At 53.3% G+C, this 57,671-nt stretch carries 46 protein-coding genes (1 of these 46 running past the window's edge); 13 read left to right on the top strand and 33 right to left on the bottom strand.

The genetic code is table 11. From position 1 onward, the window contains the following. The 4 genes in view from IKB43_10810 to IKB43_10795 are tightly spaced (at most 18 nt apart) and all read right to left on the bottom strand, a layout consistent with a single transcriptional unit that may run on beyond the window. Positions 1 to 1,431 carry the 5' portion of a hypothetical protein gene (locus IKB43_10810; GenBank protein ID MBR2470616.1) on the bottom strand. 393 nt of this gene lie to the left of the window's left edge, so only the first 1,431 of its 1,824 coding nucleotides appear in the window; it begins with the start codon at positions 1,429 to 1,431; its stop codon lies beyond the left edge, outside the window. 18 nt (positions 1,432 to 1,449) lie between these two features. Beyond that, on the bottom strand, positions 1,450 to 2,094 hold the full coding sequence (locus IKB43_10805; protein MBR2470615.1) for a fibrobacter succinogenes major paralogous domain-containing protein: 645 nt from the start codon (positions 2,092 to 2,094) through the stop codon (positions 1,450 to 1,452). A gap of 18 nt (positions 2,095 to 2,112) precedes the next feature. Next, positions 2,113 to 3,213, bottom strand: coding sequence for a fibrobacter succinogenes major paralogous domain-containing protein (locus tag IKB43_10800; GenBank protein MBR2470614.1), 1,101 nt, complete (start codon positions 3,211 to 3,213; stop codon positions 2,113 to 2,115). A gap of 18 nt (positions 3,214 to 3,231) precedes the next feature. Then, the gene (locus tag IKB43_10795; GenBank protein MBR2470613.1) at positions 3,232 to 4,074 is read right to left on the bottom strand and encodes a fibrobacter succinogenes major paralogous domain-containing protein; all 843 of its coding nucleotides are present in this window, start codon (positions 4,072 to 4,074) and stop codon (positions 3,232 to 3,234) included. Positions 4,075 to 5,719: 1,645 nt separating this feature from the next. Here IKB43_10795 and IKB43_10790 point away from each other — a divergent pair. Together IKB43_10790 and IKB43_10785 are read left to right on the top strand one after the other, a co-directional pair. Beyond that, complete coding sequence (locus IKB43_10790) at positions 5,720 to 6,298, top strand: hypothetical protein (protein MBR2470612.1); 579 nt, start codon at positions 5,720 to 5,722, stop codon at positions 6,296 to 6,298. Between the two features lie 88 nt (positions 6,299 to 6,386). After that, the gene (locus IKB43_10785) at positions 6,387 to 6,641 is read left to right on the top strand and encodes a hypothetical protein (protein ID MBR2470611.1); all 255 of its coding nucleotides are present in this window, start codon (positions 6,387 to 6,389) and stop codon (positions 6,639 to 6,641) included. Between the two features lie 541 nt (positions 6,642 to 7,182). Here IKB43_10785 and IKB43_10780 read toward each other — a convergent pair. The 3 genes from IKB43_10780 to metH all read right to left on the bottom strand — a co-directional run bounded on the left by IKB43_10780 (position 7,183) and on the right by metH (position 14,329). Beyond that, positions 7,183 to 8,442: a glycoside hydrolase family 13 protein gene (locus tag IKB43_10780; GenBank protein MBR2470610.1), complete on the bottom strand. Its 1,260-nt coding sequence runs from the start codon at positions 8,440 to 8,442 to the stop codon at positions 7,183 to 7,185. Positions 8,443 to 8,536: 94 nt separating this feature from the next. Then, the gene (locus IKB43_10775) at positions 8,537 to 10,510 is read right to left on the bottom strand and encodes a 4-alpha-glucanotransferase (protein ID MBR2470609.1); all 1,974 of its coding nucleotides are present in this window, start codon (positions 10,508 to 10,510) and stop codon (positions 8,537 to 8,539) included. A gap of 171 nt (positions 10,511 to 10,681) precedes the next feature. Continuing rightward, on the bottom strand, positions 10,682 to 14,329 hold the full coding sequence (gene metH / locus IKB43_10770) for a methionine synthase (protein MBR2470608.1): 3,648 nt from the start codon (positions 14,327 to 14,329) through the stop codon (positions 10,682 to 10,684). Positions 14,330 to 14,618: 289 nt separating this feature from the next. On the opposite strand from metH, the gene IKB43_10765 reads away from it, so the two are divergent. The 3 genes from IKB43_10765 to IKB43_10755 are packed head-to-tail and all read left to right on the top strand — an operon-like array spanning position 14,619 to position 18,064. Next, positions 14,619 to 17,045 carry a DUF3536 domain-containing protein gene (locus tag IKB43_10765; GenBank protein MBR2470607.1) on the top strand — a complete coding sequence of 809 codons (2,427 nt, stop codon included), beginning with the start codon at positions 14,619 to 14,621 and terminating at the stop codon, positions 17,043 to 17,045. Further along, positions 17,038 to 17,565 (top strand): hypoxanthine phosphoribosyltransferase, encoded by a 528-nt coding sequence (gene hpt, locus IKB43_10760; protein ID MBR2470606.1) that lies wholly within the window; start codon positions 17,038 to 17,040, stop codon positions 17,563 to 17,565. The genes IKB43_10765 and hpt overlap by 8 nt, the downstream gene beginning before the upstream one ends. A gap of 10 nt (positions 17,566 to 17,575) precedes the next feature. Next, positions 17,576 to 18,064, top strand: coding sequence for a hypothetical protein (locus IKB43_10755; GenBank protein MBR2470605.1), 489 nt, complete (start codon positions 17,576 to 17,578; stop codon positions 18,062 to 18,064). A gap of 7 nt (positions 18,065 to 18,071) precedes the next feature. On the opposite strand, the gene queA is transcribed toward IKB43_10755, so the two are convergent. The 5 genes from queA to IKB43_10730 all read right to left on the bottom strand — a co-directional run bounded on the left by queA (position 18,072) and on the right by IKB43_10730 (position 26,625). Further along, positions 18,072 to 19,121, bottom strand: a complete 1,050-nt coding sequence (gene queA, locus IKB43_10750) for a tRNA preQ1(34) S-adenosylmethionine ribosyltransferase-isomerase QueA (GenBank protein ID MBR2470604.1) — start codon at positions 19,119 to 19,121, stop codon at positions 18,072 to 18,074. Between the two features lie 19 nt (positions 19,122 to 19,140). Beyond that, on the bottom strand, positions 19,141 to 20,139 hold the full coding sequence (locus IKB43_10745; GenBank protein ID MBR2470603.1) for a WYL domain-containing protein: 999 nt from the start codon (positions 20,137 to 20,139) through the stop codon (positions 19,141 to 19,143). Positions 20,140 to 20,153: 14 nt separating this feature from the next. Further along, the gene (locus IKB43_10740; protein MBR2470602.1) at positions 20,154 to 21,395 is read right to left on the bottom strand and encodes a BON domain-containing protein; all 1,242 of its coding nucleotides are present in this window, start codon (positions 21,393 to 21,395) and stop codon (positions 20,154 to 20,156) included. 103 nt (positions 21,396 to 21,498) lie between these two features. Further along, a complete protein-coding gene (locus IKB43_10735; protein ID MBR2470601.1) occupies positions 21,499 to 22,974 on the bottom strand; it encodes a glutamate--tRNA ligase in 1,476 nt (491 codons plus the stop codon). Between the two features lie 255 nt (positions 22,975 to 23,229). Continuing rightward, the gene (locus tag IKB43_10730) at positions 23,230 to 26,625 is read right to left on the bottom strand and encodes a response regulator (protein ID MBR2470600.1); all 3,396 of its coding nucleotides are present in this window, start codon (positions 26,623 to 26,625) and stop codon (positions 23,230 to 23,232) included. A 126-nt stretch (positions 26,626 to 26,751) separates the two neighbouring features. Between IKB43_10730 and IKB43_10725 the strand changes: the two genes are divergently transcribed. Next, complete coding sequence (locus IKB43_10725) at positions 26,752 to 28,185, top strand: sodium:alanine symporter family protein (protein MBR2470599.1); 1,434 nt, start codon at positions 26,752 to 26,754, stop codon at positions 28,183 to 28,185. Positions 28,186 to 28,190: 5 nt separating this feature from the next. Here IKB43_10725 and IKB43_10720 read toward each other — a convergent pair whose 3' ends face one another. From IKB43_10720 to IKB43_10685, 8 genes are all read right to left on the bottom strand, one after another. Beyond that, positions 28,191 to 29,345 carry an adenosylhomocysteinase gene (locus tag IKB43_10720; GenBank protein MBR2470598.1) on the bottom strand — a complete coding sequence of 385 codons (1,155 nt, stop codon included), beginning with the start codon at positions 29,343 to 29,345 and terminating at the stop codon, positions 28,191 to 28,193. Positions 29,346 to 29,460: 115 nt separating this feature from the next. Beyond that, a complete protein-coding gene (locus tag IKB43_10715) occupies positions 29,461 to 31,167 on the bottom strand; it encodes a Na/Pi cotransporter family protein (GenBank protein ID MBR2470597.1) in 1,707 nt (568 codons plus the stop codon). A gap of 206 nt (positions 31,168 to 31,373) precedes the next feature. Continuing rightward, the gene (locus IKB43_10710; protein ID MBR2470596.1) at positions 31,374 to 32,120 is read right to left on the bottom strand and encodes a phosphatase PAP2 family protein; all 747 of its coding nucleotides are present in this window, start codon (positions 32,118 to 32,120) and stop codon (positions 31,374 to 31,376) included. Positions 32,121 to 32,184: 64 nt separating this feature from the next. Next, positions 32,185 to 32,601, bottom strand: a complete 417-nt coding sequence (locus tag IKB43_10705; GenBank protein MBR2470595.1) for a hypothetical protein — start codon at positions 32,599 to 32,601, stop codon at positions 32,185 to 32,187. A gap of 66 nt (positions 32,602 to 32,667) precedes the next feature. Continuing rightward, positions 32,668 to 33,156: a 2-C-methyl-D-erythritol 2,4-cyclodiphosphate synthase gene (locus tag IKB43_10700; protein MBR2470594.1), complete on the bottom strand. Its 489-nt coding sequence runs from the start codon at positions 33,154 to 33,156 to the stop codon at positions 32,668 to 32,670. 7 nt (positions 33,157 to 33,163) lie between these two features. Beyond that, positions 33,164 to 33,778, bottom strand: coding sequence for an imidazole glycerol phosphate synthase subunit HisH (gene hisH, locus IKB43_10695; protein ID MBR2470593.1), 615 nt, complete (start codon positions 33,776 to 33,778; stop codon positions 33,164 to 33,166). A 4-nt stretch (positions 33,779 to 33,782) separates the two neighbouring features. Further along, positions 33,783 to 34,979 carry a hypothetical protein gene (locus tag IKB43_10690; protein MBR2470592.1) on the bottom strand — a complete coding sequence of 399 codons (1,197 nt, stop codon included), beginning with the start codon at positions 34,977 to 34,979 and terminating at the stop codon, positions 33,783 to 33,785. Positions 34,980 to 35,024: 45 nt separating this feature from the next. Continuing rightward, the gene (locus IKB43_10685) at positions 35,025 to 35,666 is read right to left on the bottom strand and encodes a hypothetical protein (GenBank protein MBR2470591.1); all 642 of its coding nucleotides are present in this window, start codon (positions 35,664 to 35,666) and stop codon (positions 35,025 to 35,027) included. A 76-nt stretch (positions 35,667 to 35,742) separates the two neighbouring features. Between IKB43_10685 and IKB43_10680 the strand changes: the two genes are divergently transcribed. After that, complete coding sequence (locus IKB43_10680; GenBank protein ID MBR2470590.1) at positions 35,743 to 35,898, top strand: hypothetical protein; 156 nt, start codon at positions 35,743 to 35,745, stop codon at positions 35,896 to 35,898. Between the two features lie 50 nt (positions 35,899 to 35,948). On the opposite strand, the gene IKB43_10675 is transcribed toward IKB43_10680, so the two are convergent. Further along, on the bottom strand, positions 35,949 to 36,296 hold the full coding sequence (locus IKB43_10675; GenBank protein MBR2470589.1) for a hypothetical protein: 348 nt from the start codon (positions 36,294 to 36,296) through the stop codon (positions 35,949 to 35,951). A 186-nt stretch (positions 36,297 to 36,482) separates the two neighbouring features. Continuing rightward, entirely contained in the window at positions 36,483 to 37,739 is a 1,257-nt protein-coding gene (pgk, locus tag IKB43_10670) for a phosphoglycerate kinase (GenBank protein MBR2470588.1), read from the bottom strand. Between the two features lie 191 nt (positions 37,740 to 37,930). Here pgk and IKB43_10665 point away from each other — a divergent pair, with 191 nt between their 5' ends. Continuing rightward, complete coding sequence (locus IKB43_10665) at positions 37,931 to 38,980, top strand: hypothetical protein (GenBank protein ID MBR2470587.1); 1,050 nt, start codon at positions 37,931 to 37,933, stop codon at positions 38,978 to 38,980. Further along, a complete protein-coding gene (gene folB, locus IKB43_10660) occupies positions 38,974 to 39,339 on the top strand; it encodes a dihydroneopterin aldolase (protein ID MBR2470586.1) in 366 nt (121 codons plus the stop codon). The genes IKB43_10665 and folB overlap by 7 nt, the downstream gene beginning before the upstream one ends. 115 nt (positions 39,340 to 39,454) lie before the next feature. Here the strand turns inward: folB and IKB43_10655 are convergent, their stop codons facing one another. Then, entirely contained in the window at positions 39,455 to 40,984 is a 1,530-nt protein-coding gene (locus tag IKB43_10655) for a YifB family Mg chelatase-like AAA ATPase (GenBank protein MBR2470585.1), read from the bottom strand. 2 nt (positions 40,985 to 40,986) lie between these two features. Continuing rightward, positions 40,987 to 41,316 carry a SpoVG family protein gene (locus tag IKB43_10650; protein ID MBR2470584.1) on the bottom strand — a complete coding sequence of 110 codons (330 nt, stop codon included), beginning with the start codon at positions 41,314 to 41,316 and terminating at the stop codon, positions 40,987 to 40,989. A 150-nt stretch (positions 41,317 to 41,466) separates the two neighbouring features. On the opposite strand from IKB43_10650, the gene IKB43_10645 reads away from it, so the two are divergent. Together IKB43_10645 and IKB43_10640 are read left to right on the top strand one after the other, a co-directional pair. Next, complete coding sequence (locus IKB43_10645; GenBank protein MBR2470583.1) at positions 41,467 to 42,018, top strand: hypothetical protein; 552 nt, start codon at positions 41,467 to 41,469, stop codon at positions 42,016 to 42,018. Between the two features lie 31 nt (positions 42,019 to 42,049). Beyond that, on the top strand, positions 42,050 to 42,967 hold the full coding sequence (locus IKB43_10640; protein ID MBR2470582.1) for an NAD(P)H-hydrate dehydratase: 918 nt from the start codon (positions 42,050 to 42,052) through the stop codon (positions 42,965 to 42,967). A gap of 42 nt (positions 42,968 to 43,009) precedes the next feature. Here the strand turns inward: IKB43_10640 and IKB43_10635 are convergent, their stop codons facing one another. Together IKB43_10635 and IKB43_10630 are read right to left on the bottom strand one after the other, a co-directional pair. Continuing rightward, positions 43,010 to 43,666 carry an MBL fold metallo-hydrolase gene (locus IKB43_10635; GenBank protein ID MBR2470581.1) on the bottom strand — a complete coding sequence of 219 codons (657 nt, stop codon included), beginning with the start codon at positions 43,664 to 43,666 and terminating at the stop codon, positions 43,010 to 43,012. A gap of 19 nt (positions 43,667 to 43,685) precedes the next feature. Further along, complete coding sequence (locus tag IKB43_10630) at positions 43,686 to 47,072, bottom strand: AMP-binding protein (protein ID MBR2470580.1); 3,387 nt, start codon at positions 47,070 to 47,072, stop codon at positions 43,686 to 43,688. Positions 47,073 to 47,436: 364 nt separating this feature from the next. On the opposite strand from IKB43_10630, the gene IKB43_10625 reads away from it, so the two are divergent. Beyond that, complete coding sequence (locus IKB43_10625; GenBank protein ID MBR2470579.1) at positions 47,437 to 49,338, top strand: DUF4832 domain-containing protein; 1,902 nt, start codon at positions 47,437 to 47,439, stop codon at positions 49,336 to 49,338. Positions 49,339 to 49,362: 24 nt separating this feature from the next. On the opposite strand, the gene cysS is transcribed toward IKB43_10625, so the two are convergent. From cysS to dnaB, 4 genes are all read right to left on the bottom strand, one after another. Beyond that, positions 49,363 to 50,817, bottom strand: a complete 1,455-nt coding sequence (gene cysS, locus IKB43_10620) for a cysteine--tRNA ligase (GenBank protein ID MBR2470578.1) — start codon at positions 50,815 to 50,817, stop codon at positions 49,363 to 49,365. Positions 50,818 to 50,898: 81 nt separating this feature from the next. Continuing rightward, positions 50,899 to 51,693 (bottom strand): ABC transporter ATP-binding protein, encoded by a 795-nt coding sequence (locus IKB43_10615; GenBank protein MBR2470577.1) that lies wholly within the window; start codon positions 51,691 to 51,693, stop codon positions 50,899 to 50,901. Positions 51,694 to 51,708: 15 nt separating this feature from the next. Then, positions 51,709 to 52,488, bottom strand: a complete 780-nt coding sequence (locus IKB43_10610; protein ID MBR2470576.1) for an ABC transporter permease — start codon at positions 52,486 to 52,488, stop codon at positions 51,709 to 51,711. Then, positions 52,485 to 53,912, bottom strand: coding sequence for a replicative DNA helicase (gene dnaB / locus IKB43_10605; GenBank protein ID MBR2470575.1), 1,428 nt, complete (start codon positions 53,910 to 53,912; stop codon positions 52,485 to 52,487). Before dnaB ends, IKB43_10610 begins: the two co-directional genes overlap by 4 nt. A gap of 345 nt (positions 53,913 to 54,257) precedes the next feature. Here dnaB and IKB43_10600 point away from each other — a divergent pair, with 345 nt between their 5' ends. After that, positions 54,258 to 55,283: a WYL domain-containing protein gene (locus IKB43_10600; GenBank protein ID MBR2470574.1), complete on the top strand. Its 1,026-nt coding sequence runs from the start codon at positions 54,258 to 54,260 to the stop codon at positions 55,281 to 55,283. Between the two features lie 17 nt (positions 55,284 to 55,300). On the opposite strand, the gene IKB43_10595 is transcribed toward IKB43_10600, so the two are convergent. The 3 genes from IKB43_10595 to IKB43_10585 form a co-directional block, all read right to left on the bottom strand. Then, positions 55,301 to 56,083: a hypothetical protein gene (locus tag IKB43_10595; protein MBR2470573.1), complete on the bottom strand. Its 783-nt coding sequence runs from the start codon at positions 56,081 to 56,083 to the stop codon at positions 55,301 to 55,303. Between the two features lie 57 nt (positions 56,084 to 56,140). Then, positions 56,141 to 56,818 (bottom strand): hypothetical protein, encoded by a 678-nt coding sequence (locus tag IKB43_10590; GenBank protein MBR2470572.1) that lies wholly within the window; start codon positions 56,816 to 56,818, stop codon positions 56,141 to 56,143. Further along, a partial coding sequence (locus IKB43_10585) for a hypothetical protein (protein ID MBR2470571.1) occupies positions 56,815 to 57,671 on the bottom strand: 857 nt, incomplete at its 5' end. The genes IKB43_10590 and IKB43_10585, both read right to left, overlap by 4 nt.

Genomic DNA, 57,671 nt, shown 5'->3' with positions numbered 1-57,671 from the left:
GCTTGGGATATGCCATCCCTCAGGACATATTCCCCGGACAGGTTCGCTTAAGTTCGTAGAGTCAACAACAGCTTTGATCCAGGAATAGTAACAACCGTAACGATTCGCACCACAGTTATATTCCAAATTTTTAGCCATCCAAGTCTGTTCGCCAATGGTTACAATCGGATATTCTTTTCCATCCCTTGAATCGGTCAAAATTTCGTAGGACTCCATATTTTGCTTTACCCCGTCGGCCATCCACTCTTTATCTTTACATGTGAAAGACCGTACCCAAAACTTGCTAACAGATTTTGTTGCGGACGCTCCCTCGTTATAATCGCCGCACCCTTTCTTAACATCTGTTTCAGATGCGGACGCTTCTCTAAACGCACCGGATTCGCATACATAAAAAGAACTCGTATCGACAGCACCCGCTAAAACACTTCCGTCAGCGTCGCACTTGAGGCCATGGGTGTTCTGCTCCAAGGCTGTCGCCTTTCGCCACATTCCATTATCGCAAATAAAGTAGACCCCATCATTTTTACTGTAAGTATTTCGGGCAGCAACAATCTTCTTATCGAAGTTGTCAGAACACTCGCCCAGTTTGTACTCTGCGGCAACAAAGGAGTTTATGTAGGAATCAAAGTCTGGGATTTTTTCAACGCCACCACTTTCCTGGATATTCTTTCGCACATGTACGAAATCCTGGTCCACTGCAAAGTCTGCCGCATCCGTACGATTATCCAAATCGTTCCATTCTCCGTCCTTTTTAAAGTCAAGAGCGAACATCTGTAGGCGATAATCAAAACCAGTTTCCGATTCATTCAGCATAAGGATCGTCATAGCCAGCAGTGCCGCTCCCCCATCGGTATCGGAGTAAACGTTCAGTTTGTTCAATTCGTCAAAGTTTCCTTCAAAGCCAAAGGTCTTGAAAAGTTCCTGTTCGGCCTGCTTTTTGGCATCATAGATAGACGCTCCATAATCCACTAACTCTTCGATACGGCTATAAACCAAGGATGTTGCAACATTGATATTCGCACTGTTTTTTTGCTTTAGGTTTATGACGCCCTTTAGCGATGATTCCGATGAAGAAATGGAGCCTGTAACGATATTGTAAAATTTACCAGTTACCTTTGCATAACCATAGTTGGTTTCCGAGGAGACTTCCTTTATGGAATATGCCCCATCATTGTCGGCAACCTCACCGGTGAATTCCTCAAAGACCATAATGAAGGTTGAATCTAGCCCTTGAATGACAATGTTGCTGCCTTCCACAAAGGGCCCCACCTGCGCAATTCCCGAAACATCTCCAGAAAAGGGTTCGTTGGCATCCTTGGCAGATGTTTCGTAGGGAGAACTAGAGGAATCGCTTCCGCAGGCGGAAAGGGCGAAACCGAGCACCCCCGCAAGGGCGCAGACCGTGAACTTTTTCGCGAATGTGTTTTTCATAGGGAAACCTTTTGAGATTTAGTCCGAGTCCTTCACGCAGCGGACGGAGTAGGCATCCGTTTTCTTGTAGTCCAAATACCTCGCTTCATCATGATTGTAACTGAGTACCATAGCATAAGCATCCTCGCTGAAGCTTTTTTCTTCAGTTGACCAAAATTTGGTGTACCTTCCCATCCCGTGGAACTTTTCACCATCCTTCTCGCCTTCGCCTGCAGGAAACGCAGAAAAGCCGTATACATCCTCGCTCTTTGTCACTTTCGGATCGTCTTCCCAGCCATCAACGGACTTCAACTTTATACCGCCGACGTCCATTCCGAAACCTGGCCCAAAGCCAGTTTCGTCAATCGTATCAAACAACGTCATCCAATCTTCATGGCTTGGCAAACGCCACCCTGACGGACAAGCCTTCATCGCAGCTTCCCAGGTATAAAGACGTCCATATTTGGCGCACATTTCAGGATTATTGTCATAGCACCAGGAATCTTCTGTATCGATGTTCAAGTTCTCCGCCATCCAAACCTGATTGCCAATGGTGACTGTTCGACCGGCATAGGAGCCTGACGCCCTGGTAGAAGACGAGTCTTCCCCGCAACCGATAAACGCAGCACCAAGCACCCCCGCAAGGGCACAGACCGTAAACATTTTCGCGAATGTATTTTTCATAGCAAAACCTTTTGGAATTTATTCAGAGTCCTTGAGGCAACGGACGGAGTACCCGTGGTTCTTGTAGAAACTCCCCAAGTCCGCAAGGCCGCTGTGATAGTCCAAATTCACGCTGTACGCGCCGAGGCTTTCGCCTTCAATAGAACTCCATAGGTACGTCCTAGTGGCGTCATTGAAGAAGTCGCCACTGTAGGCCCTTCTACCAGCAGGGAGCGCAGAAAAACCGAAAGCGTCATCGCCGTTGCCATTTTCTTGCCAACCATTTGTAGATTTCAACTTTGTACCTGCTATGTTTCTTCCGCCAACCGCCGTGAATAAGGCATTCCATTCATCTCCGTTCGGCAGATGCCAGCCGTTGGGACAAAAACCCTGAATTAAGGTTGCCGAACCTACCGAAATGAGGTCGCAATCTTTGCGGAAGCCGCAGTCCTGCGGATTGTCTGCATCGCTCGCCAACTTCACCGAATCAATGGCCACAGCCCAGGTGTAAAGTCGTCCGTACTTGAAACAATTGGCAGGGGCGTTGTCATAGCACCAACTGGTGGAATCGGAGGTGTAGTCACCATAGTTATAGGGAACGTTAGTGTATGCGTAGTTCAAATTCTGAGCCATCCATATCTGACAATTTTCATTTTCCTCGTCGCAAATCTCAATAGTCTTATAGACCTGACCATCTCGCTCGTCGAGAATTTCGCCATACTTCCCCGCTTCCAGAAAGTCCTGATTCAGGTATTCTGTCGTGAAGCATTTGTATTTGGAACACGCGTAAGTTCCCGACGGCATGACCTTCGCTTCGGCGTAACTTTTCGACGCTTCAGTCGAACTCGAAGAATCACCCGACTTTACGGAACTTGAACTCTTGGAATCAGAAGACTCCACCGATGAACTGGACACTTCGGCAGGCTCGCTATCCTTATCAGTGACCTTGCCGCTGCTGGAGATTGCTTCGTCCTTATCGTTGGAACGAGAATCACTGGATTCTTCGCGGCTATCGCCGCTCAGAATGACGTTATTGTCATCGCCACCCGCCGACGACGAATTATCGCAAGCCGAAAGGGCAAACCCGAACACCCACGCAAGGGCGCAGACCGTAAACTTTTTCGCGAATGTGTTTTTCATAGAGAAACCTTTGGGGATTTAGTCCGAGTCCTTGAGACAGCGGACCGCGTAGCCGTAGTCCTCGTTGCCGCGATCCACGGTTGCGTACGCGTTGGTGCAGCGCAGGCGCATTTCGTACGCGACGAGGCCCGTGATGTACTCAAAAGAGGACCAGATGTACGCATAGCCGCCGGCGGTGTAGTAGTCCCCCCCGTCGCGGCTCCTGTAGCCGGACGGGAGCGCCGAGAAGCCGAACGCATCCGTGCCGTTGCCATCGTTCCCCCACTCATCGTTCTCCCACCCAGAGGTCGATTTCAACTTTGCTCCCGCGGAATACTGTCCGCCGGCAGCTACGATGAGATCGTGCCAATCGGTCGTATCGGGCAAATGCCAGCCGCTCGGGCAGATGCCCTGGACGGGATGCGTCGCCGTGCAGGACTTGCCGAAACCACAATAGGTCGTAGCGGAGTCCATCGCGGCGGCCCAGGTGTAAAGCCGCCCGTATTTGGCGCAATTGGAAGGGTCGTCGTCATAGCACCATGACCAATCGTATGCCGACGAACCTGAACCACCCTGTCCAGGGTCATAGTTCAGGTTTTCTGCCATCCAAGTCTGGGTGCCGATTTTCACCGTCTTGTATGTCTGGCCATCGCGTTCATCCACCAACTCGCCATACTCGCAGTTGTCTTCGGTTTCAGTCTTGCACGGCGTCGCCAAGCCATTCACCTTGCCCGCAGAACTGCTGCTTGACTTCGTAGTCGTTCCAGATGAATTCGAGTTGCTGGATTTGGTCGATGTTCCTGCCGAAGAAGGATTGCCCTTGCTGTCGCTGGAGTCGTCGGTCACTTCGGCGGGATCGTTGGACTTGCTGTCGCTGGACATGGAGTCGCTATCCTTATCAGTGACCTTGCCGCTGCTGGAGATTGCTTCGTCCTTATCGTTGGAACGAGAATCACTGGATTCTTCGCGGCTATCGCCGCTCAGAATGACGTTATTGTCATCGTCACCCGCCGACGAAGAGTCGTCACAGGCGGAAAGGGCGAAGAATGCCGCCAATAAACAGATGGTTAGAGATTGCTTCCCCTGAAACAAGTTCAGGGTCGCAATGACACGCTGGAAAGACTTCTTCATAAGAACATCCCCGTCTATAGTTTATCTTGTTAAAGATAGATAAAGACCCGATAAAATCCATACCCCCCCCCATTGTAAAATTTAGGCAACAAATTGGGGGGGTATGGCACTGGAAACAGAACTCTCGGCGGAAACTCGCAGGGACTAACAGTCACAAGAGTTTCCTCCTGCAGTAACGGTTCATACCAGTAAAGGCGGGTCTACACCTCAAAGCACTTGGAATCCAGAGCCACATTTTTTTGTTTTTTGAACGAGATGTGAGTTTCTCGAGTGAACAGTCGAACAAAGTGAATCTGTGAGCCGAAAGCAACTCGTATCAACGAGTTGTGTCGGCGAGAGCGAGGCGATTTCGTAGATTCAGCTACAAGATTGAGCCGAGCAGTCATTATGACGAGCGAGGGATGGCTCACATCGAGGGAGAGATTTGTTAATGGAGATGCCCCGTCAAGCGGGGCATGACAAGAGGGTGCGGGGCGTTGCGGCCTTTGACCACTTAGCGCTTCAGCGCTTATGTGGGCATGGCCACCTTTAGGTGGTGTGTCCCCGCAGAGGGGGTAGGCAAAGACTTGCCCCTGAAAAATGTTGGTAAGAAAAGTATGCATCCCGTCGCTGCGCTCCAGGATGACGCTGGTCAAGGTCGGAGGAGCCCGCACAAGGCGGGCATGACATGGTGGGGCAAGGCTTTGCCGAGGGGGCACGTCCCCCTCCCCCCCCACATCGTCAGCTTGCGCTTTTCAACTTTTCTTGTTCGGAAAGAATCGTTATGCCGTTGACATTTTCTCTGATGGAAATCAACAAAATCCCAGAAACCCATCTATTTATTCTAATCTTTTCAGCGTCAAACCGCTTGCGAACCCGCATAAAATAAGGTATATTCAGAAAGTAGTTCTTATAGGGGCTCTTTATGAGCTGAGGTAAAACATGAGAAATTTTCTTCGCAAAATATTCTTATGGGTTGGATCCATTTTTTGGAGCCACCGCTTTAGAATATCGAGCATTGTGGCGTCTTCGTTTGCTTTGCAGGCTTTTTCTTGTGCTTACGGGACAGATGACCCCTGTCATGAAAACTGCTACGATCCAGCTTTGGATTGTGTTCCAGAGATTAATTACGATGCCATGACAGGGAAAGACTATAGCGAATGCGAACAAGATATTTTAGACACGATAAAAGCACGGAGGCTCCGTAACATAAACGAATACGGCGTCTGCTTCAAGGATCCCTGCAGTATAACTTATGAAGAACAATGTCAAATTCGGGAGAATTGCCCTTTAGACCATATAAAGGCCGACTCCGCTTTATCGGGATATAGATGTCGAAACAGCGAATTTGTTTCTGTTGAAGAAGGCGAGAGGCGCCTAAAGTCTTATAGGGGCTCTTTATGAGCTGGGGTAAAACATGATGAAAATAAGAACAATTGCACACGCAACTTTTGCTGCAATCCTCTTAACCTTTGCCGCATGCGGAGACGATTCGAGTTCCGTTTCAGCAGAAAGTACACCAGTCCCGCTGTCGGAAAAATCCAGTTCTTCCGGGACTGTTGACGAATCAAGCTGTTCTATAGATTCAATAAAATCTAGCGAATCTTCGACGGATATTGAATCCAGCAGCTCTGCGGAAAACGTTGAGTCCAGCAGCGCAGCGGAAGAATGCAACTCCGTTGGGCACGTTCCGTTTAGGTACACTAAGAGATGCCTTGCTCCTGATTCGCTGATTGCCTGTGAAGAATATACAACGGCATATTATGCAGGGGCTATTGAAATTAGTACGGGTTGTTCGTCGGGGCTGGCAATGTTCTTCATTGGCAACGAGGAAAAAGATGTCTTTGGCATCAAGAATCTCCCGGAAGGAATTTATGCGAGAATCGGACCGTTCTATTTCGAATCGGAAAAATATTCATACACGGTAACGCTCGATTCTGCCAGGGTGGTTGACAAAAGCACCGGCGAAGTTTGGCATTTTAAGGAAAAAGGGTGAAGTGATTCTAATACCGAAAAGGCGTATGGAAAAACATTATAGAACACGTGTTCAGGGCGAAGCTCTTCAAGTCTTATAGGGGCTCTTTATGAGCAGGGATAAAACAATCATGATCATGGTTGACAAAGAGACAAAAAGAATCGAATTCTACAAGAACAACGAAGATGATAAAATCTGGTGGGTCGATTATGTCGATTATCATGGATTATATGCGGTTTCCTTTGATAAGAAAAAAATTTTGTTTCTATTCGGAGATTATCCGAAGAATTTCACGCAAGAAGAAAAGGAACTCTTTGATAAAGAAAATCCTTACTGGGCAAATTTCTTTCGTAAAAAGAAATAGTCTTATAGTGGCTCTTTATGAGCAGGGATAAAACCAGAACAGAAAAAAACTGTTATAACTCCTGGAAATTTCCGATAATACGCAAGTGATCAGGACTCTCGGCGGAAACTCGCAGGGACTAACAGTCACAAGAGTTTCCTCCTGTAGCAACTAGCCAAACCTGCTAAAGCAGATTTCGCCCACAAAAGCATTTATTTCCCGAACCCACCGCTTGTTTTTCGACCGAGATGTGAGTTTCTCGAGTGAACAGTCGAACAAAGTGAGTCCCTGTGAACGAGAGATATTCACATCGAGGGAAAGATTTGTTAAAGGAGATTGCCTGCCAAGATGATAGCGGATCCTCGCCTACGCGAGGATGACGAAAAAAGGCGCGGGCATGACAAGAGGAACGGGGTCTTAGGGGCAGAGCCCCTAGGAGAGGGGGTAGCGGATGCGATTAGGAGATCCCCGCTAAGAAGTTTGTGGATCCTCGCCTTCGCGAGGATGACGAGATTGTTTGCGGGGACGATAAGTCGCAGAAGCGAGGGGGAGGCTTCCCCCTTTATTTAATTTCAAAAGAAGGTTGGGCGCCAGAGGTTGTGACGGAGAGGGTCATGGTCTTTTTGCCCAGGGTGCGGGTGACGGTGAAGCCGTCGGCGATGTTTGCGATGGAGAGGCTGCCGTCGCGGAGGACCTGGTTTTCGCGGCGCATTTTCACCAGATTACAGATAAATTCGTATAGCGGTTGGGACTTGCGGTTTTCCAGTTCGTCCCAGGGGACGCTTCGGCGGCAGTCGGGGTCCTTGCCGCCCTTCATGGAGAGTTCCTCGCCGTAGTAGATGCAGGACGCGCCGGGCATAAAGAACAGGAGGGCGTATGCCAGCTTGATGCGTTCGAGGCTTGCGCAGGGCTGGGACAGGAGGCGGGTGGTGTCGTGGCTACCCAAAAGGTTCATGGGGATGTCGCCACGGCCCTCGGGGAAGGCGGCGCGGACCCGGTCGCAGAATTCCTGGACGGAAATGGGGTTCTCGTCGAAGAGGAACTTCATGACCGCCTTGCGGAAGATGTAGTTCATGACGCCGTCGAACTGGTCGCCTTGCAACCAGCGGGAGGGCTCGTCCCAGATTTCGCCTACGATGTAAGCCTCGGGATTGATGGCCTTGACGCGGCGGCGGAATTCCTGCCAGAAGGAGTCGTCGTCGATTTCGTTGGGAACGTCGAGACGCCAGCCGTCGATGCCGCGATGGGTCCAGTATTCGGCCACGGAGAAAAGGTATTCCCGAACATCGGGGCAGCCGGTGTTGAACTTGGGAAGCGCCGGGTAGTTCCACCAGCATTCGTAATTGGGTTTGCCCGAATAGGCGTTGAGAGGCCAGCCCTTTACATGAAACCAGTCCACGTAGGGGGAATTTTCGCCCAGTTCCAGCAGGCTGTTGAACTGGAAGAACCCGCGGGAACAGTGGTTGAACACACCGTCGAGAATGATACGCAGCCCAAGCCTGTGGGCTTTTTTGACAAGGCGGTCGAAATCCTTGAGCGTGCCCAGCACCGGGTCGATTTCGAAGTAATCGACGGTATGGTAGCGGTGGTTGGAATTGCTCTTGAAGATGGGACAGAGATAGATGGCGTTTACGCCGAGGCCCGCGATGTAGTCCAGATGGTCCTCGATGCCCGCGAGATTCCCGCCGAACATGTTTTCGCGGGTGGGCCTGGAGCCCCAAGGCACGAACCTGCCTACCGCATGGTAGCGGGGACTCCGGCAGAACCTATCAGGGAATATCTGATAGAATACGGCGTCTTTTGTCCAAGCGGGAGCGAACATAGGCAATGTGTAGTGTGAAGTGTGTGATGCGAGCGGCTGCGCCGCAATGTGAAACGTCTAATTACACATTCCACATCCCACATTCCACATTGAATTAAATTTTCCACATGGGTCTGCGTTTGCGGGCGTCCACCAGCTTGCGGATTTCGGAACAGAGGAAGTTGTTTTTCGCGAGGTCCTCTACGGAACAGGGCAGGCGGTAGGTCCAGTTCTTGCCGCCGACGGTGCCCGGGATGTTCACCCGTTCCTCTTCGGGAGCGCATTCCGAAAGGGCGGGCGACAAGGCGAAATAGTCCTGCACCGGCAAGATGCAGAGCAGGCTGTTGGCGGAGAACACGTGGGCCAGAATATTCCGCACCACGGTGGGGGTCAGTTCTTCCGGAGCGTTGCCCGGAAGTCCCGCGTGAGACCAGTAGAAGGCCCTATCAAAGTCAGGCTCCTTCCAGAGCCCGCGAAGGCTGGAGGTGTCGTGGCAGCTGGTGGTGCACACCGAGAGGCGGGGGTATTCTTCCATAGCGTAGTAGGGAGAATAGGGAGCGTCCCAGTTGCGGGCCCAGCGTTCGATACGGAGCGAAAGGATATTCAGTTTCTTGAGAACCGCAGGAACGCAGCGGGGCACGGAGCCCAGGTCTTCGGCGCAGACCAGCATGTCCGTTTCCTTGGCAAGGACCGACAGAAGCTTGGTGGCGTTCGCCTCCCAGAGCCCATTCTGGGCGGCCTCGTTTTCGCCGATAATCTCGTGAAGTTTCTGCTGTTCATATTCCGGCAGGGTGAAGAGCACCGGGGCATTGTACCAGTACCAGTAAGGGTAGAAGGTGTGTTCGTCGCCGGTAGGGACAAACACGCGGTTCCAGTAAACCTTCAGCAGCTTGTCCTTAATTTCTTGGGGTTCGGAAAGACCGAGAATGGCCTTTTCCGAGAGGAATTCGTCTTTCAAAATGTAGCGGTCTGTAGTGCCGTAGAGCGTCTTGAAGCAGACGGGCAGCAGGCGTTCCGTATCGCCTTCCAGGAACTGCCGCAGCTGATCCACGGAATAGTTGGGCTTGCGCAGGTATTCCAGGGATTCCTGCTTGAAGCCTGCGGCCTGCAGGCGTTCCAGGGTCAGCGGGATGCTAGGATTGAAGTGCCCGAGGATGCCCGTGGTCTCGGTCTGGGGGATGCTCCAGATACGGAAAAATCCCAGCACATGGTCGATACGGTAGGCGTGGTAGAACTTGCTTGCCTGGGCGAGACGGGCTTTCCACCAGGCAAAGCCGTCCTGTTCAATGACATCCCAGCGGTAGGTGGGGAATCCCCAGTTCTGGCCGCTGTAGCTGAACATGTCGGGAGGTGCGCCGGCACGGTCTTCCAGGGAGAAATACTTGCGGCTCGCCCACACGTCGGCGCTGTCCTCGTTGATGAGGATAGGAATGTCACCCTTGATGTTGATGCCCAACTTGGAAACTTCCGACACGGCGGCACAGAACTGCGTCTCGGCAACGAACTGCATCCAGGCCTGGAACCAAACGTCTTTCTTGTACTTGGTCCAGATTTTTTCAATGTCTGCGTCCGTGGGGTTCTTGAAATTTTTCCAGTCCTTCCAGCTCTTCTCGCCGTTTTCGGCCTTCAAGGTGCTGTAGGCGCAGTAGGCCTTGGCCCAGGGGTTCTTGTCCAGCCACTCCTGCAAGACCTTGTCCTTGCGGAGCTGGTCGTAACGGTTGTCAAAAATTTTTCTCAGGATGGAGCGTTTCCAAGTGGAAATCTTGTAGTAGTCGATGCGTTCCTGCTCGTCGAACTTTTCCTTGGCCTCTTCGATGTCGTCTTCGAATTCGGAGGAACCCTGCACCGCCTGGATGTTGATGAACACCGGGTTCAGGGCAAAGGCGCTGCGGGCGCTGTAAGGGCTGGCCTCGGCACCGGTATCGTTCACCGGCAGAAGCTGGATGACGTTGAAATCACAAAGCTTGGACCACTGGGCAAAGGGAATCAGGTCGAGGTATTCGCCGATACCGATGCTGTTTTTGCTACGGAGGCTGAACAGGGGAACGGCTACACCGCTCTGGAAACAAGAAATATCACTGTAACGCATGGTGGGAAAGATAGTATAGTGGCTAGGGATGAGGGGATAGGATTTAGGGGATAGGGGCTAGGATCTAGGATTTAGGGGATAGGTTGTAGGTGGTAGGGCCGCAGGGGACAAGAGGTTCGAGGCGCGGGGCGCGAGGCACGGGGAATGTCATCCTGGAGAGGCGTAGCCGTCTCACGACTTTACGTGAAAATAATCCACTTCGGGGTGGCTGATGTAGAGGCCGCTTACGGAGGCCTGCGGGTACATGGCGCCGTTCTCGGTGAGGCTGATGCCCACGCTACCGAAGTCGATGAGTTTCGCCACGTTGAAGATTTCCTTGATGTTCGGGAGTACCGGGTAGCCGACGGCCGGGCGGATGCCCTTCCAGCTGTTGGTGCGGGCGAGTTCCTGGCTCAGGTATTCGGCGCCCGCTTCGGCGAGGCGGTCGGCGACGGTCTGCATCAAAAGAACGTCGTAGTCGCTGCCGCCCTGTTCGGCCTTGAGCTTTTCGAGGCGTTTGACGAAGGCGTCGCTCACGGTGACGGCGAAGGCGCCCACAATGTCGCGGAAAACATCTTTACCGGCGGGAGCGGCGAAGACGCTTGCGGTATTCGCATTGGCAGGGGCTACGTAGTCGCAGAGGGCAAGGCAAGTGCCTTCCGGGTTCTGCTGGCGTGCCGTAGCGACTTCGACAAAGTCGGAGTCGGTGCCGGTACGGCCCGTGTTGAACTTGATGGAATTTTCCGTACCGGCTGCAGGGTAGAACGCCTGCACGGCACGCAGCGCATACTCGGGCTTCGTGAGACTCTTGATGAGCGCTTCGGCATCGGCCTTGAGTTTCTTTGCTTCTTCCTGGTCCGGCTTGATTTTCCAGGTGAAGAAGAAGTATTCCCAGCTGATAAGCGGGATGACTTTTTCCAGCGGAATCGGCGGGAGCTTGCTTTCGCCCATGAACGGAGGTTCCACGGGCTGGTACTTGCTCCAGTCGCAGCTGTAGCGACGTTCGAGGGGAGTCTTCTCTGCTGCAGCCATGGCGCTTGCGGCTTCGGTCTGGATGCCGTTTTGCTTGTCGCGAATGCGCTGCTGTTCGACCCGGTTTTCTTGAATGGTCTGTTCGCTAGTGGCCGGATCCAAAAGCTTTTGCACGAGGCCCGGGTTGCTTGCGGCGTCGCGCACGTGGAATACAGGGCCTTCGTAGCACGGGGCGATTTTCACGGCCGTGTGCGTGGGCGAGGTGGTGGCGCCGCCGACGATAATCGGGATGCGCTGGCCCGCATCTTGCATGGCTTTAGCCACGGTGCACATTTCTTCGAGGGAGGGCGTAATCAATCCGGAGAGGCTCAATATATCGGCCTTGTTTTCGATGACCGCCTTCACGATGACGTCTTCGGGAACCATCACGCCCAGGTCCACCATCTCGTAGCCGTTACAGGCCATAATCACGGAGACGATATTCTTGCCGATATCGTGCACGTCGCCTTTGACGGTGGCAATCACAATCTTGCCGCGGCTAGAAGCGTTCGCGTCCTTGCCCGCCTCGATGTAGGGCTGTAAGATTTCTACCGCCTTCTTCATGGTGCGTGCTGTCTTTACCACCTGCGGCAAGAACATCTTGCCTTCACCGAAGCGGCGACCGACTTCGTTCATGCCGTCCATGAGCGGGCCAGAGATGATTCCCACCGGGCTATCGCCGCGGTTGATGAGTTCCATCAGGTCGGGCTGAAGAGTGGTGGAAGTTCCCTTGAGAAGTGCTTCTTGCAGGCGTTCTTCGGGCGTGGTTTTTGCCTGCGCGGAGTCGGCGACGCTGTTGCTACCCGCGTCGGAACTGCCCGCGCCTGTGCTCATGGCGAAAATCGCCTTCGGGTCGTACTTGGTACCCGCTTCCTTGGCGGCAGCGGCAGCTGCGGTCATGCGGCTTGCAATTTCAATAAGCGCTTCGCTTGCATCTGGTTCCGTGTTCAACAGCACTTCGGTAATGGCCATGCGGAGTTCCAGCGGAATCGTCTTGTATTCGATAATCGCGCTGGGGTTCATGATGGCCATGCCCATGCCGTTCGGAATCGCGTAATGCAAGAAGGTGGTGTGCATCGCTTCGCGCAGGTAGTTGTTGCCGCGGAAGGCGAACGAGAGGTTCGAAAGACCGCCCGAGATGCGCACACCGGGCAGGTTGTCCATAATCCAGCGGACCGCGCGGATAAAGTCGATGGCGTAGGCGTTGTGTTCGGCCATGCCGGTTGCGACTGTCAAAACGTTCGGGTCAAAGATGATGTCGGAGGGCGCGAAATCCAGTTGCTTCACCAGAATGTCGTAGGCGCGGGCGGCAATATTCACGCGACGCTCGTAGTTGGTGGCCTGACCTTCTTCGTCGAAGAGCATCACGATGACGGCGGCCCCCAGGCGCTTGATGGTGAGTGCGTGCTCGATAAACGCCTGTTCGCCCATCTTGAGGGAGATGGAGTTCACGATACTCTTGCCCTGGATGCACTTGAGGCCCGCCTCGATGACTTCGAATCGGGAAGAGTCCACCATGATGGGCACGCGACTCACGGCCGGGTCCGATGCAATCAGGTTCAGGAAGGTCTGCATTTCGGCGGTGGCGTCCAGCAGACCATCGTCCATGTTCACGTCAATCACGTCGGCACCGTCTTCGACCTGCTTGCGTGCAATGTCAAGCGCCTCGTCGTAATTCTTTTCGTTGATGAGCCGCAGGAACTTCTTGGAGCCGGCGACGTTGCAGCGTTCGCCCACCTTCACAAAGTCTTCGGCGTTGCAACTGTCGGCACCGTTGCTGGGGCGCACCTGTTCCTTAAACAGCGGTTCGAGACCCGCGAGGCGGAGTAGCGGGCTCGTGGCGTACTTGGGCGCGGGCTTGCGGCGTTCGTAATCAGCCGGCAGGGCGTCAAGCATCTTGCGCATGGCAGCGATGTGTTCCGGTGTGGTACCGCAGCAACCGCCAATCATGTTCACCAGCTTGTCGTCCAGGTAAACGCCCATCAGGCGTACCATGTCTTCGGGCGTATCGTCGTAACCGCCGAACTGGTTCGGCAGCCCCGCATTCGGGTGACAAGAAATATAGCAGGGCGCAACCTTGCCCATGCGGCGCAGGTACGGCACCATACCGTCGGCACCGAGCCCGCAGTTCAAACCAATAGAAAGCGGGTGCATGTGCATCACGCTCACGGCGAAAGCTTCCACCGTCTGGCCCGAAAGTGTTCTGCCCGAAGCGTCGCTCACTGTCATGGAGAACATGACTTCGACTGACTTGAGGTCGGCGGCTTTGTCACCGGCGTCGGCAGCGCGTTTTTCCATCACCTTGGTAAAAGCGCTCGCGGCAGCCTTCGCGTTCAGTGTATCGAAAATCGTTTCAATCAGAATCGCGTCGACGCCTTCTTCCACCAACACCTGAATCTGTTCCAGGTAGGCGTCTTCCAGTTCGTCAAAAGTAATGCTACGGCTCGCAGGGTCGTTCACGTCTTCGCTCATGGAAAGCATCTTGCTGGTGGGGCCCACGTCACCCAGAATGTACACCTGACGGCCGTACTTTTCCATGGCCTCTGCCGCGGCCTGCTTCGCAATCTTCACAGCGGCGCGGTTCATCTCGGCAATGCGGTGTTCCTGGTGGTATTCGTGCTGGCTTACGCGCTGGCTCGAGAACGTGTTGGTGGTCAGGCAGTCCACGCCCGCATCCACGTAACGGCGCTGGATATCGAGAATGATTTCCGGCTTCTCGATGGAGAGCATGTCGTTGTTCGCGCCCTTGATCCCGTAAGTCTGAATGACAGAACCCATGCCGCCGTCCAGCAGCAACATCTTGTTTTCGAAAGCTTCACGTAGCGTCATTTTCTTTTCCATGGCACGAACCGCCGTAACCAGTCTTTATGCATTTATTTGTTTATATGCATAAATATAGAAAAAGTCGGGGCGTTACGGGGCCGACGTCTGAGGCCCCGTAGAGGGGGTAGCGGCAGACTTGGCGAGAACGTTGGATTGTGATTGCTTCACCCCTATTCGGGGTTCGCAATGACACTACCGGCTTTTGTCTAATCGCCAAGGCTGTAGCGAGGGGGAGACTTTCCCCATCCAAGTCAATACTTTGGGCAGTAGATTAAATATTTCTACATTTGCGCCCATGGAAAAGAAGCACCCCCTCTATTTTACGATTCACGGTCACTTTTACCAGCCTCCCCGCGAAAATCCCTGGACAGGCGTCATCGAGAACCAGCCCAGTGCGCGGCCATTTCACGACTGGAACGACCGTATCGCAAGCCAGTGCTACTCCCCCAACTCCGCAAGCCGCATTCTGAATTCAGAGGGGCGCATCCAGGATATCGTCAACAACTACGATTTTATGAGCTTCAACATGGGCCCCACCCTCATGGGTTGGATCCGGACCCATACTCCCGACACTTACAAGAGAATCCAGGAAGCCGACAAGCGGAGCGCCGAACGTCTAAACGGCCACGGCAACGCCATCGCCCAGGTCTATAACCACATCATCATGCCTCTCGCCAGCGAGCAGGACAAGCGGACCCAGATTCTCTGGGGCATCGAAGATTTCAAGTTCCATTTCGGACGCATGCCCGAGGCCATGTGGCTGGCTGAAACCGCCATCAACCTGCCGACAGTGGTGGAACTCATCAAGGCGGGAATCAAGTTTACCATCCTCTCCCCCACCCAGGCGGATTCCTTCCGTGAATTGGGTGCCGAAAAATGGATTGGCTGTAGCAATACCGATATCGACACCACCAGGCCCTACCGCATTTACCCGCGGGACGAAAAGGGCAATCTGGTCTGCGACGGCTACCTGGACGTGTTCTTCTACAACCCCTGGCTCAGCAGCGCCGTAGGTTTCGAGCATCTGCTCCGCGATGCGGGCGTGTTCGGCAAGCGCATCCAGGACGCCTGGGACCCGAACCGCGAAGACCCGCAGCTGGTGAGCATCGGCACCGACGGCGAAAGCTACGGACACCACGAGCCCTTCGGCGACATGTGCGCCGCCTACCTTTACAACCGATACGCTCCCGAGAACAACATGGTGCCCGTCAACTACGGCTGGTACCTGGAAAAGTTCCCGCCCAAGCACGAGGTACTGCTGAAGAATTTCCACGGCGAAGGTTGCGCCTGGAGCTGCGCCCACGGGGTGGGCCGCTGGTACAGGGACTGCGGATGCTCCACCGGAGGTGGCCCCGGCTGGAACCAGAAATGGCGCGGTCCGTTGCGCGACGCATTCAACCACCTGAAGGAACTGGCCGACGAAATCTTTGTGCGGGAATTCGAGAAGGTGAGCAAGGTGAATCCCTGGGACGCCCGGAACGGATACGTGCAGGCATTGGTCGCTCCCGAAGACGAGACACGACTCTCCGCATTCCTGAAGACTATCCTGAACAATCCCGAAAACGCCGAAGAAAGCGCCAAGGCCGTGCGTCTTCTGGAAATCCAGAAATTCTGCCTGTTCAGCTTTACCAGCTGCGGCTGGTTCTTCAACGACATCGAAGGCCTGGAACCTGTGCAGAACATGCGCTACGCCCTCCGGGCCATGGAACTGATGCAGCCGTTCCTCCCCTTCGGGCACTCCATCGAGAACCGTTTCATGAGCATCCTCGCCCGGGCCACCAGCAATGAGCACAAGTGGAACGGCGCCGAAGTTTACACCCGCTACGCCAAGGACGAGGTCCCCGTGACGGTGAAGCTCATGGCCGAACGGGCCGCCATTTTCCACCTGGGACTGGAAGAGGGCTACGACCAGAAAAACGCCAAGCTCACTTCTACAAAGATCGCCTCCCGCCGCAAGCAGACCCTGGTGCGAGCCACCTACGACGACAAGACCATCGGGGAATCCCGGGTGGCAACAATCCTGGTGCTGTCCGATTCCATGGGCCGCGTGAACCTGGTGGTGGCCGACGGCGAACCCGAGGTGAACAAACTCTCCTTCGTAGAAAACCCGAACAAGAGTGCCGAAGAACTTCAGCACCAGTTTCCCACCGCCTACGTGGTGCAGATGCGTCACCTGATGAGCGATTCCCTGAAGCGCATCAACCAGCTGGAAACCAAGCGGAACCTCAAGGACATTACGGAGGCCTTCTCGGACTTTGCCGTTCAGAAGGGGCTTTCCATCGACAGCCTGGCCGACCCGGACCATACCCTGCCGGACACCATTCGGACCATTCTTTCCCTGGACATCAATTCCAAGATCCACCACCTGGTGCTGGAATACCTGGATAATCCGGAGCAGGAAAACTTCAAGGAAATCGAGGCCCTGGTCAAGGAAGCCAACTCCCTGAACGCCACCTTCTCCTTCGGCGGGACGGGCCGCATGATCCACCGCAAAATTGTAGAATGCCTGGACCAGGTTTTCGAGAATCTGAAACAGCCCACCGTCCTCTACATCACGAACCTGATTTCTTTGGCGGACTGGCTGCACATCTACATCGACAAGACCTCCATCGAGAACCAGGCCTTCCCCATGTTCCAGGAATTCAAGAAGAATCCCAAGGGCAAGCTGAAAGCCATGATTCCCGTGTTCCAGTGGCTGAATTTCGAGGTAGGCAATGTATAAGATGAGCCTCATGCCACTCTTTACGGCTGAGGCCATCCAGGAGATGGTCCAACTTCTGGGCGAAAAAATCGCCCGGAACTACAAGTTCGACACCATCGTAGGCGTGCTTACGGGCTCCTTCGTGTTCGTGTCGGACCTGTGCAGGCATTTCCCCAACAAGGACATCAAGGTTTCCTTCATCAGGGCGTCCAGCTATGGCGACTCTACGGAAAGTTCCGGCCAGCTGAAGGTCTCCCTGCTGGAAGAACTGGACCTGAACGGCAAAAAGGTCCTGCTCATCGACGACATTCTGGACACGGGCCGCACCCTGCAAAAACTGGTGGACCTGCTTAAGGAAAAAGGCGCCGCCGAAGTCCGCAGTTGCGTGCTGCTAGAAAAGCGGGCCCGTCGGGAAGTGGACTACAAGGCGGACTTCGTCGGGTTCTCCATCGAAGACGGTTTCGTAGTGGGCTACGGGCTGGACTGCGCCGGAGAATACCGCACCATGCCCGACATCTGGACTCTGGAAAGCGAAAACTAAGGTACACTCCATGGAAAACAACGATTTAGATGACGTCAGGCTACACGCCACCCAAACCTTGGAAGCCGTAGAGCGGAACTACAACAAGATTAGCCGCGGCAAGCGATTCCTTATCAACATGGCTCTCTGCCTCGCCTTTTTTGCCGGCGGCTTTGTCACCTGCAAGGTTGTCAACGACGTTCCAAGCCAGGGGATTATCGAAAAGGTGGCCGCACAGCCCGACCTGAAAAACAAGTGCAAGGGACGTTACGACCGTCCCATGGAATACGCCATCATGCACGAATGCGTCTTTGCCCAGGGAACACCTTCAGACGAGGCGAAGCTGGTCCAGCGTATCAACTACTGCACTTGCGCCCTCCAGAGCGTGCAGCAAAAGAAGCCCTACCAGAAAATGTTCGAGAACAACCTGGTAGACTTCACCTTCAAAATCAGGGAAGAAAATCTCTGCCAAGAGAATAAGCTGATTCCCACCCTGGGAGCAGATTCTACTGCAAAGTAAGCCAAGGCTACAGTATCAGCATCCCGTCGCCGTAGCTGAACAGTTTCATCTTGTTCTCTACAGCCATCTTGTAGGCGGCGAGAGTGTTTTCGCGGCCATAGAAGGCGGACACCAAAAGAATGAGGCTGCTCTTCGGCCAGTGGAAATTGGTCAAGAGGCCATCCACAATCTTGTAGCGATAACCCGGATAGAAGAAGGCATGGGTCACGCCCGATTGCGCCTTTACGATTCCGTTGGCATCGGCTATGGTTTCCACTACACGGGTGCTGGTGGTGCCGACCGTCACGATACGACCGCCTTCCCGTTTTGCCTTGTTGATAATCTCGGCATTTTCCCTGGTCAGCTCGTAATGCTCGCCGTGCATCTTGTGCTGGGTAAAGTCTTCCACCGAAATATTCTGGAAGGTTCCAGGTCCCACATGCAAGGTGACTTCGGCAACGTAAACGCCCTTCGCTTTGAGGGCTTCGAGCATTTCTTCGCTGAAGTGGAGGCTTGCCGTAGGGGCGGCCACGGCGCCCGAATACTTTGCAAAAATCGTCTGGTAGGCCAACTTATCGTCTTCGTCATCGGGGCGGTCAATGTAGGGCGGCAGCGGAACGTGGCCTTCACGGTTCATCACCGCTTCCAGTTCCACCGGAGTTACCGCAAAACGGAGCACCCGGGCGCCGTCTTCCTTGATGTCTTCCACAACGGTCTTGACACCGGCGATTTCAAGTTCGCGACCAATCTTGAAAGCCTTGCCGGGGCGAACCTGGGCCTCGTAGCGAGCCTCTCCGTTTTCTGCAGGAATCAGCGCCTGCACCAGGAGGGTTTCCACTTCGCCGCCATGGAGGGTGTGACCGTAGAGGCGGGCCGGAATCACCTTGGTATTGTTCACCACAAGGCAGTCACCGGGGCGGAACAGCTCCACAATTTCGGGGGCCTTCATAATGTGGCGTTCACCGCCGTCCTTGGGACAGTGCAATATGCGGGTCTTGCCCTTGCCTGCCGTGCGGCTTGCAATCAGTTCCTTCGGGAACTCGAAATTGTAATCCGAAAGTTTGTGTTCCGATTCCATCGAGCTACGTCCCTTTCCGTCAGTCTTCCATTTCGGACAAGGTCTTCTTCAGCAGGTCCTTCATTTCTTTTTTCAGGGATTCCGGCTTCAGGATTTTCACGTCCGGCAAGACGCCCATAAGCCAAGCCTTAAAGTCGGGCGTAATGCGGAGTTTCAGGTCCACCACGTCGTTCCTGTTCTTGTCCTTGCGCACAACCGCAGGCGGATTGAAATGGGACTTTTCGAACTGGGTCTTGAGCCAGTCGTTATTGCTGGAGCGAATCTGCAGGGAAATATCCTGGGGCGCAATTTTTGGGTCTATATATTTCCCATAGGCATACTTGTAATAACTCTGCTCGTCAAAAAAGATTCCGCTTTGGGCCAACTTGTTGGTGACCGTAATGTTCATCACGTTTTCCAGCATGTACATCTTCAAGATACCCGTTTCCGCAAAGGTATCGTCTGCGCCGATAATGTAAACCGTGTCCATGCGCATCACCACCTTCACGGGGCTAATCTCGATGGTTTCGTCATCTTTTTTCTTGGTGCCGTGGTGGTAGGCGATACGGATTTTCACACCGCTGTGGATAGCGTCCAGCACCTTGTTCACGTACAGGTCCTGAATCTTGTTGTCGCTCCAGGGGCCATAATCCATAATCAAGTCCTTGTCCGTAGTGATAGCCTCGGGCCTGAATTCATCGGGATTGGTGGTCTGCATGGCGGCAATCAGTTTGTCCACCAGCTTACGATTTTTCATATCGCTGGGAGATTTTCCCGTCATGTTCTTCTTGATTTTTTCAAGCTGCTTTACGGATTCCTGATTGAAGGAAACCTGCTCGTTCACTTGAATCTTGAACGCGGTCTGGCCCAGGCTATTCTTGCCTTTACGGAGCCCGCAGTTTTCGCCCCGCAGGTATTCCAGATAGCGGAATGCCGTGCGAGGACCGCGCCCGATATGGGTCGCAATTTCTTCTACGGTCCTGTATTCTTTCAGCAGGGCCTTTACATCGTTGATTTTCTCGTATCCTTTTCCAGCCATATCGACCTCTTTGTTTAAACTATCCTCAGCCTGTTTTCAATAGACGTACTCAGCACGCGCCTTGCCACGCAGAACATGGCCAGCTGTTTCTGGATCATGGAATGAACCTTTCCTTCCAGCAAAAATTTATCATCTACGTAATTCACGCGAATCAAGGAATCTCCCAGGCGGGTATTCATGGAAAGCTCATATTCCAGTTCCTTACAAACCTTGGTATTTTCCATTTCGTCCATAGGAATCGAATTAATTTTCACGTCCAAGTCCTGCACGCCCGGAAATTCCGCAATCTTGTTCTCGATTTCTTTGGGGAAATATTCACGAACGCAGTCCAGAGACACCTGCACGCGCCCCTGTTCCACCTGGACCCTATAGTTAAAAATCTTAAGGCCCGGGGTTTCCAGGAGGGAAAGAATTGCCTTTTCAATCTGCTCGTCCGAAGTGTAGGATTCCGCACTGATTTTCATAAAGTCAACGCAGCCCCGAACCCTCTGCATGCCGTTGACGCAGGCCCTGATGGCACGCTTTACGGACAAATTCTTCACAAGGCCGTCGAGATACACAATCCCCTGCCCCACCGTCACCGAGACTCGGCGGGAATCCTCCGGAAAAAACTGCATCAGCTTGTTGCGGGTCATGTCCGAAAGTTTTGCATTGGGCAGGTTCTGTATGGCCTGGGGCAGCGTAATGAACAGCAGGCTTTTGTCTTCCATCTGCACGGCCAGCTTGTCCTTTTCGCCGTCGTTCACATACCCTACCGCCACGCCGAACATGTCCCGAATGGCGTGATACACATGGTCGCCGATAAGCGTCAAGGCGCTCTGGGCCGGAAGCAGCCGATACCCGCCCGGCGCTACCTCCGACTCCACATGGCACTTGGGGCATTCCACCTTTTCGTCCTTGGCGCCACCGTAGGTAAGCACGTAAATTTCCTTGTCGTGAGTCTGGAAACAACTCTTGACCAACCCCGGCTTCACACCACCCTTGAAAAACAACCAGTTCCCGGGCTGGATTCGGTTGTGCCCGTAAATCTTCGTGTAGTCCGCATGTTCCACGCTTGTTCCAAAGCTAAACTCGTTGGAAAAGCAGATGATGACATTCTGGCACGCTTCGCACGAACACAGAAGCGGAATTTTCGGTTCCATGCCACCGTGGGTAGAATAGGGTTCCCGCGCAAATATCCCGTGCTCCGTTACCCGCTGGCAACGGCAGCAAAACATTTTCTGGGTCAGAAGTTTGTAGGGGAACTGTTTACGCATTTCTTGAGTTACTAGTTAATAGTTACTAGTTACTAGGACAACTAACACCAAGATACATCTTGCATTAGGAATTCACTAGTAACTAGTAACTCAGAACTTTGAACTAATCCTTCATCAGCGGGAGGGCGACATCAATGCGGCGGAGCACTTCTTCCTTGCCGATGAGTTCGAACATTTCCCAGAGGCCGGGGCCAGCAGTAACGCCAGAGACAGCGAGACGCGGGGCACCGACGAGTTCACCCACCTTGTGGCCGCAACGTTCGGCCAGGTCGTAGAAACCCTTCTCGATGACAGGCGTCTTGAAGTCTTCAATGGAAGCGAGCATGTCGCGCACGAGGGTCGCCACTTCCTTGGAACCTTCGCCGAAGTGCTTCTTCGCACCCTTCTCGTCGTAGGTGGTCGGAGCAACAAAGAAGTACACGGCCATGTCGGCCAAATCCTGCACAAAGTGGGCACGGGGCTTGAGCTGCTTCACGATTTCGTCGAGGCGTTCTTCCGGTTCCTTCGAGAGGTCGATACCCTTCGCAGCCAAGCCTTCCTTCATGATATTCTTGAGGAAAGCGTCGTCGCACAGGTGGATGTGCTGGCCGTTCATCCACTGCAATTTCTTTTCGTCGAAGCTGGCAGACTTCGGGTTGATGCGTTCCAGTGTAAAGCTTTCCACCATTTCCTTGATGGTCATGACTTCACGGTCGTCGCCCGGGTTCCAGCCCAGGAGAGCGAGGTAGTTCACGAGCGTTTCGGGCAGGTAGCCGAGGTCGCGGAAATCGCCCACAGAAGCAGCACCCTTGCGCTTAGAAAGCTTACCGCCGTTCTTGTCGAGAATCACCGGCAGGTGGCACCATACGGGCGGCTGCCAGCCAAAGGCCTTGTAAAGGAGTTCATGCTTCGGCGTGGAGCTGATCCATTCGTCGCCGCGGAGCACGTGGGTCGTTCCCATCAAGTGGTCGTCCACGACGCTTGCAAAGTGGTACGTCGGGTATCCGTCGCGCTTGATAAGCACCAGGTCGTCCAAAAGTTCGTTCTGGTAGCTGATGTGACCGCGAATCATGTCGTCGAATTCGGTAACACCCGTTTCCGGCACCTTGAAGCGGATCACGGCCTTTTCGCCGGCGGCAATGCGGGCTTCGGCTTCTTCGCGACTAATGTTACGGCAGTGGCGGTCGTAGCCGGTAACCGGCACGTGGCTCTTTTCCTGTTCGGCGCGGACTTCCTGCAGGCGCTCTTCGGAGCAGAAGCAATAGTAGGCGCAACCCGCATCCAAGAGTTTCTTGATTTCACGGTGGTAAATGTCCAGGCGTTCGCTCTGGAAGTACGGACCGCAGTCGCCTTCGCAACCCGGACCCTCGTCCCACTGGAGTCCAAGCCACTTGAGGTCGCGCATCAAGTCGTGCAATGCAGTTTCGTTGTAACGCTTGCGGTCGGTATCCTCGATACGCAGGTAGAACGTGCCACCCATGTGCTTGGCAAAAAAGTAGTTGTAAATAGCGGTACGCGCACCGCCCACATGCAGGTAGCCCGTGGGGCTCGGGGCAAAGCGTACTCGGACAGGACGGTTAGAACAGCAATTTTCGCACATAATTTCCTCTTATAAAGCTCAAATATCCCGCGCAACTCTGCGCAGGAGTTTTCCGTGTCAAAAAATAGCAATTTACACAAGATCCATTTTCAGCAGGTTCGCATCGCATTCTATGTTAGCGCCTACTTTTTCGTTTTTTAGAAAACTCCAACGAATGTCTTTGGGGATACAAGTTCCCAACTTCCGGAGCTTGCTAAGGGTTGAAGGTTCAACGGCGCAGTAACGCACCTCCGCTGTAGCGGGGGTGCACCATTCCTATTTGGAGTCGTAAATGAGCTCCGCCAGAGTCAGGTAAAGGATGTCGGGTTCCACAGGTTTTGAAAGATGGGCATTCATGCCGACCTGCAAGGATTTTTGCACATCCTCGTCAAAGGCGTTAGCCGTCATGGCAACAATAGGCACGGTCTTTGCATCGGGGCGGTCCAAAGCACGGATAGCTGCGGTGGCCTCCAGGCCATCCATTTCGGGCATCCGCACATCCATGAGAATAGCATCGTAATGATTATAATCGCTTTCCCTGAACATCTCGAGAGCGAGTTTCCCATTTTCGGCCAGGCCAACCGCCATCCCCCGCGCCTTCAGAATTTCCTTCATGATTTCGGCGTTAATGGCAATGTCTTCAGCAAGGAGGATGCGCCTTCCTTCTAGGCTCGCCCGTTTCTTTTCCCTAAGAATTCCCATATTATTGCGTCGGGCAATACGTTCAAACTCGTCCAACACACCCATGGCAAACAAGGGCTTTGAAAGAAAACTGTCTACTCCCGCATGCAGCGCGGTGTCCATAATTTCATCCCAGTTATATGCCGTAAGAATGATGACGGTGGTTTCCTTGTCGTAGCGTTCACGGATGCGCCTAGCTACCTCGATTCCATCCATGTCTGGCATTTTCCAATCGAGAAGCACCAGATTATAGGGTTCATGTTTTGCATGGTGAACCTCAAGCATGTGGAGAGCCTCTTCTCCGCTCAAGCTCGTATCCGACTTGACGCCCGCTTCCGAAAGTACGAGCCTTGCGTGCTCGCAGGCGATGGCGTCGTCGTCCACCACGAGAACGGACAAGTCCTTCGTCTGGATTTTCCCTATGGAGGGGAGAGCGTGTTCGCATTCCCTGAGAGTCACAACCACGGTGAAGGTGGAACCCACCCCTTTCTTAGATTCTACAGAAATGGAGCCATTCATCATCTCTACGATGTTCTTGGTAATCGCCATTCCAAGCCCGGTACTGCCGAACTTAGAGTTCCGCGTGGAATCTTCTTGCGTGAAGGAGTCAAATATCTTCGGGATGAAGGATTCTGAAATTCCTATTCCTGTATCCTGCACGGAAAATTTCAGCGTAGACTGGCCCTGGTACGAGGCCGTACACTCCACGTCAAGACGGATTTCGCCCAAGCGTTCCGTGAACTTGATGGCGTTGCTCAGGATGTTGATGAGCACCTGCTTCAGTTTCATCTCGTCGCCAATGAAGTAAGAGCCAACCTTCCCTTTCTGGTTGCATTGGAAGCGGATTCCCCTTTCGCTGCACTGCGTCATGACCAGTGTGTTTATCTGCTCCAACATGTCGTTCAGGGAAAACTCCTCGTTCCTGAGCATAAGCTTTCCACTTTCGATGCGGCTCATGTCCAAAATGTCATTGATGAGTCCTAGCAAGTGCCTTGCACTGCCTCCAATTTTTTCAAGATAGTCCTTAGTCTTGTCGCTTAGGGTCTCGTCACTGAGAGCAAGACTATCCAGGCCAATGATGGCATTCATCGGAGTTCTTATTTCGTGGCTCATGTTGGAGAGGAACGCCGTCTTTGCGGTGCTTGCCGATTCGGCTGCCGCCAGGGCCTCCGTTAGTGCCTTGTTCCTTGCCAGAGAGTCCCGCATTTCTTCGTCAATAACCGTAAGGCCAAGACCCACCGCATGGACAATTCCGTCCGTACGTTCTTCCGCTCCCTGCACGTCCGCGACGCGAATCATCTCGTAATATTCCTTGCCTGCGCGGTTCACTAGGTAACGATAAACGATCAGAGAGTCCTTCGCAAGTGCCCTGCGGATATTTTCGGGTTCGATAAAATTCAGGAATCCTTCACGGAAGGCTTCCGTCACATAGGTGTTTCCATAGTAGCGGAACCGTTCGAGATAGGGGAAACGGACCCCTTCCGCATGCTGGTCTTTGTCGCTTGCGTCTGCACGGTAACACACCGCTTCGTCGGCATCAAGATTCACATGATAAATACTGCGGTAATCAGAAGCCATGGCCGTTATCATGTTATCCAGCTGTTCGCGGTGGTGCCGTTCCTGCAAAAGGGTTTCTTGTAATTCAAGCCTCGCTTCCAGTTCCTGCTGATGGGCTTCTGCTGATTTTATGCGGGTCATTTCCGTCACATCCACGCACATACCCAAGGTGCAGAGCCTGCCCGAAGAATCCTTGAACTTCATCTTGGTTGTCTGGAGGTTGCGGATTTCTGTCCCCACCGCGTTGGGAACATCCTCGAAGAACACGTAGGGCTTGTCCATTTCAAGCGCCTTGCGGTCGTCCTCAGCAAAATGCGCCGCCGTCACGGGGTCAAAAATTTGGTAATCCGTAAGTCCGATAACACCGTCGGGATTTTCCTTGTTGGCGTATTCGGCGAAGGCCTGGTTACAGGCGAGGTACTTGCCGGTAAGGGCATCCTTCGAAAAACTCAGGGCCGGCATGTTCGAAAGAAGCGAAGTTACCGAGCCCATAAGTTCCGCCAGTTCCGCAGCGGATTCCACCCGTTCCATGAGCCTTCGGTTTTCAGCCTTGGCGGCTTCGGCCTCCAGGAGTTTTCTCCGGGTTTCCTCTTCTTCGCGGACTTCAGAATCTACATCCCTAAAGCCCGCAACAATCCCGGTTTTGCCGTTGGGCAGCTTCACCTGCATAAATTCGATACGGTAATACCGTTCTTCATTACCGATGATTCGCCTGAAACTTTCTGTGAACATGTGGTTGTCACTGGTACACTCCTTGAGATTTTCAAGGGTCAGTTCCCTGCGGAGGCGTTCCCGGTCTTCTTCCACGACAAAGTTGTCAATGTAGTTTCTCTTGGCATCTTCGTAATCCAAAAGTTCCAAAGCTTCGCGGGTGGGCCTTGCATGAATGCTCTCGCCCTTCGTCTCGCCACGGAAAAGCGAAAAACTCCCCGTGGCAATGTCATTAATGAGCCACACCGCATTGTAGCTTCTGCTAAGGGCTTCGATAACCGCTGTCCGGACGGCCTTGTCCGTTTCCATTTGCATCCGTTTTTCGGTAATGTCCGAAATAAACACGTAATAGAGGCCGCCATAGACGTCGGATTCCACGTAGTGCCCATAGTCGTCTATCCAGCGAATTTCTCCATCCTTGCGGACAATGCGGTACTCCACATAATCCAGATTCCCCTGACTTTTTTTTATTTGCTCCACTATGGATGCCGAAATCTTTCCATAGTCTTCGGGGTAAAGCATTCCCTTGAAGGTGTAGCCGGTCAGGGCCTTGAATTCTTCCAGGGTCTCGCAACCGAAAATTCGAAATACCGCCTTGTTGGCATAAAGCAGTTCCTCGTTCCCCGTGGCCTTGTATATAAAAAAACCGCCGGGCATGTCGTTTCCAATCTGCTCGATAACTTGCAGGGACTGTTCGCTCAAAGGAAGGTGGTGTCCGAACATAGGGGCCTCTCAGTCTTTTATTGGTAAAATAATAAAAAAACAGAGAGCAAGCAAAATCTTTTTTTCTAAATTTGCTCGCGCCCATTTCGCGCCACACTCATAGAAACCGCCTTGAAGGAGATTGCTATGGCAACCCTAAATTCCATCCTTGATACCATCGACGGCTACGTGTGGGGTATCCCCCTTATCGTCGTCATCCTGTTTGTAGGTATCTTGCTCACCTGTCGCCTGGGTGTACTCCAGGTCACAAACCTGGGCAACGCCCTGCGCTACATGCTCAACAGCGAAAAAGAAGGCCAGGGAGAAGTTTCAAGCTTTGCCGCCCTCTGCACGGCTCTTGCGGCAACGGTAGGTACCGGAAATATCGTTGGCGTGGCTACCGCTATCGGGACAGGCGGTCCGGGAGCCCTTTTCTGGATGGAAGTGGCCGCATTCTTTGGCATGGCCACCAAGTATGCCGAAGGTCTTTTGGCCGTCAAGTACCGCAAGGTGGCTAGCGACGGAAAAGTTCTAGGAGGCCCCTTCTACTACATTGAAACCGGCATCAAGGAACGTTTTGGCTTTAACTTCAAGTGGCTAGCCGTGCTGTTCGCCATCTTCGGCGTGCTTGCCGGACTTTTGGGCATCGGCACCATCACCCAAGTAAACGGCATCACCTCGGCAGTAGCAACAGTATTTCCCTCCCGAGAATTCGTGAACATCGATGGTAATTCCGTCTCCGTATCCACCGCCATTGCAGGCCTCCTGTGCGCAGGCTTTACGGCCATGGTCATCATCGGCGGGCTCAAGCGTATCGCGAAAGTCTCTCTTTATATTGTGCCCCTCATGGCCATCTTCTACATTCTTTTCTGCCTACTAATTCTCGGTTTCAATTTCTCTAAAATTTCTAGCGCTATCGAAATGATTATCCAGGCCGCATTCAACCCTAGCGCCGTTACCGGCGGCGTGGTGGGCACCATCTTTATCGCCATGCAAAAGGGTATCGCCCGCGGCATCTTCAGCAACGAGGCGGGTCTCGGTTCTGCTCCCATCGCCGCTGCCGCAGCAAAGACCAAGGAGCCTGTCCGTCAGGGACTGGTCTGCATGACGGGGACCTTCATTGATACCATCGTCATCTGCTCCATGACAGGCCTTGCCATCGTGGTGACCGGAGCCTGGACTCCCGAACTTGGACTCCAGGGCGTGAACATTACCATGGAAGCTTTTGTCCGCGGGCTTTCGAATCTGCCCGCCGGTTCAAGTGTCGCTCCCTACATTCTCACCGCCGCCCTGGTATTCTTTGCCTTCACCACTATTCTCGGCTGGGCCTATTATTCTGAACGTTGCCTAGAATACCTGGTGGGCCGTGGCAAGAAAGGAGCCATTCTCACTTTCCGCTGGTTCTATGTAGCGGCCGTGTTTATTGGCCCCTATCTCACGGTGAGTGCCGTGTGGACCAGTGCCGACATTTTCAACGGACTCATGGCCTTCCCGAACCTGGTGGCCCTTATCCTCCTGAGCGGGGTCGTCGCCCGGGAAACCAAGAAGTTCTTCGAAAAACTTGAGGGGAAAAAGAACTAGCCGAATTAAAGGCTCAGCATCTCGGCGATTTCAGGACCGATAAGGCCGTCCTGCATGGTCATCGAGAGAATGCGCTGTTCTAGTTCGCTTGGCGGGTCCATTGGGCCCGCATTTTTTTTGTCCGAAGCATCCGCAGCTTCACGCACCAGAAGTTCCCCCAGTGCCCCGTGCAAAGCGAGGGACGCGTCGATATATTTCAGGTGGGTCGGTTCTTCTAGAATGAAGTTCAGGGGTTTCTTTTCGGCAAGCACGCGACCTGCAGGAACACTAGAGCCATATTCGTCTTCGACACCCATGTTGGCGAGCACCGCTTTCGAAGAGAGCAGAGCCGCCGTCAGCTCCGGCCGGTCAAGGGCACCCTTCACGCCGGTAGCCGTCACCACAAAGTCGGCAGCACTCACAAGAGCTACAACCGATTTCAGGTCGTTGCAATCCGCAACAGGCACGTCGTTTGCATCCAAAAAAGGACTAACGCCGCGAGCCTTATCCGTTACCACCTGCACGTGAGCGCCTTCCCGCAAGAGTTGCAGAACGATTCCCTGCCCTACCTTGCCGCTCCCGAACACCACAAAACTTTTTCCTGCAAAAGCCGCACCGGCACCACCGGCATCTGCGCCATTTCGACCAACATTGCCGTAGCCCAGCTGCAAAAGGGCCCGCACATAACCTTCCCCGGTCCCGAGGCTGGTCTCGATACGCTTGACGATTCCGCTGTCCGCCACATACACCGGCTTTTCGCTGTTCTCGTAAAACTGCACACCGCTGCGGGTAAGTTCCACAAAACCATATTTCGGATGGCATACCGAAAACTGGCCCGCGCAATCCAGAATCAGGTCGAAACCTTCGCCACGGGACTCCGCCTTCAAGGCGTCCTGCAGGCCAACCACCGGAATGTTCGATTCCCGCAGTAGAGCGACAACGCCAGAGTCACAAGGCATTTCGGCACCCGCGTCGGAATCGTTCGAAATACCTACCGAAAGATCAGCCCCGCCGGCCAATAGTGCACGGTACTGCACCAGCGTATTCCGGAACACGGGTGTCGCCGCCAGCACGCGCAGACCCGCAAAGGGCCTGGTTTCAAGCCATTCCTGCGCAAGGCCTGCAAGGGCGGGGTATTCCGACACCTCGTAGGTGTCGTCTATAATTTCGTCAAAAAGCATGATATGCCTATTATACAAATTTAACGAGACGTTGACCGCTGGAGTTTATCCCGCACTTGATGCGGGACGGGCATGACAAGAGAAAAAACAGTTATAAAATGTCAACCAAGACGGCCTAGCCCGAAAGCTTGTGGTTCACGTGGGCTTCCACCACGTTAATCACGTAGTCGCCCAGCTTTTCGCAGTCGTTGATCACGTCCATGTAGTGCACGCCCATCTGGTAGCTGTAGCGCTGGGCATTGATGTCGTCTATGTTCAACTGCTTGAGCATCTTGCGGTAGTCATTGATTTCGTATTCCATCATCAAGGTGGACTTCACATCGGCCTGGGGAGCGTCTTCGATGATATCCACCATCTGGGCCATGGACTTGTCGCAAAGCTTCATCATGCCTTCGATACGGCTGTACTGCTCTTCGGTAAAGTCGTCGGCACTCTGGAACTTGTGCCGTATAGCCCTGGACATGTTATAGATGGAATCGCCAATGCTCTCGATTTCAGAAATCTCCTTGAGCATGGACTGCAGCACCCGCTTACTTTCCGGGCTCAGGCGGCCTTCACTCACCTTGTTCAGGTAACCTGCAATTTCGATTTCCATCTTGTCGCTGATGTTCTCGTACTTCTCGATTCGGGCGAATAGCTTCGTGAACTCTCCCTCGTCCTTCATCTTGAGCAAGTCCGGCACAAAGCGGAACATCTTCAAAGTGCGTTCGGCAAACAGGTTGATTTCTTTACGGGCTTCGAACAGGGAAAGTTCGGCGGTACTCATGAGGCCAGCACTGATAAACTTGATGCTGAAATCTTCGCCATCTTCCTTTTCACGGATAATCTTGCAGATGATATTTTCCATGGGCTTGATGAACCAGATGAGGATCGCCACGTTGCAGAGGTTGAATGCCGTATGGAATCCGGACAGGGCGTAAGTCACCCGCACGCTGGCCTCGGCAATTTCTTCTTGGGTCTGGGGGACAAAGTTCGGGTCAAAGCCGACGATATGGCAAACCATGTTCACGAAGGGGTGGAAAACAATCAGTACCCACACCACGCCGAACACGTTGAAAAGCATGTGGGCCAGGGCCGCACGCCGAGCCTGAGTGCTAGCCGAAAGGGCGGCCAGGTTCGAAGTCACCGTGGTTCCAATATTTTCACCCATCACAAGGGCAATGCCCTGGTAAATCGGGAGCACCCCGCTACTGCAAAGAAGGAGGGTAATGGCCATGATGGCGGCAGAAGACTGCACACACATGGTAAGGACGCTTCCCAAAAGCAGGAACAACAAGGTGGACAGAATGCCCCAGTTGCCGCTGGCCGCAAAAAAGTCAATAACTGCCTGGTTGTGGGACAAATCCATGGCCACCGCATTTTCGCGTAGGGTGGTAAGCCCCAGAAACATGAAAGAAAATCCGAAAACAAATTCGCCGAAACTCTTGACGTTGCTTTTCCGCACATAGGAGAGGATAATTCCCAGGGCAAAGAAGGGCCACACGAAATTACTCATGTTGAACTGGAATCCGAAGATGGACATGATCCAGGCCGTGGCCGTGGTACCGATGTTCGCCCCCATAATAACAGGAATGGCCTGCTTAAGGGTAAGCAGACCAGCATTGACGAAACTGACGGTCATGACGGTAGTGGCAGTAGAAGACTGCACGGCGGCGGTAATAAAGGTTCCCGTAAGCAATCCACCGGCCCGATGCTTGGTCATAGTGCCAAGAAACGCACGAAGGTGTCCACCGGTAAGTTTCTGGAGGCCTTCACTCATGGTCTTCATGCCGAACATGAGGAGCGCGAGGCATCCAAGCATCTTGAGAATCATTAAGGTCATAGGTTTTTCCTATTCATTGGCGCCGCTTACCGGGGTCATCGTCGCTGCCTTTCAGCTAGTCCGGATTTGCATCGTAGAATCATTTGTTTCTAAATCTATACACAAAAATAGAAATCCCCCTTGAATCGTCAAAGGGGAACAACCTTATTTTTGGGTTAGAGAACGCTTATACGCAAGCAGTCTATCCAATTTCTGTAAAAAGCAAATCATTTCGTCTTTTTCTTTTGCTTGGCCGAAAGCCTCTTGAATTCGTCCCTGGCCTTTTTCATGTCGGCAAGGAACGCCTCTTCGGCATGTAAGCGGGCAAAAACCGCCGTAACCACGGCCTTGGAGGCCTCGATGTCACTTTGCCAGTGGTAACCCGCAATCACACGGCTCTGTCCCCATTCGTAGCCGTACTTTAGCAGTGCGTCTTGGGCCGCCGGATTGATTTCGGCAAGCAGGAGCGCCATGCCCCAGCCGCGAACAGTATGGCCCGAAGGATACGAGCCGTTAGTCAGGTGACTTTCTTCGGCACTTGGAATCAGGGTCGGCTCCTTGAGGCGGGCGTAAGGGCGCACCCTCATGTAGTGCTTCTTTGCAATGCGGGATGCAAGACGCATGGTGAATATCCCGCGCTTAAGCACGTTCATAATGGCGGGCGTGTTCTTTTCCGAAATTTCCATGCCAAAGGGTTCGCTGAACATTTTCGCCATCTCGGCTTCTTCTGTCACGGCCTGGGCGATGGCCAAATTTGCCCGAGCCGTATCAGTCTCCCGGACAGACTTTCCCCACTTATACTGCGCCATGTCGTAGGCAAATGCCGCCGAATTCGTGTCAGGCGGAGGCGGATAAAACTTGAGAGCGTTGGGCAAGGCATCACCTTCTACATAGGGCTTAGGGTCGTCAGCCGACCAGCAAAGAACAGCCCCCAGTAAAGCGACTACGAAAACAGATTTTTTGAACAAAGTCATTTTTAAAGATCCTTGAATCGAATCTACGCATGCGGCACTTGCCACAATGCGCCATTATTCATTTTTACTTTACCACAACGGCCTTGCCATTATGGTAATAGGTCCCCTTAACCGTAGGTTTGCCTTTCAGCAGGCGTCCCTGCAAATCGAACCAGCGATCCTCTCCCTGAGCGACAGGTGCAGAAACACTGCGGGGAAGCGCCATCGAAGCATCGCCATTCTCCGGCAAAGAGCTTCTAAGCGTATCGTGAGAAATTACCGGCAGCAGCGGCGAATCGTCCAGACTGCGACTGGAACTGCTCTGCTTTACGCTGGAACTGCTTTCCGCCGAAGCGGAACTGGAGCTATTTTCATTTTCCAAACTGGAACTTGACGCGGAAACAATGATCACATCTATATGGCTGGGTAAATCCTCCGCAAGCAAGGGAGCAACGGCCCCCAAGGCAAAAGCAAAACCAACAACACAAGACAGTCGCTTCATATACCGAAATATATATTTTATTCCAGGCAAGCGCAATCCTGCACAAACCCGCAAATTTGAGCCAAATCACACCAAACTGTAAACCATGGCTATTGCCTGGCTGGCAATACCTTCGCCACGACCCGTAAATCCCAGCTTTTCGGTGGTAGTTCCCTTGATTCCAATCTGTTTTATGTCCAGGCCAAGCACTCGGGCGATGTTCGCCTTCATCTGGTCCTTGTGAGGGTTCACCTTGGGCCGTTCGCACATCACAATACTGTCGATGTTCACGATTTCAAAACCGGCCTTGCGGACTTCTTCCCCCACCTTGCGGAGCAGTTCCAGACTGTCGGCTCCCTTGAAGGCCGGATCCGTATCGGGGAAGTACGTCCCGATGTCGCCCAGACCGGCAGCACCCAAAAGAGCGTCACTGATGGCATGCAACAGCACGTCGGCATCGCTGTGACCCAAGAGACCTTTCTCGTAGGGAATATCTACCCCGCCGATAATGCACTTGCGGCCTTCTACCAGTTTATGGACATCAAAACCGATTCCGGAGCGATAAACTTTTTCCATACTCACCTCAAGGGTTCCAATTACAGAAATTTTCCAGGACTTTCAGGCCCACGTCGCCGCTCTTTTCCAGATGGAACTGGGAGGCCACCAGGTTGCCTTTGCCGATAAGTCCCTGGAAGGTCTGAGTGCCGTAGGTGGTTTCAGCAAAGGCGTTCTCCGCAGGCACCACCGGATGATACGAATGCACGTAGTAGAAGTCCGAACCGTTCCGGATGCCTGCCATAATCGGGTGATCCTGGGTAAAGTTCACCTGGTTCCAGCCCATGTGAGGAATCTTCAGGCCCGGTTCGTCCTTGAACCGCACCGCACGCCCCGGAATGAGACCGAGGGTCTTCACGCCGCCGTCTTCTTCGCTTTTTTCCAGAATGATTTGGCAGCCAATGCAAATTCCCAGCACCGGGTTCCCGGCTTTTACCACAGTCTTGATGGCATCTCCGATACCCGTGCGGGTCAGGGTTTCCATGGCAGACGCGGCGGCTCCTACGCCCGGGAACACCAGGCGCGTCGCCCTTGCAATTTCATCGGCATCCCGGCTGAACTTTGCATCTACCCCGATACGGGAGAGTGCATTCATTACCGAAGTCAGGTTTCCGGCATTGTAATCCACGACGATTACACTCATAAACTTACTCCTTGCACCAGGGATAGTCCACCTGCAAGCGTGAACGGATATAGCTTGCCCGCAACGGGTAGTCCAGGGCGGCATCCATCTGCATCACCCCGACAACCCCATCCTTGGCTCGTGCTTCCAAATTAGAAATATCGTCCCAGTTCGTGTCGTGCTTGGTGGCCTTTCCACCTGTTGAATAACCTACGTCTGCAAGAATAGGCTTTTTCAGCGTGTCGTAAAGTTTTTTCCACGTGAGTTTGTTGGCGCTCCTGATTTTTTCAGAATTTGCTAAAGTACGTCCACCAGAAGTACTCACGTAATCCACCAAGGACATATCGAAATTGGAAAACCACTTTTCTAGCCCCATTGAATCCTTGTCGGAAACCCAGGGAGAAATATCTATGGCAATCTTGGCATCGGGCAAATAAGCCTTGATGGTATCTACAATCTGCTTGAAATAAACGCCCATCATAGAATCAGGAATGCCGCCATTTTGTTGTTCCTCTCCGTGATGGGCCACACTCTGTTCCGACGCCATCTCCGAATATTGATAAAAGTCTGGTTCAATCATCCAGATGGGCTCAAATTTTTCTCCTTCTTTCAAAAGAGACTTTACCTGTCTAGCCATTCCGGAGGCATACTGCTGATAACGATATAATATGGAGTCTGCAAAATTATTCCGAATCAAATCAGCACCATAGACGCACAATGACTTTTTTCCACGAGCCTTGGCCACGTCACAATCATCCATATCATGATCCTTGCCAAATTCGGCAATTACATAAGCATAAATCATAGGGGTGGCCTTTGTTTTCAAGCTCATTTTCACCATGCGTTGTTCAAAAGAGTTATACCAATCGTTGTCCCCCAGCCAAACAGAAACATAATCCAGTCCAGCGTAATAAATAGAATCCTCGTGAGAACTCTGCCAAGCCGCACCAAAATTAAACTTGCACGGATCAAAACCTCGCTTCACCGTTTTGACAGAATCCGTTGTCCACAGTCCATTTTCACAAACCTGGAAAATGACGCCTTCTTCTACCCAGCGGTAAGTACCATCTTCTGCAGATGCACATGGTTCAGAAACCTCTTGCGGATTATCCTGTTCAGGATTTTCTCCAGTTTCCATTTGCGTAGAAGATGCCTTGTCATCACCACAGCCATTCATTGCAGCAAGACAAAAAAACAAAAGGGCCAGGGGTATCAATTTCATATGTATCCTTTTTTTGCCCATCCACCGGCGCCAAAGATAGAATTTTTAGAAACTTAGAGACAGTTTACTGCCGTAAGAACCGTTATATGGATTGAATGAAGGTTCTAATCTAAACTCCAGTGCCTGAAGGCGGCTTGAATTGTAACGTTCCAGGGATTCCCGGTAACGTGCGGCACGGCGAAGTTTCGCACCGCCTACAATTTTGAGGGTTACACCTACACCAAAAACAACGCCCCCTGCTATGGCTACTCCATACCCCGTAAAAAACTCTAGGAATTCTTCGTCATTACAGCCATAATCGTCATTCCCACAGCGATCCTCCCCTTCAGCCGCATCAACCATCATGAGAACTCCAAGCAGCAAGCCAACTCCGCCACCAATCATCATGCCGTTTCCGACACGGCGTTTCTTTTCTCCAGAAAGGGTATAGCGTTCCACCAGGTTCTGGTAATAGGCGGCACTGTCTACGCCATCAACATATCCATTCGACACCGAAGTAGAAACCGGCTCAGGATTCTGCAACGTCGGTGCAGGGGCGGCAACAGGAGCAATCTTCGGAACAGTTCCCTTCTCGTGGATAAGCCCGATTGTGCGGCCCTGCTCGTCTATGACGTAGGTGGTATCCAGCTCCTGAGCCTGGGCTAGGAGCGTAAACAAAAGAACAAAAAAGCAAATCGCGATTTTCATGATAAGAAAGATAAAAAATACAAGCAAACCCCGGCTCTAGACAACACAAGCATCAGGGATTTTATATATTCAGGATATGCCCAACGAAAACAATGACTTAAGCAACATCGATCTCGACGCCCTCGTGAACAACATGAGTTCCATCAACAGCGAGGACTACTGGTTCACCAAGGTCGGTAAAATCGAGGAACACGACGAAAAGGCGCCAGAGAAACAACAAGGGCGGGCTTAGCCCTCCGAGCACAATTCCTTGGGCGACGTAGAGTTTTTACACGAACGCCGCTACTGGTTCAAAAAGTCCAAAGCTTCGCCCGCAAGTTCCACGCAGCGGTTGCACGGGATGACCTTGTTCGGGCGGATTTCGCTGCACTTGGTAAAATTCTGCGCACCGCGCCTGAAAAAGTCCTCGATGGCTTCGGCATGGTCGGGCTGCATCATTTTTGCCGCATAGAGCGCGCCGCACTGGCCGTTCGGAGCCTTGCCGCCACCGAAAGCACGGAACATCTCGGCGGCGTCCACCGCCTCCGCTTCGGACTTGCCTGTCGCGCGGGCATAACCGTAGGCTACCGACATGGCACAATTGCCACGATGTTCGGCATGAAAATTCTTTGAAAGTTCAGCAATGGACATAAATGCTCCCTATCGAAATTCCTACGAACCAATATACAATATTTCGTCAACATAAAGGGGATCCCCGCCTTGGTTCGACTTCGCTCACCACAAGACGCGGGGATGACAATGCAAAAAAAGAAACCCCCGCGCGAACGAGAGTTTCTAAAGGAGATCCCCGCCTTCGCGGGGATGACATTCCTGTGATTACTTGTCAGTAAGCACTGCAACACCGGGGAGGACTTTACCTTCCAAGAGTTCGAGGGATGCGCCACCACCCGTAGAGGTGTGGGTCACCTTCTTGTCGGCGCCGTACTTCTTGGCAGCCGTAGCGGTATCGCCACCACCGATCACGGTGATTGCGCCAGCAGCGGTAGCTTCGACGATAGCGTCAGCCATAGCCTTGGTGGCCTTTTCGAAGGCTTCGAATTCGAACACGCCTGCAGGACCGTTCCAAACGATGGTCTTTGCGGACTTGATAGCGTTCACGAAGAGCTTGGTGGACTCGGCACCCACATCGAGGCCCATCCAGCCAGCCGGAATGCCTTCGGCGTCAGAGACAGCCTTCGTGGCAGCGTCGGCAGCGAACTTGTCTGCAGCGATGTAGTCGACCGGGAGGATGATTTCCTTGCCTGCAGCCTTGGCCTTGGCCATCAGATCCGGAACCAGCTTGGCGCCTTCTTCGTCAAACAAAGAAGAACCGATTTCGATGTTGTTCAGAACCTTCTTGAAGGTGAAAGCCATGCCACCGCCGATGATGATCTTGTCGGCCTTGTCGAGGAGGTTGTTGATGAGTTGGATCTTGTCGGCGACCTTTGCACCGCCGAGGATGGCGAGGAACGGACGCGGAGGATTGTTGAGCACCTGGTCGAACGCCTTGAGTTCCTTGTTCATGAGGAAACCGGCAGCGCGCTGCGGAAGTTCAACACCAGTCATAGAGGAGTGGTCGCGGTGAGCGGTACCGAAAGCGTCGTTCACGTAGACGTCAGCGAGCTTGGTGAGGCTTGCGCGGAAGGCCTTCACGGCTTCCTTGCCGGCCTTTTCCTTAGTTTCGGTGCCATCGGCGTTCTTGATCTTGCGCTTGCCTTCTTCTTCGATGTGGAAGCGGAGGTTTTCGAGGAGGATGATTTCACCCGGCTTGATAGCGGCGCAGGCGGCTTCGACTTCCGGACCCACGCAGTCGGAGAGGAACTTCACCGGCTTCTTGATGAGTTCTTCGAGCTTCTTTGCAACCGGAGCGAGGGTGTACTTCATGTTCCTTTCGCCATTCGGGCGTCCCAGGTGGGAAGCGAGCACGACGGCTGCACCGTGATCGAGAGCGTACTGGATGGTCGGGAGAGCGGCTTCGATACGCTTGGTGTTGGTGATTTCGCCAGTCACCTTGTCCTGCGGAACGTTGAAGTCAACACGGATGAACACGCGCTTGCCGGCGAGTTCGAGATCTTCGATAGAGAGCTTTGCCATTATGGATTCCTCTTTTAGGGTTAAAATTTACGGGCTAAAAAGTAGAATTTTCGGTAAAAAAAGGCAATATCTACCCTAAAATAACCGCTGACGCCCCAAAAACAGGGTCTAAATGCTGTTTTGTCGCAATTTTTTAACATTTTCCGTTTTTTTTTATATATTTCAATGGGTATTTATTATTGGAGTGAAAAATGAAGCGTTCGTTTTTAGCGACGATATGTCTTTTTGTGGCCGCCGCCTTTGCCGGCCCCTACGATATTGAAGAATTTACCGCCCAGGACCCTGGGTCTCCGGACGAAGTCATCACCGCAGAATTCGGTGGCGAACTGAAAACCATTCCCGTCGAAGAAGTTTCCTCCCTCCAAGAGGGGCGCCTGGTGGTCCGCCAAAAGTTCACCGACCCCTTCGGCGAGCAGCCCACCGCCTACCAGATTTACCAGGGTAGCGCGGGCGACCTGAGTTCCATGTCGGCCCTGACCGCCCCCGAAGGTACGGACTACACAGCCCTGGTCAAGGCCAAGCTTTACCCCCGTCGCGGCATGCCTGCCACCGACGACGTGGAAAAGGTTTACTTCGACGGCAAGTCCGTGTTTATCCCGGGTGCCACTACCGCCATCGCCTTTATCAACGGCGACCCCATACAGCTCAAGTCCGCAACCGCCGATGCCGCCGCCGAAGACGCAGAATTTGCCGCCGCAGATGCTGGCGCTGGTCCGAAAGACGAAGAGGAAGAAGAGTGTGACGAAAATGACCCCGATTGCGAAGAAGAAGAGGAAGAAGACGAAGGCTACGACGTGGCCAGCGACGTTGACAACAGTGAAGCCGACAGCCGCGATGACGCCGCTTATGACGCATCCAGTGACGTGACCGACCGTTTCGGTATCGCTGACGAAGTCCGTTTCTGGTCTGCAGTTGGTCTTGCCGCCGTCTTCGTGGGTTCCGCCGTCATGGGCGTCATCCAGCACTCCAAGGCCAACGAGGCCAAGGACGCCTACGATGACCTGTCCGATGTCGAAGACCAGCTCCTCGGCGAAGTGGACAAGGCCTGTAACTTCGACGGCAAGTGCCGAGAGGCCATGATACAAAAGGCGGACCTGGGTAACGGCTATACCATCGCCGAGCTCCAGAAGCGCAAAAAGACCAACAAGAAGACCCAGGATTCCTACTCCACGGCCCGTAACATCTGGTTCGGCGTGGCTGGACTCAGCCTGACTGCCGCCATCGTGCTCTACGTATGGTAGTCAGTAGCGGCTGTATTTCTATAAAAGACCTGCAGTTCGACTGCATCATCGGGACGCTTCCCTACGAAAGGGAGGCCGTTCAGCCCGTGGTGCTAAACGTGGACCTGTGGTTGGACTTTTCACTTGCCGCCCGAAACGACGACCTGATTCACTCCATCGACTACGCCCAGCTGGCAGAACACCTACAAAAGTTTATCAAGGACAGCAAGTTCCAGCTGGTAGAAACGCTGGTGCTGGAAACCGCCAAATTCATTCTGGACCACTACCCCAAGACCCAGGCCGCGCAGGTATCCGTGTGCAAGCCAAACGCCATCCCCCAGAGCAAGGGAGCCATGGCCAGCATTAAGGTGACGAGGTAAACAAGGGCGATGTGAAATACGTAGTGTGAGATGTGTAATGAAAAATCTCACACCCCAAAGGGCCACTAGTCCAACCTCAGGCTCCTAATCCATAGATCCTAGCCCCTAGATCCTCTCATCCCCTAAACGCCCGGTACCGTAGCGCTTCGGCCAGGTCCGGAATTTCTACGGGCTCCGAATGGCGCAGGTCCGCAATGGTGCGGGCCACCTTCAGCAGGCGGTAATACCCCCGAGCGCTCAGGTTCATCTTGTCCGCAGAGGCGACGGCGAACTTTTCGGTCGCCCCATCCATCTGGGCAAAACGTCTTGCCGCTTCGGAATTCATGGCGGCATTGCAACGGAACGAAAGTCCGGCAAAACGCCTGCGTTGAATTTCCCGGGCGGCACACACTCGCTGGCGGATTTCCGCCGAAGTCTCGGCGCCTGACCCGCAGGCAAACTGGGACGTTTCTACCGGCGGCACGCTCACCTGGATGTCGATACGGTCCAGCAGCGGGCCAGATATTTTTTCCTGGTAACGCTTGCGGGCATCGGGCAGGCAGGTGCAGACCTTCTTCGGGTCCATAGAATACCCGCAGGGGCAAGGGTTCATGGCAGCCCCCATCATAAAGCGTGCAGGCCACACCACCGTTCCGCTGGCACGGCTCACCGAAATCTCACCGTCTTCCATAGGCTCCCGCAGAGCCTCCAGCACGCTACGGTTGAATTCCGGAAGTTCGTCCAAAAACAGCACGCCGTTGTGGGCAAGGCTCGCCTCGCCGGGCAAGAGCCGCGCACCGCCGCCCACCAGCGCCACCATGGAAGCGCTGTGGTGCGGCGTGCGGAAGGGGCGTAAAAGCACCGGACGAAACGACTCCATGTCGCCGGAGCGCCTGGCGCAAGAATGAATGCGGGTGGTCTCCAGAATTTCTTCGTCGCACATTTCCGGCAAGATTCCCGGGAGACACCTGGCGCAAAGAGTCTTCCCTGCGCCAGGCGAACCCACCAGAAGGAAATTGTGCCCGCCTGCGGCGGCCACTTCCAGGGCCCGCTTGACCCCTTCCATGCCCACCACGTTCTCGAAGTCGGGAACATCCAGTCCCGACGAAAACTTCTGCCGGTCAAGCCCCCTCGCCCGGCAAACAAGTTCTTCATTATTTTGTTCTAAAATGTCTATACATTCCTTAAGCGTGTCCGCACAGATATAACGCAGGCCCTCCACCAGGGATGCCTCCTGTTCGTTTTCCCTAGGGATTACCAGAATGGAATCCTTGTCGTGAATCAAATCCATAGCGATGGAAAGGACTCCCCGGACGCCCTTCAAGAGACCATCCAGGGAGAGCTCCCCAACAAAAACACACTTTTCCAAATTAGGAATGGACAACTCGTCGGTAGCGGTCAAGAGCCCAATGGCCAAAGGCAAATCCAGAGCGCTACCTTCTTTACGCAAATCCGCGGGTGACAGGTTTACGGTTGTCCGGAAACCTGTCACCACCTTGTCCACGGAACGTATCGCCGAAACGACTCGCTCCCTAGACTCTCTTACCGCATTGTCCGGGAGCCCCACCAGGGTAAAACCGGGCAATCCAAGCGCAGCATCAACTTCTACGCTTACCGGAATAGCCTTGATGCCCAACAAGCAATAAGAACGGATCCTTCGGAACATAACTATGCCACCGCGGCCTGGTATTTTTCCAGCACGCAATTCTCGATATGTTCACGAAGCTTGCGGGTAATCGGGTTGTAAATATTGCGGTAATCGTCGCCCTTGTAGAACGGGTCATTGGGGTAGCTCACGAACAGGCCGTATTCGCCGTCCATCACGCGAAGCCCACGCATGACCATCTGGTCGTTGAGCACCACCTGGGCAAGGCCCTTCATGTGGCCCATGCCGGCACCTTCCTTAAAAGGAAACACTTCCACCTTGGTTACCGCCAGGCAATCAAAGGAACATTCCTTTTCTTCTGTTGTCTTTTTCGTTTCGTTTGTATTAGCCATAAGGCCTCCTTTTGTTTGTTGTTCGGTAGCCCGCTAAATGCAAGAATCGTGCCAAAGGAGATTTTCGGCTTTTTTGACAAAATTTCGGCAGTGCCTAGATTTGACCAAGTGATTAATCATATATTTTAGTCACTAAAAAGGTGATTAATCATGCTGCTAAAACCGAATCTTGACTGGAAAGCCAACCAGGGAATCACCCTGCCCGCCGTCCAGGCCAACATCGCCTGCGCAGAGGGTTCTCTCCAGATAGAATTCCTGGTAGAAGAGCCCCTGGACTGTTTCCGCGCCGAAGTCCAAGAAGACAACTCCACCAGCTGGGAAGATTCCTGCGTAGAGATTTTCCTCAGGAACCCCAAGAATCCCGCGGAATATTTCAACTTCGAGGTGACCAGCCGGGGCTTTGTTCTGGCGGCACGGGGCACGGACAGGCAAAACCGGGAAAAGCTATCCGCAGACGCCCTCGCCAAAATCAAACGGGCAAAACAGTTGGCCAGCGTGGCAGGGAACCTGATTTGCTGGGGGATGACGGTCACCATTCCGCCGGAAATTTTCGGTCTGGAAACCTTCGAAGGCATCTCCCTGGAAGGAAACCTGTACAAGTGCGCCGACAAGGCCAAGACGCCCCACTACCTGAGCGCATTCCCCATAAATACCGAAAAGCCAGATTTTCACCGGCCCGAATTTTTCCAGAAAATCCTGTAAAACGCAACACCTACAACCTGCAGGCAGAAGAATGATTCACGAAATCGAGGACATGGAAAAAACCATTTCGGAACTGCTCCCGACACGAAACGAAAAAGGCGACAAACGGGCGCAAGGTTGTGCCCTGGTGATTGCCGGCTCCAAGGACATGCCGGGAGCAGCTGCCCTGTGCACCAAGGCCGCCCTCCGGAGCGGTGCTGGACTTGTAACCCTCGCCGCCCCGAGAAGGATTGTCCCCATCCTGCAAGCGAAACTTTCCGAACCCGTTTTTATAAGTCTTGAAGACAGCCGTGCCGGCGGCACGAATTTTACGAAGCGCTCACCCGACGAAATCGGCGGTATCGACGAATGCGACTTTCTGAAAGACCGACATGTCCCAGTGCTTTTAAAAAGCACAAAATACCAGCAGGCGGTCGCCATCGGGCCGGGACTGGGCCAGAGGCAAGAGACCCGGACCGCCGTCCGGAACTTCGTCACCCGATGCAGCGTGCCCATGGTCATCGACGCCGACGGTCTGAATTCCCTCACGGCAAGCGACCTGAAACGGATAGACGCACCCGCCATCTTGACGCCACACCGGCGGGAATTCGCAAGACTCTTCGGCGAACTTCCGCAAGAGGCCGCCGCGCTTCCTGAATTCCTGGCAGGAAAAGCGAAGGAATTTGGAAAGATAATCCTGCTGAAAAACAGTCCTATTCTGGTCGCCACACCCGACGGAGAAATTTTCGCGGTGCCTGCCGCGAATTCTGGTATGGCCAAGGGCGGCTCCGGAGATGTGCTTACCGGAATCATCGTGGCACTATTGGCCCAAGGTTGCACGCCTGCAGATGCAGCCGTCCTGGGAGCGCTTTTACACCAGAAAGCGGGCCAAATCGCCCGTCAAAAACTGGGAGCTTTCTCCATGCTCCCCAGCGATGTCATTGAATGCCTGCCGCAAGCATTTCAATAAGGCAGCAGGCTCAAATATGAGGGCGTCCGTCGCAGCCCCTATTTAGTACCAGCGGCGTTCATCGCCGATGGTTGTACTCGGTCCGTGTCCAGGGAATACTATGGTGTCTTCGGGCAGCACCAACAATTTTTCCTTTATCCCTTTAACCAAGGCATCCTCGTCGCCGCCAAACAAATCGCTTCGACCACGGCTCCCGGCAAATAAAATGTCGCCCGGAAATAGGAGCGGAGGAACATCTTTCTGGCCGTTCACTTCGCCCGGATTCTCGCAGTAAAAAGCGATTCCGCCGGGAGAATGTCCCGCCACGTGAATCACCTGCAGGCGAATGCCCGGCACTTCCACGATGTCACCTTCGGCCAGGTAGTCTCCCAATGCGGGAGAAGGTTCCTCCAGCGGCAGGCCAAACATCCCACTCTGTTCCTCTTGCAAGTCCAGCAAGAAGGCGTCCTCTTCGTGGGCCTCGGGCTGCACACCGTAAGTACGCTCCACAAAGGCATTTCCCAGCACATGGTCCAGGTGCAGGTGGGTATTCAAGAGGTGCCGCACCTTCAGACCCTTCGTTTCGATATAGTCCGCAAGGGCCTTGCGTTCCGCCTCGCGGCCAGCGCTAGGGTCTATGAGAATGGCTTCGCCGGAGTCGCCACCCAGCACAAAGCCGTTCACGCCAAAAGAATTGAAAACAAATTGTTGGAGCAGCATAGGGAGAATGTAGCAATGTCTACTTTCCCACCAGTTCCTGGGCCAGCTTTTTCATACCGTTGAAATCCCACTTGCCGGACCCGAGCTTGGGCACGCTCTCTACGCAGAAAACGGAACCGGGCAGCATCAGGGGCGGAATTCCCGACTTGCGGAGCCTGCGGGAAATATCTTCGGCGTCGCCGCCCTTGACCAGCAGCACAATGCGTTCGCCCTTCACGGAATCGGGAACCGCAGTGACGGCAAATTCAAGACCATCGAGAACCTTGGTTTCGGCGATACGGAGTTCCACCGCCGTGAGCGAAATCATCTCGCCGCCCAGTTTCGCAAAGCGGCTGTAGCGCCCAAGAATCTGCACAAAGCCTTCGTCGGTAAGCACGCACTTGTCGCCGGTCTTGTACCAACGGCGGCCATCTTTTTCAATGATTACGGACGCAGTCTTTTCGCCATCCTTCAGGTAGCCCTTCATGACCTGGGGGCCCGTAACCACGAGCATGCCTTCTTCGCCCTGAGGCAACACCTCGTTGGTTTCGGGGTTGATGATGGCGGCCACGGTTCCCGGAGGCGGAAGCCCGATGCTCGAGTGGTCGCTGCACTTTTCCATGGTCAAGAAGTCATCCAGCAATACATTGGGCGCATTAATAGTAGCAAGGGGCGTGAGTTCCGTGCAGCCGTAACCTTCGTAAATGTCCTTGCCGAACTTGAGTTTGAAGGTTTCCCGCATTTCGGGGCGGAGCTTTTCGGCACCAGCGATGATATAGCGGAGAGAATCCAGACACATGGGGTGGACCCAGCGGTTGATGGCGATAGCCCGCAGGAATGTGGGAGTACCCATCATAATGGTCGTCTTGTACTGGGCACAAACCCGGGCGAGAGTCTTGATGTCGGTGGGGTCCGGGCAAAGCACCATAGGCACGCCATCCAGCAAGGGCATCATGAAGGTCATGGTGAAGCCAAAGGAATGGAACAGCGGGAGCAGCGCCGTCATCACGTCTGTACGGCAGAGTTTCACCACGTAGTCGCACTGCTGGGCGTTGGAAATCACGTTCTTGTGGGTCAGTTCCACTCCCTTCGGAGTTCCTTCGGAACCGGAACTGAACAAGATGACAGCATCGTCTTCCAGCTTGGCGGAACTGAACCAGAGCCTGCGAAGGATTGCCGCAGGGCAAGTCAAAATGACAAGCGTCGCCAACAGACGGCCAAGAGTCGAAACCTTCTGTTCCTCTTCGTCCAAATAAATCAAGCGACACTTCTCGGCGACCTGGGCAAAGGCCGGATTCTTGCCGCACAGTTTCTCGAAAAACGCTCGAGTGGTGACGACGGTAGAAAGTTCCGCCTTTCCCATACAGCCAAGAATGGTATCCACCGGGGCGGTATAGTTCAGGTTGACAGACGTCTTGCCCGCACCCAAGATGGAAATAATCCCGAGGGCGGCATCGCGGCTGGTGGGAATCATGAACCCCACGTTCCTTTCGCCCTTCGCCACAGCCCGAATCTTTCGACCAAAGTAACGGCACAGACGAATCATGCCAAAGCCGTTCACATGTCGGCCCGCAGGGTCTATGAGAATCGGGCGGAAGCGACGTTTTTCCATAGCCTTGAACCAGAGCGGCACAATACTTTCGGAATGGTCCATGGCCATGTTCCAGATGTCCGCCGCCAAGAACTGCAGGTCGCTGCGGATTTTCTGCTCGGAGGCATCCGTCGGGAGCGGCCTCGAAAAACCCACGCTAATCACCCGGTTAAAGGATTGCGGCCGGTTCACGCTTTCAGAGGCATGGCTATAACGGCTCCCCCACAGACCCTGTATGTAGAACGGCACAATCTGCGCGTCCGTTCCTTCAATGGCCTTGGAATAGTCCAGCGAAAACTTCGAGACATAGGGCGTCTTGGAAACTTCGCCTTCCGGGAAAATCACTACCGCCTCGCCGTTCAAAAGGGCCTTGTGGATTTGCTCCATGGCGGGTGCCGGGTCGCGGCGGTTGATGCTAATCAGAAAATTTCCATGAAAGAACCAGCGCTGGTACCAGTCGGCAAAGGTGTTGCGGTTACTAGCAATGCGGAGCGGCCTAGGCGAAGACATCTGCAGCACCGCCCAGTCGATAAAACTGAAATGGGGGCCCACCAAAAGAAGCGGTCCCGATTCCGGAATGTTCTGCACGCCAATCACCTTCACCCGGTAACGGAACACGAAGGCAAAGGCAAAGCGGAGCGCCGCCCGCAAAAGCGTCATGGGGGTCTGCCGCAGATTCATGATAAAGCACAGGGCGAGAATCACCGACAGAATCATGAAGCAATGGTCGATGGTCACCGGCGTAAAAATCAAAAGCAGGGTCTGCCCGCCCATAATCAGGGCCAAAAACGCCATCTGGATAGCGTTCGCCACCGCATGAATCCGGCCCGCCGTATCGGGCCTGGTAAAGCCCTGGATGACCGTCCGCAAAATCACGTAGGCAGAACCCGCGCTCCAGCCGATCACGCCGTAAAGCACAGCCTCAAGCCAGTCGTTATTCACAAAGGGCAGCGAGAACATAGTCACGGCAGATACCGCCGCCGAAAAAGGAATCAGCCCGGTCTCCACGAACCCCTTTGACGCACGTCCGGCGCTCAGGGCGCCCACCACGTAGCCCACGGTGGCGCTGAACATGGACACGGGAATCACCGCCGTATTCAGCATGTCGTTCATGCGCTGGATAAGAATCAGGAAAATCTGGGTCACGCCCCAGAACGCCGAAAGCCCGAGAATCGAAAGCCGCACGATAGGGTGGCTCCAGGTGGCCGAAAATTCCCGCACCGGGGACCGCATTTTCAGGGAGTCGTGGGACTCCCCCACCCGAATGCAGAACGCCGAAACGGTGGTCACCACCGAAAGCCCGAGATAAATCCAGAGGGTCAAATCGATACTCACCGGCGAATTCTCGTGGCCCGAAAGCCCCATGGCAAAAAATGCCGCTCCCGCAGTCCCCAGCACCGACAGCACCATGTACCAGGAATTGATTTTCACCAGGTCCTCAGCCGCCACCATCTCCTTCATGATACCCAATTTGGCGGGGCTCAGAATCGAAAGGAAAATCCCGTAAAGCAGCAACAGGCCGTAGGCCACCCACTCGGCCCCCGCCACGTAGCACACCACCACCGCAATCACCGATGCCAGCATGCCCACCGACGACCAGGCCATCACGCGGCCCTTGCGGAAATGCCCCGCAAAGTAACTCGCCGCAGGCATCATGAAAATGCTGGGCACAAAAATGGCGAACTGCAAAAGCATGCTGCGCCACCAGAACGCCGACCCCTCGAAGGAAAACGAAAGCCACCGTTGAAAGTGGACGAACAGCCCCATCTGCACAAAAATACTGCAAAAAACCAAAATGAAATAGGGCACCACGCTAGGGTAACGGCAAAGCTTCATATATCCTCAAATTTCGGCAAATGTAGCATTATCCCCAAAATAAGGTAGGTTACGAAATAGGGCAAAAATCTTACAATTTCCTCACACCTGTTTTTTGGACCGTCGAAGGCGAAAAGGTCATGGTAAGTACGGATTATGGCGACGGCAACCCGCCAGAGATTGAAGAAGATTCCAGCATGAGTTCCCTTGACGACGTCCTGGCCCAAGAATCCTGCAAAAAGATAAAGACAGAAATCTGCAAAGAGTAACAATCTTACGACAATCGAAGTCCGGCTGCGAGGCCGGACCTTTTTTTAGGTCCAGCATTTATTTTCCGTGCTTTTTCTCGGGAAATAATATATCTTACCTGTAGGAGTTTGGGTATATGTTCGTTTCAAGAAAGACTTTCGGGGCGTTGACCGTCGCAGCCCTTGCCGTGGCTACTTCCGCCCTTGCGACAAGTGCCGTAGTGCAGCCGCTAGACTACACCGACCAACTGCAAAGTTTCTACAATCCGGACCGGGGCTTTTACAGGCCCCAGGTAATTCACTTTCGGCCCGAAACTATCGAAGTGGAGCCATACTACAAGAACCGCCTCATGCACCTGCGGGCGGAAATTTCCGCTTTCTCCAGCAACGCCGTCTGGGATGAAAGTGACCCGAATGCCCACGGCACCACCCAGGACCTGACCGAGGCCATGCTGAATTCTTTCCGCGCCTACCTGGATAAGATCCGTGCCACAAACTCCACCGTCATTGTCCGCTTTTCCTACGACCCCTGGTACAACGGCAAGGGCAACATGGAGCCGCCCCAGGAATGGATCCTGAAACACGTCAAGCAACTGAGCGCCGTTTTCAACGAATACAAAGACGTGATTACCTTCGTGGAGCAGGGCATGTACGGCCCCTTCGGAGAACAGCACACCAGCGCCATCAGCAACCCGCTTTATGTAGGCGAAGGTCTTGCCACCCTCCTGCAGAATACCGACGACGATGTAGATGTAGGTCCGAGAAACCCTAGCGTTCTCGCCCGCGGGCTCGGTTTTAGCCCGACAACAGAAGTCAACGCCGCAGGCGACACCACCGCCTGGAACTACAACGTCTCCTTCAATGTAAATCACCCCTATTTCAAGATGAAGGCAGACTCCCTGGGCAAGGACATCTACCGGGCGGGATTCTACAACGACTGCTACGTAGGAACCGAATACGACTACGGCACCTGGGGCGGCAACTGCAACAGCAGCGTCTGTCGCGAAGAAGGGGTGGCGTTTATGGAGAACTACGCCCATCACGTTCCCTACGGCGGCGAGGCCTGCTCCCCTCCCAGCGGCTATGCTAAAATAAACACCGCAAAATTCATTTCTTACGAAGCTTTCCGCACCCACACTTCTTACCTGAACTACGAACATACCTGGGCCCTGACAAAACCCGACGGTGGAGAATGGCGGCTAGAGGAATTCCACCCGCGGGACACCATCGACAAGGCCTACGAATCCTACACCGACGGAAACGGCGTATTGCAGAATTCCGCCTTCAAGTACATCGACGACCATCTGGGCTACCGCTACGTGCTGCGTCGTTCCTCCATGATGGATTCCCTGGGGCCAGGCAGCCTGCTCCAGCTGGACATGAAAATCCAGAACGTGGGCTTTGGCAACATGACCAAGAAACGCCCCGTCACCGTCGTGCTCAGGAGCGTCACCGAATCCGCAGGCGACACCGTCTATGGCGCGCCGCTGGAACTTAAGCAGACCGGGAACTTCGACCCGCAAGACATTCTCTGCCGAAAGGTTGTGCTGAAGTCGGCGTTTGATGCCAACGGGAACATCGCCGACTACAGCAACGTGCAGTCCGAAACTGTCTCCGACGGCATCAATGACGTGAAGGTGGCGGCCCAGCTCCCCGATTCGCTCGCCGAAGGAAAGTATGCCGTCTATCTGAGAATTTCCCAGTACGGGAACTGGCCCGCCGACTCTAACTACTCCGTAGTCCGCTTCGCCAACGACTCCGCCTACTACGACAAGGAGACTGGCGCTAACCTGGTAGGCAGTTTCGTGCTGAGCAAGAAGGCTCCTGTAGTTACGGCAATCCCGGCATCAAAAAATGCAAAAGGCGGCAAGACTATCCGCCTGGAAAATCACGGCCAGACCCTTACGGTCCAGAACGCCCGTCGTGTGGAGATTTTCGACCTGATGGGACATAGGCTTATGGCACAGGATTTTCAGGGAACGACAACCATTTCCCTGAAAAACTTGCCAAGGACCTCGCTAATTATCAGGACACGCTAGCCCCTAGATCCCAATCCCTAGATCCTAGCCCCTAATCTCCCAGGTCGTGCCTTCCTTACTGTCCTTGATGACCACGTTCATGGCGGCGAGCTCGTCGCGGATGCGGTCACTTTCGGCCCAATTCTTGGCGGCACGGGCTTCCTTGCGGGCGGCAATCAGCGCTTCGATCTTCGTGACATCCACGCCGTCGTTTGCGCCCTTCTTAGCGTATTCTTCACGAGGCTGGTCGAGTTTCAAGCCGAAAATCTGGTCGAAGTCGGCCACGAGGGCGGCCTTTTCGCCGTCGTCGATTTCGCTCTTGAGCATCGTGTTCATGATACCGAGCGCACGCGGCATGTTCAGGTCGTCGCCGATGGCGTCCTTGAATTCCTGCTGGAAAGCCTTGGCGGCATCGCTCGTAATCGCGGTAGCCTTGCCGATCAGCGGATCCGTCTTCTTGTGCAAGCTCTTGAGGCCTTCCTTAGCGCCTTCCAAAGCTTCCCACGTGAAGTTCAGGTAGTTGCGGTAGTGGCTGCCAATCGCGAAGAAACGGTAGTCCAGCGGGTTGAAGCCGCGGTCCATCAACAACGAAACTGTCAGGAATTCGCCGCTGGACTTGCTCATCTTGCCGAACTTAGTCTCGGTGGTGCCGTCTTCCAGCTTTTCTTCGCTAGCGGTGCGCAGGAACTCACCGTGCATCCAGAAGCGGGCGAACTGCACGCCGTTGGCGCATTCGCTCTGGGCGATTTCGTTCGTGTGGTGCACGCGGATGTGGTCCGTACCGCCGCAGTGAATGTCAAGCGTCGGGCCGTTATACTTCATGGCCATGGCGGAGCATTCGATGTGCCAGCCGGGGAATCCGACACCCCACGGGCTGTCCCATTCCATGGCGCGCTTCTTGTCCTTCGGACTGAACTTCCACAGCGCGAAGTCGGTGGCGTTGTGCTTTTCGCCCATGTCGATGCGGCTACCCTTGCGGAGGTTTTCCACGTCGAGGTGAGCGAAGTCCGCGTAGCGCGGGAACTTGAGGCTGTCGAAGTAGATGCCGTCGCTGGTGCGGTAGGTGTAGCCCTTTTCTTCCAGGGTCTTCACCAGTTCAATCTGTTCCTGGATGTGCTGCGTGGCAGGCGTCCAGCGGGTCGGTTCCTGGATGTTTAAACGGTGCCAGTCGGCCATAAACGCGTCGGTGTAGAACTTCGCGATGTCCCAGACGGACTTGCCTTCGCGGGCGGCGCCCTTTTCCATCTTGTCGTCGCCAGAGTCCGCGTCGCTGGTCAAATGGCCCACGTCGGTGATGTTCACGATGTGATTCACCTTGTAGCCGTAGTACTTGAGCGTACGGACTAGAAAGTCTTCGAAAATGTAGGTGCGGAGGTTACCGATGTGGGCGAAGTGGTACACCGTCGGGCCACAACAGTACATGCGCACGGCGGGAACGCCTTCCGGGAGAGTGAATACTTCTTTCTTGCGCGATGCAGTGTTGTAGAATTGAAGTGCCATTTTAAGCCTCCGGTTAAATGCGGCGCAACCTGCGCCAAGCGGGGGCAAATATAGAAAAAAGGCGCTCCTAAGCCGCCAAAACTATTCCTGCGGCTCCCCTTCCACAGACATTTTCCGCTGGCCCGTAATGAACTGGTGCACGTAGGGGTTCGCGGTATTCTTGATTTCATCTACCGTCCCCACCTCGATAATGCGACCGTTGTAAAGCATGGCAATGCGGTCCGCCACCTTGAAGGCGCTCACCATGTCGTGGGTCACCACCACAGAGGTCACGCCCAGCTTGCTCTGCATGTCCAGAATCAGGTCGTTGATCACGTCGCTGGTAATGGGGTCCAGACCGGTGGTGGGTTCGTCGTACAGAAGGATTTCAGGGTTCAGGGCGATGGCACGGGCAAGGGCCACACGCTTTTTCATACCGCCCGAAAGTTCCGAGGGCATCTTGGTGCGAAATTCCGGCACCAGGTTGATCATCTTGAGCTTTTCGGTAACCACGTTCTGGATTTGCCTCTCGGAAAGTTCCGGATGGTGTTCCCGCAGGGCAAAGGCGATGTTCTCGCCGGTGGTCATGGAGTCGAACAGCGCTCCCATCTGGAAAAGCATGCCCATCTTGCGGCGGATGGTATGGGTGTCAAAGAACTTGGGCGTACTGATGGTCACGCCATCTACCGACACCTCGCCACCGTCGGGCTGCAGAAGCCCAATCATGTGCTTCAGGATCACGGACTTTCCACCGCCGGACTTACCGATAATCACCATGGTCTCCCCACGGCGAATATCCAAGTTCACGTCTTCCAAGACGGTCTGAGCGCCAAAGGACTTCCGAAGCCCCTTCAGGCGAATGGCAATATCGTTCGGGTCAATCTTTACATTGGGCATAACGTTACCTATATCCTAGAAGAACATCACCGCATCCAGGGCAAAGTCCGCAATCAAAATCATGAGGCAACTGGACACCACCACGTTCATGGTAGCAAGGCCCACGCCGCGGGCGCCAGGCTTCGCATTCACTCCGTTGTAGTAAGCCAGCGCAAAAATCAGGGTTCCAAACACGAAGGACTTGATAATACCCGCCCACAAATCCATGGAGTCGAACAGGTACTGCATACCCGTATAGTAGGTGTAGGTGGTAATATCCAGGGCGAGCACGCACACAATCCAGCCACCAATCAAAGCGAGAGCGTTGGAGATGGCGGTAAGGCAAGGGATCATGGTAATGAAGGCCACAAACCGGGGCAAGGCCAAATAGCGGTACGGCTCAAGCCCAAGCACCGTGTAGGCCATCAGTTCCTCTTTCTCCTTCATGGAGCCAAGTTCTGCGGCCACGGCGCTCCCTACACGGCCCGCCAACACGATAGCGGTCAGCAGGGGTCCAAGCTCAATCAGCACCATCTTGCAGGCGGCAGTCCCCACGAACTTGTCCGACACCAGATTGTGGAACTCGAACTCCGCCATGATGGTAGCCACCATGCCCGTAAAGATTGACGTCACAAAGAGCAGGGGCAAAGACGACACGCCGATGGAAATCATCTGCTTCACGATCAGGTCCGGATTCTTGTACACGTGGGGCAGCTGCTTCAGGGTCGAAAGCAGCAGGCACACGATCTCGCCGACGCTGGCGATACCCTGGACAATGACCTTACCGATCCAAATGATAGGGCTGAGCAGGATCATGGGCCGAAATCTCCAAAGCCAACAGGTTCAGAGCCGCCACCGTAATCGTCGCAAGAGTACGGCTGGTCGCCGCCCTCGTCGCCACCGTCCGGTGAAGCATTGTAGAAGGTGGTGTATTCCGGTATAAAGGTCATGGGGATGTCCTTCACCGAACCGTTACGGTGCTTGGCCACAATCAGTTCCGCACTGAACTTGTCCTCTTCCTTGTGGGTCCGCACAAAAGCACGTTCCACGAACCAGACCATATCGGCATCCTGTTCGATAGAGCCCGATTCACGAAGGTCACTGAGCTGAGGCCGGTCACGGCCCTTCTCTTCTACCTTTCGGCTCAGCTGGGCGAGGGCAATCACCGGGATGTGCAGCTCCTTGGCCAGAATCTTGAGCCCGCGGGAAATATTGCCGATAGCCACCGCGCGGTTCTCTTCGTTGCCGGTCTTCATCAGCTGCAGGTAGTCCACCACCAGCAGGTCCAGCTGGCCCCTGTGCTTGAGCTGGCGGGCCTTGCTCATGAGCTCCATGATGCCCAGGTCGGCGTTGTCATCGACATACAGCGGGGACTGGTTGATGGGAGCCACCTTCGCGATAATCTTGTTCATCTCGTCACGGTTCAGCTTGCCGTTGCGGAGCTTGGACTGGTCCACCTCGGCCCTGGAACAAAGCAGACGCTGTGCCAGCTGCATGCCGTCCATTTCCAGGCTAAAGAAGGCCACGTGCTTGTTGTAGTCGATGGCGGCGTTGGCCGCGATGGTCAGGGCAAAAGAGGTCTTTCCAACACCCGGGCGAGCGGCAAGGATGATCAGGTCCGAATTCTGGAGGCCGTTGGTCAGGTCGTCCAGCTCCTTGATACCGGTGGGGATTCCCGTAATGCCGTCCTTGCGGTTGTTGAGCCGCTCCAGCAAGGGGGAAACAAAATTCTCGATGGGCTTGACTGCCCCCTTCACCTGCTTGTCGGCAATGGCAAAGATATCCCGTTCCGCATCCTGGATCACGTCGTCGGGGTTGAAGGAGGGGTCCATGGCCTTCTTGATGGTCTCCGAGGCCGACTTGATCATCTTCCTCAGGGTGGACTTGTTTTTCAGGTGTTCCAAGTTCCATTCCACGTTGGCCGAAGAGGCCACCGACTCCATCAGGTCGAAAAGGTATTCCCGGCCGCCTGCCTCGGCCAGCTTGCCGTAGCTTTCCAGCTCCGTCGAAAGGGTCAGAAGGTCAATGGGAGTGCCCTTGCGGTACAGCCCGCTCAGGCCGCGCCAAATGAGCTTGTGCCGTTCGTAGTAGAAAAAGTCCTCTTCGGTAACCACCATGATGACGGTCCCCATGACTTCCGGGTCACGGAGGATACCGCCCAGCAAAAAGCGCTCCGCCTCCAGGTCGTTTGGCACCTGGCGGCTCTCAAAATTCCTGTTGTCACTTACATTTTCAGACATAAATATTCACGATAAAGATAAAATTTTTGCCTGAAAAATTGCCTCGCAAGTTTTTTAATCGGGCGTTCCCTAGCCCCAGTTCCCGAAAGGTCCGCAAAAAACGGGGCCAGGTCGGGCTCTGCTCGCCCCCTCGTCACCTCGGTGGCTCATCGAGCCGCTACGCGTCTCGCCGCACGGCGCGACGATCCCTAACGCAATTACGGGAAAAGATGCCCGCGACAATTATTGTCGTCTGCTTTTTGTATATTGAGAAAGATCCCCGCCTTGGTGGCCATGCGCACTAAACAACAAGTTGTTAAGTGCTGTCCGCCCGCCTTCGCGGGGATGACATTTGCAGGAGGCCCTATGGCAGAACAGACCCGCGGCGAACGCATGATACGCATCTTCGCTTACCTGATGGCGCACTACAACAACCACTACAGCGTAGCCGACATCATGAACCGCCTGGAAATACCCGAAGGCGACCTGAGGAGCGTCCAGCGCGACATGCAGGCGTTGGCGGACATTGACGGAGGCTACATCCGGCGCATCGTCGATAGCGGCAAGACCGAGTACCAGGTGGCTCTCGAACGGGCGGAAAAACTCGTGTTCCCGGAATTCGGCGATACCCTTTTGCACTTCATGTTCCTGCAACGCATCGCCAACATCTACCCCGCCACCGCAAGCCTCATCGAAGACCTTACCGGAAGGATTATGCAAGACCTGCCCGCACGAGAACAGGCCACCCTAGCAAGTTACGCAAAGGAACTGAACGGGCGGATTCTCTTTACAGGCACACCGCCCGACGTTGACGAGAATGTAGGCAAGAACCTGCCCATAATCCTTGACGCCATCCGCAAAAAACAGAAAGTCCAAATCGCCTACACCGACAACTGGGGGAACTTTTCCGACAAGCCCCGCGTACCGTTGATGGTCGCCATCCACCAGGGAGAAATTTATGTAGGCTGCGTCTCACAAAGATTCCCCGGCAAGACATACGCCCTCAAGCTCCGGCGCATTAAGTCCGTAAAGCCCCTGCGCGAACAGTTCGTCGAAGACCCGAAGGTAGTCGAAATCCTCCGCAGGCGCATCCGCTCGGGCACGCTGCTTTCCGGCGACCAGGACCAGCCTTGCGAAAAGGTTGTCATCTACTTCCCCGGCTACGCCAAGAACTTCCTGCAAGAGCGGCCCTACCACCCCAGCATGAAAATCAAGGAACTACCATGCGGCGATTTGCACGTGACAATGAATGTCGCGGTCAACGGACTGCTCAAGCAATGGGTCATGTACTTCGGCCCGATTGCCGAGGTGCTAAAGCCCGCTAAGCTCCGCCAGATGGTCCTGGACAGCGCGAAGGAACTGGTAGGGATGTACGAGGGGAAAGGCAATTAGCGCCGTATAAATATTCTTTATTTTCCCAAGAATGACTGTATTCTGTCATATATTAAATCTCTATACAAAGCCCTTCTTTCTCGACCTTTCATTCGCCCCATAAAATAAGTTGGATGATACGTCCTGAGAATCAGCGTCTCATGTAATGGATTTGTATTTTCGCAGACTTTAAGTTCAGCCAATTCATGTTCGCCAAACGCGTTACTCGAATCAATTGAAATTGATTTAACATTTGTCGTTCCCAAAGCATACTTTTTTAGCAAATCATCATTTTTATTTCCAATCAAAGCGAGAATAACCTTAGGTTGGATCAAACGCAGAACTTGAAAAATAAAATCTTGTTGTATTTCTAGCACGCGATTTGCAAGTTCCCTATTTTGCGATGGAAGGTGTCCCTTATTTTTATCATTTCTGTAAACACTTTTTTCTATACAAAAAAGATTCATCCAGCAATGAGACAACATGCTTCCATTTTGAATGCATCCGTCAAGAAGCCCTCTTTTATAAAGGCTTCTCGAAAATTGCCATAGTTTACCGCGATGTCGAGCCACATCATCTCTAACAAATCTATCATACTCCGCTAAACATCCCCCTAAAAATTTCTCCTGTTTTTCAGGACAATCAATATGGCCCACCCAAGTATTTGTTTCCTGAGCCATAACAACAACTCTATTTTTCAAATACATCTCCGATATCCGAGGTATTAGCGGATAGGTAAAGCCCTCCGAACAATCCACATTTCGAAAGCACTCATAAGCTAGTTTCTGTATTTCATTTTGAATTTTTTCCAAATCATCCATACAAGCACTCTTTTGATTAAGCGAGCATTACCCAAAAGAATAGACGTTTTAGCAATATCACCATCCCAAATACTTCTTCAACTCCGCAAAGCATTCTCGATGGGCGTCAATGTTTATACCCATAGACGGATGGTGCATACACCAAATGGGGACGGGCAGGAAGCCATTTAATGTGAACAAATGTAGGTTTATTCCAGCACAATTCTTGCTAATCTCAACTTGATCACGAGCCTGCGGGAGATATTTCCATTCTAGATTATCCCACCCCCAACCGACAATCAAATCAGGACGCAGAATTTCCATAACCTCGGCAAGGGCCTTTGCAGACAAAGCCTTTAACTCAACTGTTAAATAGCGCTTATCCGCATGGTCGCCTTCGCCAATGCTTTTTTGGAAGAAATTATAGAAGGCAATCTTGTCATAAACCTCATGTGGATTGACATCACGGACAGAGGCAAGAACATTTGCCGTATTGCGGTGGCACTGCGCCCATTTGGGGAGTGCCTCACCCTTATCGTAGTTTTCCAGGAAATCATTCTCGACAACTTCCCGAGTCCACTCATGATAGCCGTTGCTAGATTGCGGGCCATAATGCGATTCTCCCAGCACAAGAATCTTGTGCCGTGCGCTCGCATAATCCTTACCCACGTATGGGTAAAAGTTGATGTATTGCGAGGAAGCAAATCGATTATCATATACAATAATAGACATAAAAATCACATCAAAAAAAATCAAGCAGCACTGAAAAAATCTGCAAGCGTTTTGTAATAATAATCTGCAACCTCTCTATGATATTTAGTAATTTCGTTTTGATAATCTGTTTGGCGCCTTTTAATTTTTCCATTTACTGTCCATAGAGATACTATAAGTGCAATTGCCATCACAATACAAACAGCTACTGACGCCAGCGTAACGAGTATTGGCGACTGACTAAAATAATTTTGAATCATATATCCATCAACACCCAACATCACAACCAAAGGAATAACAACTGAAACGGCTTTCGCAAGCACACCCTTACTGGGCTCTGAAGGTAACACGGGCATATAATTCAAAATTTCTCCATTTTGTTCTGCAAGGCGTTTTAGTTCTTCTGTTTTATCACCAGCGTCTTCAATAATTTTTTCCCTATAATCGTTGATCATTTCTGCAAGGATTATTTGATTATTTCCAAAATTTTTTCGATAACGATTCAATTTATCAAAAACAGCAACTAAAAAATGATAAAATTCTTTTCGTTGCTGTTCTAACTGTTTCTTTTTAAACAGATGTTTAAAGAAAAGACTTATAAAATTAGAATTTTTTATTCCAAGGCAAGCTTTTTCGATTACGATTTTAGCTGATATTTTTTTTGCAGCGACAGCAGTACCTCCTATACCACCTGTTATTGCACAAAGAGCAACAGATGTGACAGATTGCTGCAACTCATCGACTGCCATATCTAGCAATTGCTCACTTTCTTTGTTATGATTATTTTCTTCATAACTTAACTGCGCTTCTTGAAAAAAAACCAAAGAATGCAACATCAAACCCGCATTTCGTTGATAATTTTCTTTTTCTTCTTTAGTTTGAGCCAATGTGATGGAAT

The organism is Fibrobacter sp. (genome assembly GCA_017503015.1).
In the GTDB taxonomy this organism is placed as follows: Bacteria; Fibrobacterota; Fibrobacteria; order Fibrobacterales; family Fibrobacteraceae; genus Fibrobacter.
The sequence above is the reverse complement of the archived record's forward strand: the minus strand, read 5'-3'. Positions and strand labels throughout refer to the sequence as shown.

Excerpts from the sequence above, each read along its gene's own strand:
- IKB43_10805 (MBR2470615.1), bottom strand. The coding sequence starts at position 2,094 with ATGAAAAATACATTCGCGAAAATGTTTACGGTCTGTGCCCTTGCGGGG.
- IKB43_10800 (MBR2470614.1), bottom strand. The coding sequence starts at position 3,213 with ATGAAAAACACATTCGCGAAAAAGTTTACGGTCTGCGCCCTTGCGTGG.
- IKB43_10795 (MBR2470613.1), bottom strand. The coding sequence starts at position 4,074 with ATGTCCAGCGACAGCAAGTCCAACGATCCCGCCGAAGTGACCGACGAC.
- IKB43_10790 (MBR2470612.1), top strand. The coding sequence starts at position 5,720 with ATGATGAAAATAAGAACAATTGCACACGCAACTTTTGCTGCAATCCTC.
- IKB43_10785 (MBR2470611.1), top strand. The coding sequence starts at position 6,387 with ATGAGCAGGGATAAAACAATCATGATCATGGTTGACAAAGAGACAAAA.
- IKB43_10780 (MBR2470610.1), bottom strand. The coding sequence starts at position 8,442 with ATGTTCGCTCCCGCTTGGACAAAAGACGCCGTATTCTATCAGATATTC.
- IKB43_10775 (MBR2470609.1), bottom strand. The coding sequence starts at position 10,510 with ATGCGTTACAGTGATATTTCTTGTTTCCAGAGCGGTGTAGCCGTTCCC.
- metH (MBR2470608.1), bottom strand. The coding sequence starts at position 14,329 with ATGACGCTACGTGAAGCTTTCGAAAACAAGATGTTGCTGCTGGACGGC.
- IKB43_10765 (MBR2470607.1), top strand. The coding sequence starts at position 14,619 with ATGGAAAAGAAGCACCCCCTCTATTTTACGATTCACGGTCACTTTTAC.
- hpt (MBR2470606.1), top strand. The coding sequence starts at position 17,038 with ATGTATAAGATGAGCCTCATGCCACTCTTTACGGCTGAGGCCATCCAG.
- IKB43_10755 (MBR2470605.1), top strand. The coding sequence starts at position 17,576 with ATGGAAAACAACGATTTAGATGACGTCAGGCTACACGCCACCCAAACC.
- queA (MBR2470604.1), bottom strand. The coding sequence starts at position 19,121 with ATGGAATCGGAACACAAACTTTCGGATTACAATTTCGAGTTCCCGAAG.
- IKB43_10745 (MBR2470603.1), bottom strand. The coding sequence starts at position 20,139 with ATGGCTGGAAAAGGATACGAGAAAATCAACGATGTAAAGGCCCTGCTG.
- IKB43_10740 (MBR2470602.1), bottom strand. The coding sequence starts at position 21,395 with ATGCGTAAACAGTTCCCCTACAAACTTCTGACCCAGAAAATGTTTTGC.
- IKB43_10735 (MBR2470601.1), bottom strand. The coding sequence starts at position 22,974 with ATGTGCGAAAATTGCTGTTCTAACCGTCCTGTCCGAGTACGCTTTGCC.
- IKB43_10730 (MBR2470600.1), bottom strand. The coding sequence starts at position 26,625 with ATGTTCGGACACCACCTTCCTTTGAGCGAACAGTCCCTGCAAGTTATC.
- IKB43_10725 (MBR2470599.1), top strand. The coding sequence starts at position 26,752 with ATGGCAACCCTAAATTCCATCCTTGATACCATCGACGGCTACGTGTGG.
- IKB43_10720 (MBR2470598.1), bottom strand. The coding sequence starts at position 29,345 with ATGCTTTTTGACGAAATTATAGACGACACCTACGAGGTGTCGGAATAC.
- IKB43_10715 (MBR2470597.1), bottom strand. The coding sequence starts at position 31,167 with ATGACCTTAATGATTCTCAAGATGCTTGGATGCCTCGCGCTCCTCATG.
- IKB43_10710 (MBR2470596.1), bottom strand. The coding sequence starts at position 32,120 with ATGACTTTGTTCAAAAAATCTGTTTTCGTAGTCGCTTTACTGGGGGCT.
- IKB43_10705 (MBR2470595.1), bottom strand. The coding sequence starts at position 32,601 with ATGAAGCGACTGTCTTGTGTTGTTGGTTTTGCTTTTGCCTTGGGGGCC.
- IKB43_10700 (MBR2470594.1), bottom strand. The coding sequence starts at position 33,156 with ATGGAAAAAGTTTATCGCTCCGGAATCGGTTTTGATGTCCATAAACTG.
- hisH (MBR2470593.1), bottom strand. The coding sequence starts at position 33,778 with ATGAGTGTAATCGTCGTGGATTACAATGCCGGAAACCTGACTTCGGTA.
- IKB43_10690 (MBR2470592.1), bottom strand. The coding sequence starts at position 34,979 with ATGAAATTGATACCCCTGGCCCTTTTGTTTTTTTGTCTTGCTGCAATG.
- IKB43_10685 (MBR2470591.1), bottom strand. The coding sequence starts at position 35,666 with ATGAAAATCGCGATTTGCTTTTTTGTTCTTTTGTTTACGCTCCTAGCC.
- IKB43_10680 (MBR2470590.1), top strand. The coding sequence starts at position 35,743 with ATGCCCAACGAAAACAATGACTTAAGCAACATCGATCTCGACGCCCTC.
- IKB43_10675 (MBR2470589.1), bottom strand. The coding sequence starts at position 36,296 with ATGTCCATTGCTGAACTTTCAAAGAATTTTCATGCCGAACATCGTGGC.
- pgk (MBR2470588.1), bottom strand. The coding sequence starts at position 37,739 with ATGGCAAAGCTCTCTATCGAAGATCTCGAACTCGCCGGCAAGCGCGTG.
- IKB43_10665 (MBR2470587.1), top strand. The coding sequence starts at position 37,931 with ATGAAGCGTTCGTTTTTAGCGACGATATGTCTTTTTGTGGCCGCCGCC.
- folB (MBR2470586.1), top strand. The coding sequence starts at position 38,974 with ATGGTAGTCAGTAGCGGCTGTATTTCTATAAAAGACCTGCAGTTCGAC.
- IKB43_10655 (MBR2470585.1), bottom strand. The coding sequence starts at position 40,984 with ATGTTCCGAAGGATCCGTTCTTATTGCTTGTTGGGCATCAAGGCTATT.
- IKB43_10650 (MBR2470584.1), bottom strand. The coding sequence starts at position 41,316 with ATGGCTAATACAAACGAAACGAAAAAGACAACAGAAGAAAAGGAATGT.
- IKB43_10645 (MBR2470583.1), top strand. The coding sequence starts at position 41,467 with ATGCTGCTAAAACCGAATCTTGACTGGAAAGCCAACCAGGGAATCACC.
- IKB43_10640 (MBR2470582.1), top strand. The coding sequence starts at position 42,050 with ATGATTCACGAAATCGAGGACATGGAAAAAACCATTTCGGAACTGCTC.
- IKB43_10635 (MBR2470581.1), bottom strand. The coding sequence starts at position 43,666 with ATGCTGCTCCAACAATTTGTTTTCAATTCTTTTGGCGTGAACGGCTTT.
- IKB43_10630 (MBR2470580.1), bottom strand. The coding sequence starts at position 47,072 with ATGAAGCTTTGCCGTTACCCTAGCGTGGTGCCCTATTTCATTTTGGTT.
- IKB43_10625 (MBR2470579.1), top strand. The coding sequence starts at position 47,437 with ATGTTCGTTTCAAGAAAGACTTTCGGGGCGTTGACCGTCGCAGCCCTT.
- cysS (MBR2470578.1), bottom strand. The coding sequence starts at position 50,817 with ATGGCACTTCAATTCTACAACACTGCATCGCGCAAGAAAGAAGTATTC.
- IKB43_10615 (MBR2470577.1), bottom strand. The coding sequence starts at position 51,693 with ATGCCCAATGTAAAGATTGACCCGAACGATATTGCCATTCGCCTGAAG.
- IKB43_10610 (MBR2470576.1), bottom strand. The coding sequence starts at position 52,488 with ATGATCCTGCTCAGCCCTATCATTTGGATCGGTAAGGTCATTGTCCAG.
- dnaB (MBR2470575.1), bottom strand. The coding sequence starts at position 53,912 with ATGTCTGAAAATGTAAGTGACAACAGGAATTTTGAGAGCCGCCAGGTG.
- IKB43_10600 (MBR2470574.1), top strand. The coding sequence starts at position 54,258 with ATGGCAGAACAGACCCGCGGCGAACGCATGATACGCATCTTCGCTTAC.
- IKB43_10595 (MBR2470573.1), bottom strand. The coding sequence starts at position 56,083 with ATGGATGATTTGGAAAAAATTCAAAATGAAATACAGAAACTAGCTTAT.